The sequence below is a fragment of the Ruegeria sp. BJ6 genome (assembly GCF_056537885.1).
Genome location: NZ_JBQFSG010000010.1, coordinates 1 through 57671, shown reverse-complemented (window position 1 = coordinate 57671; position 57671 = coordinate 1). Strand labels below are relative to the sequence as shown.

Sequence of the window (57671 nt, the reverse complement as noted above, 5' to 3'; positions counted from 1 at the left end):
GAGTCTATTCGCGCGCGCGGCTGATCGAACTGGTCTATGGACACAATACCTATCTGTCCGGTCGCACAGTCGACAGTCATATCCGCAATATCCGTCAAAAGGCGCGTGCACTGGGCTATCCTGACCTGATCCAAACCGTGCACGGGGTTGGGGTGAAACTGGGCATTTGCCAGTGTTGACCATCAAGAAAAAATGGAGGCCATCGCTTGCGCTGGTAATTGCGCTGGTCTGCATAGCTTTGGTGACACTCCCGATCATCGGCGTACTGGGCGCCCGGCTGTCCAGCAACCAGTTCGCGCGTGAGACTGAGCGCGGTTTGCTGTCTCAGGCGGTTATCCTTGCCGAAATGTACGCTGCGGCGTTCTCGGAACTGCAGGTTTCGCCCGATCTCGGTCATCGCTTGTCCAACCAGCAGACAGAACGACTTGCACGGGATTTTCACCCCATCCCGCCCAGTTTGGATCTGTTCCGCAGTCAGGTCTTGCCGCCTCGTCCCGACCCGGTTGAAGCTGTAGACCCTTTGGGTGTGACCTATGCGGCGATCTCTCCAACTCTGTCACAGCTGGCGAGTTCGGCGAAGAAAACGACTTTGACGGGATATGTGTTTTTGGATCACTCCGGGCAGGTCATTGCCGGTAGCGGACCGGTCAGCGGGTCCTTTCTGCATGTACCAGAAGTGTCGCTGGCCCTGCAGGGAGAAACCGTCTCATTGCTGAGATATCGGGACGACCCATCCAAGCGGCACCTGCTGAACTCGATCAGCCGAGACACCACTTACCGCGTGTTTGTCGCCCATCCTGTGGTGTTGGGGAACAGGGTTATCGGTGCTGTATACCTGTCTCGCACGCCTATGGACCTGAGGAAATTTCTGTTTCAGGAACGGTTCACGCTGGGTTCTGTCGCTGTATTCATGCTGGTGTCCGCGGCCGGGATTGGCTGGATGATGTGGCGGCTGATCTCAAAGCCAATTCGCGATCTCAGCAGTCAGAGCCGGGATGTCGCAAGCGGATCGAAACCAATACCTGATCCCGTGCAGCACTATGGTGTGCAGGAGCTGGCGGATTTGGGCAGCAATGTCGTTTCGATGGCCGCAACCTTGTCGGATCGATCCACAGCGATCGAGACTTACACAAGCCATGTCACGCATGAATTGAAATCACCGGTCACTGCAATTCTGGGCGCGGCCGAGTTGCTGTCTGACGGGCCGTCTGCGGTGTCCGGTGATCGCAATCAGAAACTGGTTCATAACATTCAGCAAGAAGGTCTGCGCATGAACGCCCTGCTGGGGCGTCTGCGCGAATTGGCTCGGGCCAGCGTGCAGACAGACCCGGCTCCAACGTCACTGGCGGATATTGTCGGGGCCGCGTCAGCTTCGTTCCCGGATCACGTCATCGAGTGTCACGCGCCGTCCGACACGTATCTGCCATTGTCCAAGGATCAGGGGCAAATGGTTCTGCATCATCTTTTGCAAAATGCGTTCCAGCACGGGGCAACGCGTGTCGACATAACCTATGAAGCGGCTTCGAACAGTCTGATTGTTGCCGACAACGGCGCGGGAATTTCCGCCCGAAACAGTGCTCGCATCACGGACCCGTTTTTCACGACCAGACGGGATCAAGGTGGCACTGGTCTGGGCCTTTCCATTGTTGCTGCCGTGTTGAAGCAAGCCAATGCAGTGATTGAGGCAATGACACCAAAGCACGGCGCCAGTTTTCGGATCAGGTTTTGAGCCTTTATCGATTGCACCAAGCACGGGCAACTTTGTGTCTGTGCCGCGTTTCCTGGCTTGTTGCGCAGTGCGCATGTTCGACCAGCTCGAAAATTTGCGTCTGCAGCGGATAGCCCGGACTGCGCCACAGCGACGTTTGCCTTGGTCGAACGGCCGAATTAACTGCCGCTGTAATTTCCTGAGCAGAGAGCTTCCGTGGCAGTTCGCGCGCTTTAAGCACGGCGTGAACGCAAGTCGTCCGGTATTTCCAGGCCCCCAATTTGCGCCAACAAACTGGTGATCTCATCGACCCCTTTTCTGTGCCGAAGGGATGAGAATACAAAAGGACGACCGTTGCGCATTCTGGCTGCATCCCGGTTCATCACCTCAAGTGAAGCGCCGACATGGGGCGCCAGATCGGTTTTGTTGATAATCAGCACGTCGGATTTGGTGATCGCAGGCCCGCCTTTGCGCGGGATTTCCTCACCCGCAGCCACGTCGATTACATAAAGCGTCACATCTGCCAGTTCCGGGCTGAACGTGGCCGAAAGATTGTCGCCGCCGCTTTCGATCAGGACGACTTCGATATCCGGGTGACGGGCCTGCATCTCGGCCACGGCGGCCAGGTTGATCGAGGCGTCCTCGCGGATCGCCGTATGCGGGCAGCCGCCGGTTTCGACGCCGATGATCCGGTCCTGCGGCAGAACCTGCATCCGCATCAGCGCCTCGGCATCTTCGCGGGTGTAGATGTCATTGGTGATTACACCGATCGAAACCTTGTCACGCAGCGCCTCGGACAGAGCGGCGGTCAGGGTGGTTTTGCCCGCGCCCACCGGGCCGCCGATGCCAACGCGCAGTGGGCCGTTCATGTTGCTCATGTTCGGAACATCCTTGAATATTGAGTTTCGTGTTTCATTGACGCGATGTCGGGCAGGAACGTGGTTGACCCCAGATCGTCCAACCCGGCCTCAGTCGCCGCGGACGCAGTGTGCTGACACAGGGGTGTCAGATCCCGGATCAACCGCTGTCCATCAGTCTGGCCCAGAGGCACCAGTCGTGTTGCGCAGGCCACCAGATTGGCCATGAAGCTGTGCAGGAACATCTGCGCCGTCAGTTGCACCGGCAGGTTCCGGGCCTTTGCGGCATGCCCAATGGCAACGGGGTAAGTCAGAGTTCCCATATCCAGCGTCCAAACATCCGAGGTCACGCCGCAGAACGCCTCGCCCAACAGATGTGTTTCGCGCAGGCGTTCGGACGAGGCGCAAAAGGCCCGGGAGGTGCGGTCGATTTCGTGCAGTTCCTCGCAGGTGTCCGCCCGATAGGCTGCCGCAAGGAACATACAGTCATTGCGGCCCGATCCGTGCCCGATCACATCGGCGATCCATTCGCCAGTGTCCGTGGCATTGGCCACGGCGCCACAGTCAATGGCCCATTCCAGCCCATGTGAATAGGCGAATCCGCCCACCGGGTAGGCAGGCGACAGCCATTGCGTCAGGGTCAGGATATCCGTGTCAGTGGGAATGGCCATGGGTCCTGCCGTGGCCATAAGCGCCGCCTTCGGGGGTAAAGGGTTCGACGGTTTCCCGGATGTCAGCGCCCAGCTTTTCCAGCATATCGCGGATGACGTGATCGTGCTGGATCAGCAGGCGGTTGTCCTCAATCTGGCAGGGGGTATGGCGGTTGCCGATATGCCAGGCCAACCTCAGCAGGTTGCCGCCCGTCACCTCCAACAGGTTTTCGGGGGCGGCGACAATTTCAATCTGGCGACCGTCTTCCAGCACCAGCACTCCACCATGATCCAGAGATTTGGTTTGCGCCAGATCGACCAGAAAGGCCTCGCCGTCATCCGTCGTCAGCATCTTGCGGCGCAGAAAGCGGCCGTCATAGTCCAGCGAGACCTGTGCATGGGCCTGAGAGTGTTGGTGGTCGTGATAGATGCGGGCGGTTTTGATCGCGGTGGTCATCGGGGCCTCCTTTATTCTCAAAACATAAAATAGCGTTGCGCCATCGGTAGAACTTCGGCGGGCTGGCAGGTTAGTAATTCGCCATCGGCGCGGACTTCATAGGTTTCGGGGTCGACTTCGATCCGGGGAGTTGCGTTGTTGAGCATCAGGTCCCGTTTTCCGATATCCCGCGTGTTGCGTACGGCGACGGTCTGTTTTGCAAGCCCAAGTGTTTCACCGATCCCTTCGGCCTGCGCGGCTTCGGAAACAAACGTGATCGCAGACTGTTCGACCGAACGGCCGTAGGCCCCGAACATCGGACGGCTATAGACCGGCTGCGGCGTTGGGATCGAGGCATTGGGATCACCCATCTGTGCGCAGGCAATGGTGCCACCCAGCAGGACCATCTCGGGCTTCACGCCGAAAAAGGCGGGGTTCCACAGCACCAGATCGGCGCGCTTACCTTCTTCGATGCTGCCAATCTCATGGCTGAGCCCGTGCGCAATTGCCGGGTTGATGGTGTATTTCGCGATATAGCGGCGCACCCGCAGGTTGTCGTTGTCGCCGGTTTCATCGGAAAGGCGACCGCGCTGTTTCTTCATCTTGTCGGCGGATTGCCAGGTGCGGATCAGCACCTCACCCACGCGGCCCATGGCCTGACTGTCGGACGCGATGATCGAGAACGCGCCCATGTCGTGCAGGATATCCTCGGCCGCGATAGTCTCGCGCCGGATGCGGCTTTCGGCAAAGGCCACGTCTTCGGGGATCGACTTGTCGAGGTGATGGCAGACCATGAGCATGTCCAGATGCTCTTCGACCGTGTTGACGGTGAAGGGTCGTGTCGGGTTGGTCGAGGACGGCAATACGTGGTCTTCGCCGCAGATGCGGATGATGTCGGGGGCATGGCCACCGCCTGCGCCTTCGGTGTGAAAGGCGTGGATGGTGCGGCCCTTCATGGCGGCCACGGTGTTTTCGACAAAGCCTGATTCATTCAGCGTGTCGGTGTGGATCATCACCTGCACGTCCATTGCATCGGCCACCGACAGGCAGCAGTCGATGGCGGCGGGGGTAGTGCCCCAATCCTCGTGCAGTTTCAGGGCGCAGGCACCGGCCTTGATCTGCTCCTCCAGTGCGGCAGGCAGCGAGGCGTTGCCTTTACCCGCGAAGGCCAGATTCATCGGGAAGGCATCCGCCGCCTGCAGCATCCGACCGATATGCCAGGGTCCCGGGGTGCAGGTGGTGGCCAAAGTGCCATGCGCTGGGCCAGTGCCGCCGCCGATCATGGTGGTCAGACCCGAATGCAGCGCATCCTCGATCTGTTGCGGGCAGATGAAATGGATATGGCTGTCGATCCCGCCGGCGGTCAGGATGCGCCCTTCGCCCGCGATGATCTCGGTGCCCGGGCCGATGATGATGTCCACTCCGGGCTGGGTATCCGGATTTCCGGCCTTGCCAAGTCCGGCGATGCGCCCGTCTTTCAGGCCGACATCCGCCTTGAAGATACCCGAATGATCCACGATCAGGGCATTGGTGATGACGGTGTCCACGGCCCCATCGGCACGGGTTGCCTGAGATTGCCCCATCCCGTCGCGGATCACTTTGCCGCCGCCGAACTTGACCTCTTCGCCATAGACGTCTTCGCGATGGCCCGATGCACTGAACCGGGCAGCGGTCGCGCGATCAACGATCAGGTCCTTTTCGACCTCGATGATCAGGTCCGTGTCGGCCAGACGAACTCTGTCGCCCACCGTCGGGCCGAACATGGCGGCATAGTCACTCCGACTGATCTTGCCCGGCATCTTTCAAAGCCCCCATGATATGTTTGTTGAAACCGTAGATGTGGCGCCGACCCCCATAAGGCACGAGCATTACCTCGCGCATTTGCCCCGGTTCGAACCGAACGGCGGTGCCGGCCGGAATATCCAGACGCATTCCCAAAGCCGCATAACGATCGAAATCCAGCGCTGGGTTGGCCTCGGCAAAATGGTAGTGGCTGCCGACCTGCACAGGACGGTCGCCGGTATTGGCCACCATCACAAGCCGCCCGCTGCGCCCGGCGTTGAGCGTCAGCGTTCCGTCCGCCGGAATGATTTCGCCTGGGATCATTTCGGCAGCTTGGCGATCAGGGCAATCACGGCGAGCGCCAGCAGCGCCAGACCGACGCCAAGGCTGGCATAGTCGGTGCCATGTGCGTGGATATGGGTGTCGGTATGCGCCACTGCGGGGCCAGCAAGGATCAGGGCGGGGAACAGCATTCGGGTCATGGGGAAATCCTTTTCGGGTTACCGGATGGGGTTGTGCACGGTCACCAGCTTGGTGCCGTCAGGAAAGGTGGCCTCGACTTGAACTTCGTGGATCATCTCAGGTACGCCCTCCATGCATTGATCGCGGGTTATCACCTCGGCTCCGGCCTGCATCATGTCGGCGACCGAACGTCCGTCTCGGGCACCTTCGACCACGGCATCGGTAATCAGTGCGATTGCTTCGGGGTGGTTCAGCCTGACGCCGCGCGCCAGCCGTTTGCGGGCGACCTCGGCGGCCATGGCGACCAGCAGCTTGTCTTTTTCTCGGGGGGTCAGGTTCATGTCAGATCATCCAGCATCTGGGAAGTCGGTCGTCGTTCAACCGTCGCAGCACCGGCATCAGTGCCCGGCGGAGGGTAAAGCTGTTTTCGGCCAGCATTCGGATCACCAGCAGCTCGCCCTGAAGCAGGCTGGCCCCGGCGCTGTCGGGCAGCATCTGGCGGACCGGACTCAGCTGGCCCTCGGCGGTGGGTGAGGTGAAGAGGACCAGCGCCATCGCACCCGCGCCATCGGCGATATGTGGTTTGGCCAGATGCGCGTGCAGATCGCCTGTGTATCGCGTGGCATCCAGAAACGCGGGCGCGCCACCGCGCCGGATTTCGATCCGGTCACGCAGGCGAATATCGGTCAGCGTCTCGCCCATAGCAGCACGCCCGAACACCAGCGGCTCGACCATCAGCGCGGTTGCGTCGGCGTCCAGATCGATCCGCAACCGGCGATCCAGTGCACTGCCGTTGAACAGAATGGTCTCCTGCGGAAGCCAGTTCAGCCGGGCGCCCGCATCAACGCTCAGCCGGTTCGTGATCTGGCCATATGGTCCGGGCTGCGCCTTGTAGGCGCGCTCGCAGGCTTGCGTCGTCAGGGTAAGGGTGGTTCCAGAAGCGGCGTGTCCGGTGAACCGGAATGCATCCCCGCCCGTTACCCCGCCTGCCGTGTTCAGCAGAACCGCATCCAGCCCGCTATCGCTACTGCGAGGGAAAAGACATTTGAACGAACCCGACTGGCGAAATCCGTCCAGTACCGATCTGTCGCCCGATTGCTTGGCGCTCAGACGAATCGCGCCCTTGGCACGTGGAGGCGTTGCGTACTGCTTGGGCAATGTGGGGGCGAGATGAGTGATGGCATACCTGTGGGTTTAAGATTTGTGCCTCTTGTTTCATCGGTAGCGCGCCGGAACTCTATTCTGCGGTGCCGTAATCAGGTGATTTTCCGATATGCGTGACTAATTTTTGGACACAAGCTGAAACCTGTGGTTAAAAATTGGGCAGGTAAGGCCAATTTAAAAGATTGAATTGGTGTCGATTTGCCAAGTTTGCCGCAATGCAGAAACAGTATGGATACCCGCCGCGGAGATGACCCCGGGGGTGTGTGACGGCTGCGCGAATTGGACCTCGAACACAACCGCCACACGGAACGCAACAACAGTTGCGGGGAACAGGTAGAAGAAGAGCGCGCCCATGCGCAAGCCCTCTCCTGTGGTCCCGCCAGGAGGCTTACATGTCATTTCTCAAATCCACACTCGCCGGGTCGGCGATTTTTGCGGCCATGGCAACGGCGGCTTTGTCTGCCGAAGACACGATCAAGGTCGGTGTGCTGCATTCGCTTTCGGGTACGATGGCGATCTCGGAAACCACGCTGAAAGACACTATGCTTATGCTGATCGACCAGCAAAACGCCAAAGGTGGCCTGCTGGGCAAACAGCTTGAGGCCGTTGTTGTCGACCCGGCATCCGACTGGCCGCTGTTCGCAGAAAAAGCGCGCGAGTTGCTGACCGTGCATGAGGTTGACGTGATCTTCGGCAACTGGACTTCGGTCAGCCGGAAATCGGTTCTGCCGGTGATCGAGGAACTGAACGGCCTGCTGTTCTATCCGGTGCAGTATGAGGGCGAGGAAAGCTCGAAAAACGTGTTCTACACCGGCGCGGCCCCGAACCAACAAGCGATCCCGGCGACGGACTATTTCCTCGAGGAACTGGGCGTTGAGAAATTTGCACTGCTGGGCACCGACTATGTCTATCCCCGCACCACCAACAACATTCTGGAAAGCTATCTGAAGGGCAACGGTATCGCGGATGGCGATATCTTTGTGAACTACACACCATTTGGCCATTCCGACTGGTCCAAGATCGTGGCCGACGTGGTTGCCTTGGGGGCCGACGGGAAAAAGGTTGGCGTGATCTCGACGATCAATGGGGATGCCAACATTGGCTTTTACAAGGAACTGGCCGCTGCCGGTGTTTCCGCCGATGACATTCCGGTCGTGGCCTTCTCGGTCGGTGAAGAGGAACTGTCGGGTCTGGATACGGCCAACCTTGTGGGCCATCTGGCAGCGTGGAACTATTTCCAGTCGGCTGACACCGAGGCCAACGCTGAATTTGTCGAGACCTGGAAAGCCACCATGGGCGATGAGCGCGTGACCAACGACCCGATGGAGGCGCATTACATCGGCTTCAACATGTGGGTGAACGCCGCAACCGAGGCGGGTTCGACCGAAGTCGACGCCGTGCGTTCCGCCATGTACGGGCAGGAATTTCCGAACCTGACCGGCGGCACCGCCGTGATGCTTCCGAACCACCACCTGGCCAAGCCAGTGTTGATCGGTGAGATTCAGGAAGACGGTCAGTTCGACATTATCAGCGAAACCGAAGTGGTGCCGGGTGATGCCTGGACCGATTACCTGCCGGAATCGGCAGTGCTGAAGTCGGATTGGAAAGATCTGGGCTGCGGTATGTACAACACCGAGACCAAGACCTGCGTTCAGACCCTGTCAAACTACTAAATTGTGCAGCAAGGCGGGTGTCATCGCCCGCCTTACCACCAAAGATACTCGGGTTTCTCCAAATGTTACGACTATTCCTAGCGGGCCTCGCAGTGCTGTGCGCCTGCCTGACGGCCAGCGCGCAGGAGGCCAGTCTGCAACCGATCCTGCAGGAGCATCAGGCAACCATCGCCAAAAGCTCGCGCAAGACGATCAAGCCGGCGATTGACGCGATCGCGACCAGCGGCCTGCCGCAGGCGCAGACTATGCTTGAAACATGGGCCGCAAAGGACATGTGGATGCGCAAGTCGGACGGTCTGTTCTTTGCCGGGAAAAAGGTCGAGGGGAGGTCCTATGAGCTGACCGATTTCGACACCGGCGAGGTGGTGGGAAGGTTTGAGAAATCCGATCTGAAACAGCTGAAGCCTAATAGCGGCATCCGCGCCATGATTGGCACGGCGCTGGTTCAGTTCCAGCTGACCGACCCGAGCCGCCCGAAACGTCTGGCGGCATTGCAATCCATCCAGCGCGATCCCGAAGGTGCTTTGCTGGAACCTCTGCGCGCCTCGATCGAGGGCGAACGGGATGCGGACGTGAAGGTGCAGAAACAACGGCTCGAACGCTTGCTGACTATCGGGTTCGACAAAGACGCAGCTGCCCGCGTAGCCGCCATCGAAGAAATGTCCGGCGATCTGGGCGTCGATGTCCGCGCAGCGCTGAACCCTCTGGTCGTGACCGCACGAAAGGCGGTTAAGGAGTTGCTGTCGGACGCGAACGTTGCCGTTGTTCTGGTGCCCGGTTCGGAATCCCTGTCCCGGGACGAGGCATATGATTTGTTGGTCGATGGCGATCTCGCTGCGCCGCGTGTGTCGATGGGCGACATCCGCGCGGCTCTGTTGACAAATATCGAGGGTGGTCGCGTGGGCGGAGTTCCGGTCGCGCAACTGAACACCGATTCTGCACGGACAATGGCGTATGCCGCTCTGGCCGAAGCCGGACTCGTGCCTGCTTTGGTAACGGAGGCTGACATCGACGCTGCACTGGGCGAGCATGTTTTCATTGAAACCTACGCAGAGCCGTCATCCGAAGTCACAGCCGCCGCCGAAAGAGCGCTGAAACAGGTTGAATTGAAGGTTGGCCTGAATCAGACGCTTGATCTGACCCTGGATGCGATTTCTCTGGCGTCGATCTATTTCCTGGCCGCCGTTGGGCTGGCGATCACCTTTGGCGTCATGGGGGTGATCAACATGGCGCATGGCGAGTTCATCATGATGGGCGCCTATACAGGCTACGTGGTGCAGCAATTCATTCCGGATCACACGCTTTCGATCCTTGTTGCGATCCCCTTGGCATTTGCCGTCACTTTTGCGATGGGCGTGGCGATGGAGCGTCTGGTAATCCGCTGGCTGTATGCGCGGCCACTGGAAACGCTGCTGGCAACATTCGGCATCTCGATTGCGCTGCAACAACTGGCCAAGAACATCTTTGGCACGCAGGCCCGCCCGCTGACCGCGCCCGGCTGGCTGGACGGGGCGTGGGTGCTGAACGATGTGGTTTCGATCAGTTATATCCGGATTGCGATCTTTGTACTGGCGCTGATTTTTCTGGGTCTGTTTCTTTTCATCATGAAGCGCACGCGGCTGGGGCTGGAAATGCGCGCGGTGACGCAGAACCGGCGCATGGCAGGCTCGATGGGGATCAACCCGGGGCGGGTGAATATGCTGACCTTTGGCCTTGGCTCAGGCATTGCCGGGATCGCCGGGGTGGCCATTGGCCTTTTTGCCAAGGTCACGTCCGATCTGGGCAGCAACTATATCGTGCAGAGCTTTATGACCGTGGTTGTCGGCGGTGTCGGCAACATCTGGGGTGCGCTTGCCGGGGCTGGATTGATCGGCTTTCTGCAAAAAGGGATCGAATGGATGAACCCGTCGAACACGCTGGCCGCGCAGACCTACATGATCATCTTCATCATCATTTTCATCCAGTTCCGGCCACGGGGCATCATCGCCCTCAAGGGCCGCGCGGCGGGGGATTGAGCAATGGAACGCAGCTTTGTCGCCAAGAACCCGTCTGTTCTGGTCTTTCTCGCAATTCTGTCCCTGTTCACGTTGGGCGTGACCGTCCTCTCTGAAGGGTTCGGGATCGGCGTGATTTCAACCAGTTTCATAAAGACTCTGGGCAAGACCCTGTGCCTTTGCCTGATCGCGGTTGCGATGGATCTGGTCTGGGGCTTTACCGGTATCCTGTCACTGGGTCATTTCGCGTTTTTCGGGCTGGGGGGTTACATGATCGGCATGTGGCTGATGTATGAGCGCACCCGCCTGATCGTGGTCGAGTCACTGTCGAAATCGGAAATCCCGCCAACTCAATCCGAGGTCACTGACGCCATTGCCAACCAGATTTTCGGCGTTGTGGGCGCGTCCGACTTTCCGTTGATCTGGTCGTTTTCGCATTCGCTGACATTGCAACTGATCATGGTGGTGCTGGTGCCGGGCCTGCTGGCGCTGGTGTTTGGCTGGCTGGCCTTCCGCAGCCGGGTCACGGGTGTTTACCTGTCGATCCTGACACAGGCGATGACCCTGGCGCTGGCGCTGTATCTCTTTCAGAATGACAGTGGGCTGCGCGGCAATAACGGCTTGTCGGGCTTGCAGAATTTGCCCGGCGTCTCTGCCGCTCAAGACGTGGTGTCAGTCTGGTTTCTCTGGGCTTCGGCGCTTGCATTGGGTCTGGGCTATATGCTGGCGGCGTGGATTGTTTCGGGTAAGTTCGGTTCGGTCATTCGCGGTATCCGCGATAACGAAGCGCGGGTGCGGTTTCTGGGCTACTCGGTCGAAGTCTACAAGTTGACGGTTTTTACGCTGACGGCCTGTATCGCGGCTGTCGCGGGCGCGCTGTATTACCCACAGGCGGGTATCATCAACCCCGAGGAAATGGCGCCAATCGCCTCAATCTATCTGGTTGTCTGGGTTGCTATAGGCGGGCGTGGACGCCTGTACGGGGCAGTTATCGGCGCGGCCTTTGTCAGCCTGCTCAGCACATGGTTCACCGGCGGGCAGGCACCGGATATCCCGCTGGGATTTTATACAATCAAATGGGTGGACTGGTGGCAGGTCCTGTTGGGTGTTTCCTTTGTGCTGGTCACACTATTCGCCCCGCAAGGCATCGGCGGTTTGTTCGATCTGGTCAGCAACCGTCGTCATCCCGACCGACATGGCGCCAACCTCGGCCCCGATGACGGCGCCTTGCGCGAGAAGGAGGCCACCGAATGAACACTCTGCTAGAGGTGAGCGGCGTCTCTGTCAGCTTTGACGGGTTCCGCGCCATCAACAACCTGTCGTTTCAGATCGGTAACGCCGAATTGCGGGCGGTGATCGGGCCAAACGGGGCGGGTAAGACCACATTCATGGACATAATCACCGGCAAAACCCGCCCGGACGAAGGGCGTGTGATCTGGGGCGAGAAATCTGTGTCGCTGCTGCGGATGAGCGAGGCCAGGATCGCACAGGCGGGCATCGGGCGAAAGTTCCAGAAACCCACGGTATTTGAAGATCAGACCGTGCAGGAAAATCTGTTAATGGCGTTAAAGAACAAGCGCGGCTGGTTGCGTGTTTTGTTCTACCGGCCTGCGGAGGCCGATCTGCAAAAAGTGCAATCGCTGGCCACCGAAATCGGGTTGAGGGCGGAACTGAACCGAAAATCCGGAGAGCTCAGCCACGGACAGAAACAATGGCTGGAAATCGGTATGCTGCTGGCGCAGGAGCCGCGCCTGCTGCTGGTGGATGAACCCGCCGCCGGCATGACCCCGCAAGAGCGCGAACATACCACTGATTTGCTGGTGAAAGCCGCAAGAACCCGCGCGGTGGTGGTGGTCGAGCACGATATGGAATTCGTCCGCCGCCTGAACTGCAAGGTCACTGTCCTGCACGAGGGGTCAGTTCTGGCCGAGGGCAGTCTCGACCATGTCACATCAAATCAGGACGTTATCGACGTCTATCTGGGGCGCTGAGCAATGCTGAAACTGACAGATCTGACGTTGTACTATGGGCATTCGCAAATCCTTCACGGGATATCGATGGAGGCCAAACAGGGGGAAGTCACCTGTGTGATGGGAACCAATGGTGTCGGCAAGACCAGCCTGATCAAGGCCATATCGGGTACGCATCCACGGTCCGGTGGCGAGGTAGAACTGAATGGCGAAGAACTTGGTATTTTGCCTGCGCATAAAATGGCGTGGAAAGGTGTGGCTTATGTTCCGCAGGGGCGCGAAATATTCCCACTGTTGACCGTGCGTGAAAATCTGGAAACTGGTTTCGCCTGTCTGCCTGTCAGTGATCATTTTGTCCCGGACGAGATTTTCGACCTGTTCCCGGTGCTCAAGAAAATGCAGAACCGACGTGGCGGAGATTTATCGGGCGGTCAACAACAACAGCTAGCCATCGCACGGGCACTGATCACGAAGCCAAAGCTGTTGCTTTTGGATGAGCCCACCGAGGGCATTCAGCCCAACATCATCCAGCAGATCGGAGAGGTCATCCGCCACCTCAGAACCAAAGGTGAGATGGCGATTGTTTTGGTCGAACAGTATTTCGATTTCGCCTATGATCTTGCAGATCGGTTTGTTGTTCTCAGACGAGGCGAAATCCTGATGGCAGGGACTAAATCGGAGCTTTCCCGCGATCAGGTCTTAAAGGGGGTAACGGTTTAGGTTCCGGTCGCGAAGATAAATGCTGGACGATTTAGGCACATATTCTAAATCCAAAAAAATTGGATTTTAATCTGCACGCGTCAGCATCAAAAATGGAGAATTGGTGCGCCTACTGGGTTACAGCACCACAAAATCAGCCCGCAGGATCTTCTTTGGTGAACGTGAAGCATGAGGTTGCTGGCGCGTGTCGGACCGGCCATGGAACGCTGCTATAGATCAGCGGCATACAGTAGCTTCGGGCCACGAAGGATTGACAGATTCCGCTATTGAGAAACTCATTGCTCGTCCCAACGGCGACCGCAACCCGGCGAGCCTTCTAAAAAAGGTTCGTCAAAGTTGAAACCAACCCTCAGCAAGGAAAGCGTATTCTATTAAAAGTGGTGAAGCTAGAAGCGATTTGCCGCCAACTCGCAGGCATCGGCGCAAACGTCAATCAAGCCCAGAAAGCTATTAACGAATCCAAGGCCGATGGCACTCTGAGTAGTTCGCAGTTTAACGCAATGTACAAAGTCATCGTCGAAGCCCGCCGCATTTGGCTTGAGCCGTTGAACGAGCTGAGAGCCGAGCTAGGCAAATTAAAGTCGCAGCCGTGATTATCAAAAGCGGAACCGTGAAATCAGGCGACAGTGTTAGAGCTGCCAACTACCCACTTAGACAGGGTAACAATGAAAGGGTGATTGTCCTGAAGGACAACACCGATCAACTCAATGTGGCCGATGAATTCGCCTCACTCAAAGGCCGCAAAAATGGACTCATCCATACAACGATAAATCCGGGCCGGGAAATGACCCGTAACCAATGGGAAAGAGCATTGGAAGCCATCAGGGCCGAGCATGGGTTCAATCCCGATGGCCCGGAAACATTTGTCATCCATGAAAGCTACCGAGCCGACGGAAGCATGCAACAGCATGGGCACTTAATCACCGCAGCCGCAGATTCAGTGACCGGCAAAACATACAAACGTTTCCGATCAATGGCCAAGGATGAGGCAGTTTCTCGTTTTCTGGAACTGGAATTCGGCCACCAACTCGTGATTGGTGCTCACAATGTGTTTTCTGAAAAGCGAATGCGGGAAATGGGGCGCGATGACTACGCCGATCAGATTGCAGCGCTGGACGGTGACAACCCTCGTTCAGCTTTCAACCATGATCAGCACCAGCAAGCCCGCCGCCAGAATTTTAACCTGCCTGCATTAAGGCAGCAGCTCAAATTGCTGACCGAGCTGGACCGTTCAGAGCAGCCTAAAGCACTCGCCGAGCTGATCGACCGAGAGGGTTTGGAGCTAACCGACGCCATTGAGGACGGCCGAGGCCGCAGCCGGATCATGATCAAAACCCCGGTAGGGGTCAAAAATCACAACGCAAACCGGACCCTGAAAATTAGCGCCGCAAAAGTGGCCACATTTATTGAGGAAACAAAGGAGTATTTGAATGACCTCAGATCCGACAACGATGCAGAACCAATCCGAGAACTCGCTGCGGGATCTACTCTTGGAAATTATCAGGGGGCAGGAGCAGATTCACCAGAGCAACCAGACAATGATCAGACAACAGAACGCCTTGCTCAGAGTCATGAGTACGATAGCCAAGATAGCCCAAGCAACGGACTAAAAGGTGAAGAGGTCGAACTGGCGACGGCGGGCGCGGGTCTAGCACTACAGGTCCAAAACTTCGTCGATAGTCGTTGCAACGAGTTAACCCCTGGCGATATCGATCCATTCCCTGATTTGTCCGACCCAAATCTGATGCGAAAACTAGCAGCCATGCTTAAGAAAAGTCTGGGCAGCGTGACGCACTTAATAGCTCATGCATTCACGCCGCGTTATGGAATATCGAGTTAGCATAGGCCCAATGTGTGTTGATCTCTTTCAATGGTGCAGGCTATTCACCCAACAGTAGCTCCTATTCCGGAAAGGCTTCATAGAATTGTCTTCTATCTATCTGTATTCGACCAACCAAGCGAACGCGCCGTACTATTTTTCTCTCGATGGAAATTCCATATATCTTTATCCGACGCATCAAGCTGGTTCGCCCTACTATTTCACCTACGAAGGGAGCTCGGTCTATTTGTACGCAACCCAGCAATCCAGTTCGCCATACTACTTCAGTTTGAACGGGAAAACTGTCTATTTGTATGAGACGAGGCAATCCAATTCACCGTACTATTTTAATCTCTGAAAACCTCTGGGCATTAGTGCTACCACCATCAATTCTAATGCGGACTTGCCCGATCAGTGGACAAGGCGGTGTGCGGACAAAAGTCATACCAGCGGGCTTGCCGCGTTACGTCGATGAGAGCAGAAATTGGAAATGTCACTAAGGGAACTGCTGTAGCCAAGCCTTCAGGTCGGCGACGTTCCCGAGACCATTTTCATCAAGAATACGGGCTATATCCACCGCTGAAACAACAATAACTGGGTGTTTGTCTTCAACAAGCTCACGATAGGCTTGATCGGCGACGAAAGACGTTGTCACAATCACCCCAAACTCCCGATGCCTCAGTCTGGAGATCAGCCTAGAAACCTCTTTCACACCAACGGAGTTGGTTTCAGAATAGCATTTTGCTTCCACAGAAAAGCTAAGCTCAATCCCGTTTCCTGGGCTGCCCACTCGAAACAGACCTTTGGCATCACGGCCACCGTCTCTCGTTGATCTGGTGACTTCTATCCTTGTAACCATTTTTAGCTCGAGTTCGACGAGCCGAGCCGCGCACTGTTCGAATCTAGTTGGGTCATCAGAGAAGGTAGTACGAATTGTCGACAACAAGCTTCGGTGTCGTGGGCTTTCGGGCAACTGTTGCTTTTTTGAGCGGACGCTTTGGCTATTTGGGGCCTTTAGCAGTTTGGCGTTACCAGTCTCCCGCCAAGCGCGTAGCACTTGTGGCTCATGCTGCGATCCGTCTTGCCCGGCTTGTATCTGTTTGAGCCACGAGCGTTCAACCAATTCAGTATCTAAAACTGAGAACACCGCTCGGTAATTCTGAAATCTTGTGGACTTAGAAGTTTTCCATACTGCAACCAAGTCTTCATTTTCCGGCACCCCAGGTGCACCCGGGACGAGCAACCCTAGGAAACGCACATCCCTGTACGTGCCTTGCCCCAAAGTAGCGAATGCAAGGAACGGAGGCACGCGTTGACGCTCCTCGCTGTCTCCATGAGCCAGCGCGAAACAGTTTTGCAGTATGTTGTTTCCGAAACGAGCAGTCTTGTGAAGTGATTTTCCGGGAGTTTTGTTGTCTCCGTAATACGTAAAGGTTCCCTGTTCATGATCCAAATAGTCCGGCCACTCCGGATCATTAAGACTGGTCATCAGCACTACTAGGCGAGGTTCCTGTTTCGTGCCGAGTATCCTAAAGCCTCCTTGGTTACTGACACCCAAGAGCGCATTCATCGGATCGTCGCCCGCGTTGCCGTTACGTCCACCCCTGTAATATTGGTCAATTACTAGGTCAGTGTTTCGAAGGTCCGCCTTCCAATCGAGCAAGTCATCACTTTTTTCCGGCATATTGCGCTACCTTCGCCACACATCTATTCGTATCGCGGCCAATTTCGTGCTCCCAAAACCTTAAGACGTGCCAACCTTCTGAAACCAAGCGCTCAGTTACTTCAATATCGCGTAGCTTGTTCTTCTTGATCTTCGCTGCCCAGAACTGCTCAGATGTTTTTGGTGGTTGATAGTGTTCTGAACAACCGTGCCAAAAGCACCCATCAACAAATACCGCGACCCGACACCCGACAAACACGATGTCCGGTTTTCCAAAGAGCTTGTAGTTCGTTCTGTATCGATATCCCGCGGCCCACAGCGCACGCCTAAGTTTAAGCTCCGGTGCTGTATCCCTGCCCCGGATGCGTGACATGCAATGTGATCGTTGCTTTTTTGTCAGTACGTCGGACATCCTAGCAGCATTCACGAAATCAGACCTTGGTCAACATCGCAAAAACCTGGTATCCGACGTCGGATCGGGAGTGATTGCGATTAAAGTACTTGACCTATTCTGTGGCGGGGGAGGAAGCAGTTTCGGCGCACGCGCAGCCGGAGCAGATGTTGTGTGCGGCGTCGACATGTGGGACACCGCGGTAGCAAACTACTCGGTCAATTTTCCTAAGGCGACAACAAAAACTTCCCGCTTGGAGGACGTCAGTCCTGTCGCTCTACGAAATCAAATCGGCGAAATCGACGTCTTGATGACTTCGCCTGAGTGTACAAACCACACGTGCGCAAAAGGGGCTGCACCGAGATCAGAAGAAAGCCGAGCCACTGCACTGGAGACGGTTCGCTTCGCAAGAACATTCGAACCAGAATGGGTCGTGCTAGAGAATGTGGTTCATATGCGGCCCTGGTCGCGCTACGAGGAATTGAAGGACGAACTGAAGTCGCTCGGTTATCACTTGATCGAGCGAACGCTTGATGCTTCTGACTTCGGAGTACCGCAAAAAAGGCGACGCCTGTTCCTTCTAGGCCGGAAGTCTGAAGTGCCGGTGTTTGAGCCTCCAACTCGCCGAAAAAGACGAACGGTACTGGATATTCTCGACCCTCGGGGCACTTGGAAAACCACCCCGCTCAAATCTAACAAAAGATCGGAGGCCACTCTGGAGCGTGCCAAGCGTGCGATGTCGGCACTTGGTGAAGACGAGCCTTTTCTGATTGTGTACTATGGCAGCGATGGATCAGGTGGCTGGCAATCGCTTGATCGCCCTCTACGTACGATTACCACAGTTGACCGTTTCGCACTTGTTGAAAAGATTGATGGCGAGCATCGGATGAGAATGTTGCAAGTTCCCGAGCTCGCACGCGCTATGGGTTTTACAAAAAAGTACAAGTTCGAGAATGGCACTAGGCGTGATCAAGTGAAAATGCTCGGAAACGGAGTTTGCCCGCCTGTGATGAAAGAAATCCTCAAGGCGGCAATTTCGCAGTCGACGTAGTTGCTGGTATCAGCCAGGCTCTGTCACCCCCAACCGTGCAGCATTCGTCCGCAAACCAAACACAAGTTTGTCTAAAAGGGCTGTCCTAATCCTAAACTCTGGCTGGAGTTTCTGTGCACTTTGGACAGTCAAACTGACTATGAAGCGCCCGAGCAAGTACATCTCAACTTTTGTGTTCTCGAGGTAAAGGGAGTTTGTCTTCTCCACGCTGCCTTTATGGTTCTTTTTTTGTGTCACGTTGGACGGAATTGTGAAAGCCAGACAATAGGGCAGAAGACCTGGGTGATTTTGAGCCTCGTCGCAAGCAGCATTCACCTGCACCAGAAACCACTTGGCGGATTTGACTGCCTCTTCGCTCGCTTTCCACACGTGGACCTTTTTTGTGGAGTTTTCTTCGTCTTTTTCCACAAAACCGCAGTCCTTCAGCAACTCGGCCTGATCAAAACCGAAAACGTCCTTGAATTGATCGTCTGGGAAACATCCCTCCGCTGGGCTGACCGAGCCTCGCTTATCTGCTCGATAATCAGTGGGGACCTCTAAGTGGAGCGCGGTGTACAGAGCTTCCGACGCAGCGCCACCACTTCGGTTTTCAACATCGACCGCGTTTTTCCAAAGCGCCTCGTCAACTCCTTGAGCCTCTATTTGGTCTGCGAGAAGGGGCACCAAAGCCTCCAACACACTCCTTCCTGGCAAGTTTGTGCCAAATGAAACACCGGCTGCACCTGCTGCAAGCTTTCCTAGCGTTTTACAAAGCGCCTGATCGGGGTCCTTCTTGCTGGTGTTCAAACTCAGTTGCCACAGAAGGTTGGTTGCCCGAGCAGCTGAGAATGAAGCGGATTGCTCCCAGCTCAACATGGCTGCCAACCCTGGTTGGTTTGAAACCGTATTTTGGATTTCACCCGGCAGATCTTGCCCTGCCAAAGCGGTTCCGTTTGTGACGTCAATGAAATGGTTTTTGTCCAAACACGTATGGTGAAACGGGCGCTTTTCTGGCGCGAGTTGCTCAAGGTAGTCAGGCAAGCTTTCTATTCTGTCTGGAAATTGCGACCAGATAATCAGGAGATAGGGGCCATGGTGCTCCGTGATTGCAGCGTCCAACATGCCAACTATGTGGCTACACTCAGCTTTTCCATCGCTTGTGATGGCGTCTGTATTTAGATGTAAATCACAGAAAACTAACCGAGCACCGGCCAGAACGTGGGCTTCCGGTATGTCACCCGAATACAAAAAGGACAGTGAGGCTGACCCCAGGAAACCAAGCGCATCAGCAATTGCCTTGAGGTGCTTGGGGTTATCGTCGATCAATACAATTCTAGCCGGTTGAAGTATCATTTTTCAGGAAACACCAACGCAACAATTGCGCCATCAAATTCTTCAGGGATATCAACATCTTCTTTTTCAGGAAACACTATTTGCCCGCCGGACAATTCCATCACTAGTTTCGTGTAGTAAAGCCCTAAGCCCATACCGTCGGGGCGTCTTGTGAAAAATGGTTCAGCAAGAGTTTCCGGGTCGTCCTGAAACCCAGGGCCGGTGTCGGCGATAACAATCGCAGGGCCGGTTTCAAAGTCGTCACTTGCCCCAATGAAGATTTTCCTGGGGCTATCGTCCTGATCGTCGGGTCTCGACGGCCATTTGGCACGCAACCAAAAAAACGCATTGTCCAGAAGGTTCGTCACCGCTCCGACAAATAGTCGACTGTTGATCCGAATTTTAAAGCTATCCTGTTCGCCGTGCAGCAATGGACTAACCAATTGGACGCGGTGGCTGCGAAACCGAATTAGCGAGGCTTGCCTGACCTTTTTCACCAAGTCCACAGCTTCCAACTCAGACTTTTCTTCTTTGCGAAGCAAACCTGAAATGCCGTGCAAAAGTTGCTCGAGCTCTTGCGCCTGGACAACTATGTCGTCCACTGACGCACCGGATTTCGCTCGGCGCAACAACGCCGCCACGCCATGCTGAATCTCATGAAACACCGTAGCCAAACCTAGGCCCGACAATCCGGCTTGGAGCATCGTCTCGCGTAATTCGTTGTAGTTCCGCTCGAGCCGGGCGAGGCTAGGCTCGATTTTTTCTGCCACTTTTTCCTTCTTGGCTATAGTTCTGATTTCAGCAATGGGGTCCTGGATTTTGTCTGCTTCTACTTGGACAGGCTTCCTTTCCGTTTTTCTGATGGCCTCCTTGTCGAGCGAACGCTCGGTTTCGAATATATGAAACGCACCCAGAACAACCTGTCTCAGCCTGTCTAACGCCTCGTTTTCGACGAAACCTTCTCGGTTAGTTTTGTCCTTTAGAGCGGTACTGGCCAGTTGATCAATTGAAACCGCACCAACTACTATGTTGCGACTTATCCGCAGTGAAGGTGTCATAAACCTTCTATAGTCCAGGGCCAACCAATCGTCGTCTTCTTCGCCGTAGTTGTAGACCCTTACGCCATCCCTATAGACACGCACCCCGCCGTTCTCATCTAGGAACCGAAAGACCAGTTGTTTCTCCGGCTGAAGCTTCCAAAGCTCCTGGCCTCGGTCGAACGCAAAAAACTCACCTGATACGGGGCCAATTCCGTCGAGCGTACTTATGTCAGCTACAATCGATTTTTCGCTGGATTTCTGAGATGCAGGATCAACAATAAGCACCTCTCCTTCATCAGAGCTTTTTGACCTACTTGCTATTCGCGTCGATAGGGCGGCTGGCGGGTCGAAGCTATAGCTCCAATTGAAGTTCACACCGTCGAAGTCAAATCGGAAATGCCACGGAGCTCGTTTCAGGATTTCGGATGTATCAGGGATGTCCGCAAACTGTTTTTCCCGACCCGGAACAGAAAAGGTCACATCAAATTCGCCCGGCGCATCGAACGGAGAGCAGATTGAGGTAATATCTCGCCGCAACCTTCGAAGATCGCCCCTGCTCCAATCCTTGTCACGAAGCTCACCTATCTCAATCAATGTGCCGGTATCATTTTCGGTAAACACCTGAGGAGTACGAGTCACTATTTCTGCTTTTGCTTCACTGAGGAACTCCTTCTTCATCAAGTCCGCCCAGTTGATTTCCAAAACCACCTCATCGGCTCCCGCAGTGCGAGAAACCAACCTAATCGTGTTTCCCAGCTTGTGAGCAGCAAAACGGCCAACGCCTTTTTCTCCCACAGGTGCTCGCCCCAGCTTAGTGCGTGAGCCACGTTGCTTTTGTTTTTCCTTGTGATCGTGCCCAGGAACGAACCAGATGTCCCGTACTGTCTCCAAAGACATGCCGGCACCGTTGTCGCGGACACTTATTGAAGGAGTATTTCCTTCAAGACCATCGATCCTGACTTCGACTTCCGTGGCGTCTGCGTCATAAGAGTTTTTTACAAGTTCGAATACCGCCAACCGTGGGCTTCGGATCAGCTGATCGCCCAAAAGCTGAAGCAAGCGGGCTCGGGGTCGAAACTCTATCTGTATGTTTTCTGTCAAATGCCAATGCCTTTGTCGCCTTGGGATGTTGTTTGTTTGGCAAGCAATGTGAAGCCAACGCTAGTTCATTTTCGGTAATAACCGCAACACCCTACACTAACCAACAGCGCAACTTGAGTGCGGCGAAATCGCAGGATTATCAAGTGGTCGGCGAAACGCGCAGCGTTGATCGCCAGGAAATCTACACTTTATTTGCAGTACTTTGTTGCCGCCCCGGATGTCGGGAGTGCGGGCTGCGACCGAAGAGAACTGCAACCCTCGGGCCAACTCACTTATGGATCTTATTGGTTTGCTCGAGCAGGCGAGCCAATTCGTACGAAACCTGCCTCCCTGAGAAACTACAAACTAGATGTTGAATCTGCGGACACCAGGCGGACACGGATCGACCGAACTTCAACGCCACCGTTGGCGTTTATGTAACTACTTGATTTTATTTAAAAAGTGGTGAGCCGTGCAGGATTCGAACCTGCGACCCACTGATTAAAAGTCAGTTGCTCTACCAACTGAGCTAACGGCCCACTCTTTTGTTGGATCTCTTCGACCCGCAGCGCTCTCTAGACCAAATTCCCGACTGGGTTCAAGGCCCTTTTCTGCGCCTCGTTTCGCCTTAGCCCGAAAGTTTCCGGCGACCCGATAGGCGGCCTAATTAGGGAGAGCCGCCGAAGGGGTCAACCCCTTTTTTAAGGAATCTTCGGGACAGGGTGGATTCATTCGAAGCGCGGCGCTATATGCCCGCCATGCAACGCTTTCGCGAAACCGGTTTGCCCTTCATGAAGATGCATGGGCTGGGCAATGACTTTGTCATTGTCGATGCACGCGCGCAATCCGTTGATGTCACGCCGGCTCTGGCGCAGGCAATTGGGCATCGGCAATTCGGGGTTGGGTTCGATCAGCTGGCGATCATCACGAACGGTGACGCTGATGCGCATCTGGTGTTCTATAATTCTGACGGTTCAACCTCTGCCGCCTGTGGAAATGCAACACGCTGCATTGCCCGTCATCTGATGGACGAGGCAGGTAAGTCCAGCCTCACGCTGTCGACGGAACGCGGCATCCTGTTTGCCGAAGACGCCGGAGAGGGGCTGACGTCCGTCAACATGGGCCAGCCTCAGCTTGATTGGCGGGAAATCCCACTGGCCGAAGACGTGGAAACGCTGGAACTGCCAATCGAAGGCGGTCCTACCGCAACCGGGATGGGAAACCCGCACTGCACATTTTTTGTCGAAGATGCCGAATCGGTCCCGCTGGAACAGTTTGGGGCGCGCTATGAATATCATCCGCTGTATCCCGAGCGTACCAACGTGCAGGTGGCGCAGATCATCGGCCCTGACCACATCCGTATGCGTGTCTGGGAGCGCGGCGTGGGCACTACCCTTGCCTCAGGGTCTTCGTCCTGCGCGACGGCGGTTGCAGCTGCCCGACGCGGCCTGACGGGGCGCAAAGTACAGATCGAACTCGACGGCGGGACCATCTGGATCGACTGGCGCGAGGACGGTGTCTGGATGACTGGCCCGACATGTCATGTGTTCAGCGGAACGCTGACACCTGAATTTCTGGGGGCAGGGGAATGAAGCCTCCGAAATTCACCACGCTTGGATGTCGCCTGAACGCTTATGAGACCGAGGCGATGAAGGAACTGTCTCAACAGGCGGGTCTTAGCGATGCGGTGATCGTAAACACCTGCGCGGTGACGTCCGAAGCGGTCCGCAAGGCCCGCCAGGAAATCCGCAAGCTCCGGCGTGAGAATCCGGACGCGCGCCTGATCGTCACCGGTTGCGCGGCGCAAACCGAACCCGAGACCTTTGCGCAAATGGACGAGGTGGACGCGGTCATCGGCAATTCCGAGAAGATGCGCCCCGAGACGTGGAAAGGCATGGCCGCAGATTTCATTGGTGAGACCGAGGCGGTGCAAGTTGACGATATCATGTCCGTCACCGAAACCGCAGGTCATCTGATCGACGGCTTCGGCACTCGCTCGCGCGCCTATGTTCAGGTTCAGAACGGATGTGATCACCGCTGTACCTTCTGCATCATTCCTTATGGCCGTGGGAACTCTCGCAGTGTTCCGGCGGGGATCGTCGTGGATCAGATCAAACGCCTTGTGGAAAAAGGGTATAACGAGGTCGTGCTGACCGGGGTTGACCTGACCTCGTGGGGGGCTGACCTGCCTGCGCAGCCCAAACTTGGCGATCTGGTTATGCGAATTTTGAAACTGGTTCCGGACCTGCCGCGTCTGCGCATCAGTTCTATCGATTCGATCGAAGTGGATGAGAACCTGATGCGGGCGATTGCCACCGAACCCCGCCTGATGCCACATCTGCACCTGTCGCTGCAGCATGGCGACGATCTGATCCTGAAACGGATGAAGCGCCGCCACCTGCGCGACGACGCGATCCGCTTTACAGAAGAGGCGCGCAAGCTGCGCCCCGACATAACTTTTGGGGCCGACATCATCGCAGGCTTCCCAACGGAATCCGATGCGCATTTCGAAAATTCTCTCAAGCTTGTCACCGACTGCGATCTGACCTGGCTGCATGTGTTTCCCTATTCCAAACGCGAAGGCACGCCTGCTGCACGCATTCCCCAGCAAGTGAACGGCAATGTCATCAAGGAACGCGCCGCCAGGCTACGGGACGCGGGTGCAGCGCAGGTTGAGAGGCATTTGGCGGCACAGGTTGGCAGAACCCACAGCATCCTGATGGAAAACCCGCATATGGGCCGGACAGAGCAGTTTACCGAAGTGGAATTCAACAATCCCCGGGTCGAAGGTTCAGTGATTTCGGCAACAATCACAGGTGTGTCCGGCGAGCGCCTGCGCGGAGAATAAGCACTCTGTACCACCGGAATTCCACTGACCCGGATCTTTCGCCAGATTTATTGCTCTGCCTCAATCATTGACTCGTAAACTCTGCGCGTCTTACGTTTTCAGACGTTTTTTTGAGTGAGGTAGTTATGAATCCAAGTAAATTTGCGCTCGTCGCGATACTTTGTGTCTTTTCCGGTACAGCGTTTGCAGAGGGGCTTCCGGCAGGTGTCTGGAAGGCAAAAGTTAGCTCCAAGAATCCGTTCACACTGACGATGAATGTCTCAAATGGTCAGGTCACGATTCCGGATGGCAAGGTGGGAACCAGCACGGCCACCAAGGTTTCCACGCTTAAATCGACAGCCTCGTCGATGGTGGTCAAAATCGAGTTCACCGGGGGAAATTGTGGCAAGAACTCACACGGCACCCTCAACCTCGACAGAAACAATAAGGGCAAGTGGCGCGGTAAATGGAAAGGGTTGTGCGCAAGTCGTGGTGTGAACTTCAACGCCAGCGCAAATGCCAAGCCGCCCGCAGGAAGCTGAGCCCAAAAACAAAGGCTCCGCAGACCAGCTGCGGAGCCTCCAATTCCAAGCGTTTGGCCGCTTAGCTTAGCTTCTTGCCCTTGACAGGTGCCCACAGGCGCTTGTTGGTCAGGTACAGCAGTACAGACAGCCCGATCAGGAACAGCACACCAACAAATCCGGCATTCTTGCGGGCCATCATTTTGGGTTCGGCGGTCCACATCAGGAAGGCCGCGACATCCTCGGACATCGCTTCGACGGTGTTTTCATGACCATCGGCAAACTCGACCTGCTCGTCCGACAGCGGCGGGGCCATCGAAATCCAGCCGCCGGGGAAAGCGGTGTTTTCGTACAGGATGGTGCCTGCTTCTTCCTTTTCCTCGCCGGTATAGCCGTCCAGCAGCGAGGCGATGTATTCCGCACCGCCCATGCCCTTGAACAGCTGGTTGATCCCCAGACCGTAAGGGCCGTGGAACCCGGCGCGTGCCTTGGCCATCAGGCTCAGGTCAGGTGCGCCAACACCATCGTTGACCGGGAAGTGATCGGTTGGCAGTGCCGGACGGAAATCGTCAAGCTCGGGGTCGAACACCTCAAAGTTCTGGGCCGCATAGGCGCGAACCGCTTCTTCGCTCAGGCCAACGCCGTCCTCATCGGACAGCGTGCGCAAGGGCACATAGCGCAGGCCGTGGCAGGCCGCGCAGACCTCGGTATAGATCTGCAGGCCGCGTTGCAGCTGATGCTGATCGTAGGTGCCGAACGGACCTTCGAACGAGAACGCAAAGTCCTCGATGTGCTGCTCACCGCCACCTGCCGCAAAGGTCGAGGCGGGCGCAAGGGCCAGAGCTGCAGCAGCGCCGATTGCAAGTTTCTTGAACATGATTTCCAGTCCCTCTTACTCGGCGGGCGTGGCGTCGGCGTCAGCCTTGCCATAATGCGCGTTGAAGTCTTCTTCGATGGTGTCCGGCTGCGCCTCGGGCTTCTCGATCACACCCAGGATAGGCAGGATCACGAAGAAATAGGCAAACCAGTAGGCGGACGCGATCAACGAGAAGGTCGCATAGGGCTCCTCGGCGGGCATCGCACCCAGCCACATCAGGGCGAAGAAGTCGATAACCAGCAGGTAGAACCACCATTTGAACATCGGACGGTATTTACCCGAACGCACGCTCGACGTGTCCAGCCAGGGCGCCAGCGCCATCGCCAGGATCGCACCGAACATCGCAATCACACCAAAGAACTTGGCGTCGATGATGCCGCCGGTGATGAAGCTTGCGAACTGAACGACCCAGACCTCACCGGTAAAGGCGCGCAGGATCGCGTAGAACGGCAGGAAGTACCATTCGGGCACGATGTGTGCAGGCGTAACCAGCGGGTTGGCTTCGATATAGTTGTCCGGGTGGCCCAGATAGTTCGGCATGTAACCGACGATGGCCCAGAAGATCACCAGAACAATCGCCAGTGCGAACAGGTCCTTGATCACGAAATACGGCCAGAACGGCAGCGTATCCTTCTCGGCCTCGGCCTTGGAACCACGGCGAACCTCAACACCCGTGGGGTTGTTGTTGCCAGTGGTGTGGAAGGCCCAGATATGCACCACAACCAGCGCCGCGATAACGAACGGCAGCAGGTAATGCAGCGAGAAGAAGCGGTTCAGCGTGGCGTTGTCCACCGCCGGTCCGCCCAGCAACCAGGTCTGGATCGCGTCGCCCACGAACGGGATCGCGCCAAACAGGCCGGTGATCACGGTCGCACCCCAGAAGGACATCTGACCCCAGGGCAGAACATAGCCCATGAACGCAGTGCCCATCATGCAGAGGTAAATCAGCATCCCGATGATCCATGTCACCTCGCGCGGCGCCTTGTAGGATCCATAGAAAAGGCCGCGGAAGATGTGAATGTAGACCGCAACAAAGAACAGCGACGCGCCGTTCATGTGCAGATAGCGCAGCATATAGCCGCCATTCACGTTGCGCATGATGTGCTCGACGCTGGCAAAGGCCAGATCGACATGCGGGGTGTAGTGCATCACCAGAACGATGCCGGTGACGATTTGCAACGCAAGGCAGAATGCCAGAACGATGCCCCAGATCCACCACCAGTTCAGGTTCTTGGGGGTGGGAATCATGAGGGTGTCATACAAAAGGCCTACGATGGGCAGGCGGCTGTTCAGCCACTTTTCGCCATTCGTCTTCGGCTCATAATGATCGTGCGGAATACCGGACATAGGCGCGTCTCCTTATCCCAGCTTGATGGTGGTTTCGTCGACGAACTCGGCGACAGGCACAGGCAGGTTCTCGGGCGCGGGGCCCTTGCGGATACGTCCGGACGTATCATAGTGCGAACCGTGGCAGGGGCAGAACCAGCCGTGATAGTCACCGGCGCCATCACCCAGAGGCACACAGCCAAGGTGCGTACACACACCCATCATCACCAGCCATTCACCCGCTTCGTCCAGCGAACGGTTCTCGTCGGCCGCATCCAGACCGGGCTTGTTGGCGTTGCGGTCGTCCTGGTCAGGCAGTTCCGAGATTTCGACGGCGCGTGCCTCGTCAATCTCTTCCTGCGTCCGGCGACGGATGAAAACCGGTTTACCCAGCCATTTCACGGTGATCTGGGTTCCGATCTCGACACCGCTCACATCCACGCGGATTGAGGACAGCGCCTGAACGTCAGCCGAAGGGTTCATTTGGTTGACCAGAGGCCAGACAACGGCCCCCGTGGCTACGACACCTGCGCCGCCAGCGACGTAGTAGAGGAAATCTCTGCGGGTGCCTTCGTGGTCTTCTGCGTGGGACACGAGGTTTTCTCCGAATTCCAGCGCCCGGGCTTAACGGGCAAACATGCATCAGTACCGCATCAAAGCGGCATCTCATCGCGGCTATCTATCCGGGAGAAAACGGTTCGTCCAGCGGTCATAGGCGCGCACTACGCCGCATCTGGTCTTTCATGTCGCAACGCGGACACATAATTTCAAGAATATCCCCTAAAAACACGCGGATTAACGCCTGTTTCAGTGCGACATGAAAACCCTGTCCCGGCCTTTCCGGCTGATTCGTTTGCCCGAGGCCAGATTGGGACCGGCCATCTAAAATTTTGTCCTTGTCAGTTGCAGTTTTCACTCTGGAAAAACCGCCTGATCCTGACGCATTCTCCACGTACCCAAGATGCTAGATAAAGTGTTATTTTAAATAGATATTTTCGCAGGCGCGCTTTGCCAAATTCCCTGTTGCACTTTTAGCGTGAAACCCCATAACGCGAATCGCGCGAACGCCAGTTGGGGACACCAAAATGATTACAAAAACTCTGACCGCAATTTTGCTCGTGCTGACAAGCGGCGCACCGGCGCTGGCTGCTGGTGACCCTGCAAAAGGTGAAAAACTGTATAACCGGTGCTCGTCCTGCCATGCGATCATCAAGGATGGCGAAGTTCTGGTGAAAGGCGGAATTACCGGACCGAATCTGTATGGCGTCATCGGTCGCGTTGCCGGAGCCGAGCCCGATTACCGCTATGGCAGTGAGCGTTTGCCAGTGGGTATGTTTACCGACGACATGATCCGCGCTGGCGAACAGGGTCTGGTCTGGACCGAGGAAAACATTGCGACCTACGCCAAGGATCCGATCGGTTTCATCCGTGAATATCTGGACGACGACACCGCCCGCCCGAACATGAGCGTCAAGCTGAAGAAAGGCGCCGAGGATATCTCGGCATATATCGCGACATTCAGCAGTCACTGACAATCAGGAACTTGCGTGCTTCTATTTCACTCCACGTGTTCACCTTGGCCAAACTGGAACGATTGTGGGGGGAAAGTTAGCGGTTTAGCAGCCGCTTAAGAATTGACCGGCGAGTGCCGAGGAGGGGTCGCCGGTCATTGTTGTATGTCGCCGTTGATATCACAGCATAGTTTTTTTCAGAACAGTCTCTAATAAGGGGATTCAATCACCACATCCCCAATGGGAATGCTCAGGCCAATCGACGAGATACCTGCCCAGACCAATACGCTGTTCTCTGGGACATGCGCTCAGCCGCCCCTGATATTCGTCATTGGGCAACTCATTCAAACAGGGTTGCTTCATGAAGGTTCCATGATCCCGTTGCGGCAGGGGTTGCACCTGTCGCAGCATTCGGGAAAGTTGAGCCATGGAAAATGCATCCTTCCCAAGCTGGCCCGATGTCGCCCCGCGCCTGATCGCCGTCGCAGCAGGACGTGAGCCTGCGGATTTGGTGATCCGCAATGGAATCTGGATCAATGTCCATTCCCGAGAGGCACTTACCGGTTATTCCATTGCAATAGCCGAGGGTCGGGTGGCCTTTGTCGGCCCGGACGCCTCGCACTGCACAGGGTCAGGTACCCAGATCATCGAGGCGAACGGGCGGTATATGATACCCGGCCTGTGTGACGCGCATATGCACATCGAATCCGGGATGCTGACACCGGCGGAATTCGCCAGAGCCGTTATCCCGCATGGCACAACGTCGATGTTCACCGACCCGCACGAGATTGCCAACGTTCTGGGCCTTGATGGCGTGCGGATGATGCATGACGAGGCGCTGATGCAACCGGTGAACATCTTTACCCAGATGCCCTCCTGCGCGCCATCCGCGCCGGGGCTGGAGACAACCGGGTACGAGATCACGCCCGAAGATGTTGCCGAAGCGATGACATGGCCCGGCATTATCGGCCTGGGCGAGATGATGAATTTTCCCGGCGTCTCCAACGCAGACCCCAAGATGCTGGCCGAGATTGCCGCGACGCAACGCGCTGGCAAGACTGTTGGTGGCCATTATGCCTCGCCCGATCTGGGGCCGAACTTTGCCGCATATGTCGCGGGTGGCCCGGCCGATGATCACGAGGGGACGTGCGAAGCCGACGCAATCGCGCGTGTACGGCAGGGGATGCGATCGATGATGCGACTGGGCTCGGCCTGGTATGACGTCGAAAGCCAGATTACGGCGGTGACGCAAAAGGGGTTGGACCCGCGCAACTTCATCCTGTGCACGGATGATTGCCATTCGGGCACTCTGGTCAATGAGGGCCATATGAACCGCGTCGTGCGCCACGCTATTGCCTGTGGATGCGACCCGCTGGTGGCTCTGCAGATGGCGACGATCAATACCGCAACCCATTTCGGGCTGGAACGCGAGATCGGGTCGATCACGCCGGGGCGGCGCGCGGATGTCATCCTCAGTTCCGATTTGCGCGAACTGCCTGTCGAATTGGTGATTGCACGCGGGCGTGTTGTCGCGAAAAACGGCTCTATTACGGTGGATTGTCCGCATCTTAACTGGCCGGACTCGGCGCGGAACACCGTTCACCTTGGGCATGCATTGCGTGCCGAAGACTTTGAAATCCAAGCACCAGAAGGTGCCAACAGGGTCCGGGCCAATGTTATCGGTGTCGTGGAAAATCAGGCCCCGACCAAAGCGCTGAAGAAGGAACTGCCGGTGATTGGCGGTCTGGTTGAAGGTGAGGACGACACCTGCCAGATCGCGCTGGTGGAACGTCACCGCGCCACTGGCGGGGTAACCAATGCCTTCGTGTCAGGCTTTGGGTATCAAGGCCGAATGGCCATGGCCTCGACCGTGGCGCATGACAGCCACCACATGATCGTCGTCGGCACGGATCGCGAACAAATGGCACTGGCCGCCAACCGGCTGGCCGAGGTCGGCGGCGGAATCACCATTTTCCAGGACGACAAGGAACTGGCGCTTGTGGAGCTGCCAATCGCTGGATTGATGTCTGACAGCCCGGCAACCGAAGTCGCGGCCAAAGCGCAGGCGATGGTTGACGCAATGCAGGCGTGTGGTTGTGACCTGAACAATGCGTATATGCAGCATTCCCTGCTGGCCCTGGTCGTGATTCCGGAACTCAGAATTTCCGACCTTGGGCTGGTGGATGTGCGCACCTTCGAAAAGATCGACCTTTTGGAACCGCTTGCATGACAACAATAAGAACACCGGAAACCGCTGACGCCGAAAGCTTTACCGATCCCGTTGCTGCAGTCGCGCGCCTGGAGGAATTGTATGAAAGGGCCATCAGCTTTTTATGCGACGGGTTTTCCGAAGCGATCGAAAACGGAGCACCAGTTGGGCGGTATAGGGCCTATTACCCGGAAATTCGCATAAAGACGCTGTCCTATGCGCAAGTCGACAGTCGACTGAGCTTTGGTCATGTCTCAGAACCCGGCACGCATGCCACAACGGTCACGCGGCCGGATCTGTTTCGGTCCTATCTGACTCAGCAGATTGCTTTGTTGATAAAGAACCACGACCAACCGGTCGTGATCGGCCCTTCAAAGACACCAATTCCCGTGCATTTCGCCGTTGCAAACAACCCCGATCTGGTGGTGCCGCATCAGGGGGCCGCAGGGTTTACCCTGCGCGATGTTTTTGATGTGCCGGATCTGACCACAACAAATGACGACATCGTCAACGGCGTCCACGAACCGGATAACGGTGTCGGGCCGCTGGCATTGTTCACAGCCCAGCGCATCGACTACTCTCTGGCGCGTCTCGCGCATTATACGGCTACGGACGCGCATCATTTCCAGAACCACGTTCTGTTCACCAACTATCAGTTCTATGTTTCGGAATTCGAAAGCTACGCCAGATCGCAACTGGCTGATCCGGCCAGCGGCTACACCAGTTTTGTCTCGACCGGTAATATTGAGATCACCGATCCCGACACCCCGGTCGAGCTTCCGCTGAAACTGCCCCAGATGCCCACCTATCACCTCAAGCGTGAGGATGGGTCAGGGATCACTCTGGTCAATATCGGTGTTGGTCCGTCAAACGCCAAAACCGCAACCGATCATATTGCCGTTCTGCGCCCACATGCCTGGCTGATGGTCGGGCACTGTGCCGGGCTGCGCAATACGCAGGCCCTTGGGGATTTTGTTCTGGCCCATGCCTATCTTCGCGAAGACAAGGTGCTGGACGATGATTTGCCGGTTTGGGTACCCATCCCGCCTTTGGCGGAAATCCAGATCGCGCTTGAACAGGCGGTGGCCGAGGTTACCGAGCTAGAGGGGTACGAGCTGAAGCGGATCATGCGAACCGGAACCGTGGCCTCTGTCGACAACCGAAACTGGGAACTGCGTGAACATACCGGACCCGTTCAACGGCTCAGCCAGTCGCGCGCAATTGCGCTGGACATGGAAAGCGCGACCATCGCCGCAAATGGCTACCGTTTCAGGGTGCCCTACGGCACATTGCTTTGCGTCTCGGACAAGCCCCTGCACGGCGAATTAAAGCTTCCGGGCATGGCATCCGCCTTTTATAACACGCAGGTAAGCCGCCATCTGGCCATTGGAATTCGTGCGATGGAGCGACTGCGCGGTATGCCTTTGGAGCGTTTACACAGCCGGAAATTGCGTTCTTTTGACGAAACGGCCTTCCTCTGAAGCAAAAAAGCAACGAAATCCCCATATTTTTGGGGTTTTCTACGCTACTATTCGTTGTGTTCCACCACAATATCCCGTTAGAGTTACGCGGTGAGGCCCTATGGATCGGGCACTGTAAGGAGACCAAGAAATGGCAAAGCCTATGACCAAAACTCAGCTGGTTACTGCTCTCGCTGAGGAAATGGGAACTGACAAGAAATCCGCAAACGCCGCGCTGGAAGCAATCACCGGCCTGATCACCCGCGAAGTATCCGCTGGTGGCGCCGTGACCCTGCCCGGTGTTGGCAAGATTTACTGCCGCGAGCGCCCCGAGCGCCAGGTGCGCAACCCGGCCACCGGCGAGACCTTTACCAAAGAAGCCGACAAAGTGGTGAAGATGACCATCGCCAAGGCTCTGAAAGACAGCGTGAACGGCTGATTCAAGCTCAAAAACGCCAGATCAAGGGTCGCCTACAGGCGGCCCTTTTTCTTTGTCACCTAGCGATCCGACTGTTTGAAAGTGGTCAAAGGGCCCATGACAATTTTCATCCGAACGCAGCGCCCGCATCGGATACAGTCAGGACTTGATAACCGACTTGGAAAATGGAGTGTGGCATGAACCGATTCACAGGTGGCTGCGTTTGCGGCAATGTGCGCTTTACTGTGTCGGGGAACCCGGACCGTGTTGGCATCTGCCATTGCCTGGATTGCCGCAAACACCACGGTGCTTTGTTTTACGCGGCCGCGATATACCCGATTGGCGTAGTTGAAGTCGAAGGTGAGACCAGTGATTACCTCGGGCGACACTTTTGCCCGCATTGCGGCTCATCTGTTTTTGCCCGCAGCGGTGATGAGATCGAACTGCATCTTGGCTCTCTGGATGCACCCAACCAGCTAAAGCCTGAATACGAATGCTGGAGCGTCCGTCGCGAGGATTGGCTACCCCCGTTTCCAGACATGAAACGCTTTGAACATGATCGGGGCGATGCTGACCGCCCCAACCGATAATCCTTTGCCCGGGAATTAGGATCACCCGTGTCATCGGGTGCTTGCGGCCAGCCCTGAAATAAGGAACAGTTCCGGCGTTCAGAGGGGGGAGCGTTGTGGATATCCGTGCCATAGCCATGGGGCTGGCCTTTGCCTTTATCTGGTCTTCTGCATTCACGTCGGCACGGATCATCGTGGTCGACGCCTCACCTCTGTTTTCCCTTGCCGTGCGATTTCTGATTTCCGGTATCCTGGGTGTCGCGATTGCAAGGGCGATGGGACAAAGCTGGCATATGACCCGTTCCCAATGGCGCGCGACAATACTGTTCGGAATTTGCCAGAATGCCCTTTATCTGGGTCTGAATTTCTACGCCATGCAGACGATCGAAGCCTCGGTTGCGGCGATCATTGCCTCGACAATGCCCTTGCTCGTCGCGCTGGCGAGCTGGTTGTTCTTCAAAGAACATCTGCGACCTCTTGGCGTGATCGGCCTGTTTGCCGGGTTTGCAGGTGTCGCTCTGATCATGAGCAGCCGGATCGGCGCCGGAATAGACATGTTTGGCGTCACCTTGTGCTGCATAGGTGCGTTGGCGCTGACCTTTGCAACCCTGGCCGTGCGCGGAGCCACATCCGGCGGGAACTTCATGATGGTCGTTGGACTGCAGATGTTTGTCGGCTCTGCCGTGCTGTTCGTGGCCGCCCCGTTTTTTGAGACAATTTTCGTACACCCAACCGTGCCGCTGGCACTGGCCTTCGTGTATACGACACTGTTTCCGGGTTTGGTCGCGACTCTGATCTGGTTCCTCCTGCTGAACCGGATTGGTGCCGTTCGCGCCGCAACCTTTCACTTTCTCAACCCCGTATTCGGAGTCACAATTGCCGCGATATTACTGGGTGAGAAACTGGGGCCACTGGATGCAGTCGGGGTGGCTGTGACGACTTTGGGCATTCTGGCGGTTCAGCTGTCCCGGCAACCGGCCGTCAAAACGGCCTGAATTGCGCACGACTGCGCGAGTGGTGTGAAACATGTCTTTGCTTTCCACGCCTGAACCCCATTTACTGCGACAGAACCTGAAAGACGGAGGAGCAATGACCCGATACACCAAAGACCCCGACGCCATCGCTGCCCTCTCGGCCGAGGAATATCACGTCACGCAACGCAGCGGCACCGAACGCCCCGGCACGGGTAAATATCTGAGTAACAAGGAACCGGGCATTTACGTTGACATCGTCTCGGGCGAGCCCCTGTTTGCCTCAAGCCACAAATACGAATCCGGTTGCGGCTGGCCAAGTTTTACCAAGCCGATCATCCACGAGCATGTGCAGGAGTTCGAGGATCGCACTTTGGGCATGATCCGGACTGAGGTACGGTCAAAACACGGCGACAGCCATCTGGGCCATGTGTTTCCGGACGGACCACGGGAACATGGTGGGCTGCGCTATTGCATAAATTCTGCCGCCCTTCGGTTCATTCACCGTGACGACATGGAAACCGAAGGATATGCAGAGTATCTGATCCACGTGGAGGACATCACATGAGCGAACAACGCGCGGTTCTCGCCGGAGGCTGCTTCTGGGGTATGCAGGACTTGATCCGCAAACTGCCGGGGGTTACCCGCACGCGTGTCGGCTATACCGGCGGCGACGTGCAAAACGCGACCTACCGCAACCACGGCACACACGCCGAAGGGATCGAGATCTGGTTTGACCCCGCGCAAACCTCTTATCGTGAGTTGCTGGAGTTCTTCTTTCAGATCCACGACCCGACGACGGTGAACCGTCAGGGCAACGATGTCGGAATGAGCTACCGGTCAGCCATCTATTTCGTCGATGACGCACAGAAACAAACGGCTTTGGACACGATTGCCGATGTGGATGCCAGCGGCTTGTGGCCGGGCAAGGTTGTGACGGAAATTGAACCGGTCGGTGATTTCTGGGAAGCCGAACCGGAACATCAGGATTATCTGGTGCGTATTCCAAACGGCTACACCTGCCATTTCCCACGTCAGGACTGGGTGCTGCCGAAGCGCACGGATGCGGCGGAATAATTCAGATCAGGCAATGCCCCTTCCCGGCGGGAGGGGCATTTAGCCGATAGCGACCCGAGGCCGTCCGCTTGCCTCGACGGTCAGGGTGCCCTCAACAAAAACGTCGCGCCCCTCGACGCTGACCGTGCGGATATCCCGATCCACCAGAACCCTGATATCCTCGGCGCCTGCATCTCGCGCAGCGCCTTCTGCTTCTGTGCGCAAAACAGTCTCTAACAAGGCTAATGCTTCGTCGGTCTCGCCAAAATCCTGCGGTCCGCTTTCCAGGTGAACTCTGTAGCGGCCTTCCGAGGGCGAGGTGACGGTTCCGGCGCGCTTGAACGTGACCCGACCAACAACAGCGCCGATCGCATTCGCTACGCCCGCATGTTCCGGCAGGATCATGTCACAATGCAGTCGTTCGCCCACTGCCGGGTAATAGCTGGGTGCCGAGGCCCCCAATCCAACCACGGCGACATTCAATCCCGCATCCAATGCCAATAAGCCGCGATGTCTGGCCAGCCCCCTGTGCGTCAGAACATGCCGCGCCAAGTCCTGTGGTGGTATGCCGAACTCCTCGTGTTCCTCTGCGAAAGCAGTCTCTAACAAGGTCAATGTGGTCTGTTCCGTTAGTTGATCGACGATCATCTGCGCCAGAACGTCTGGTGACTTTGCCAGCAGATCGCCTGACCCGACACGCTTGCGCGCAAAAAGCTCCAACGCCTTTCGCGCCGCGTCCCGGTCCCACTCATTCAAGCGGCCAAGCACATGACTTGCATCCGATGGCGTAACGCCCGAAATCTGAATGACGCCCCTATCCACGAGGCGCGTCAGCGCCCCGTGCTCCATTCGGGTACGCAGCAGCGCGCTCAGTGGTAGGACCTGATCGCCCAGACGCTGCAACAGGGCGTCCTCACGCTGGCCGACACCATCCGCGCGAATCCCCGGCACACGCCGCGCAAATCGCGTATCGTATTCGCCAACCGTCGTTGCCCGCAATTGCTCGTCCAATACAGCATGCACAACACCAGGTGCTTCCATCGCGATCAGTGAAACGGGCAGGACCCGGCGCGGACCCAGAAAAACACCGCCCGATAGGCCTTGGGTGACCACGTGTACCTGACTGTCCCCTCCCAGCCCGTGCGTGCGCATTGCCACCGCTTCGACCATGGTTCGAAACCCGCCAACCTGGGCCCCTGCCGGGTCGATTGCGGGTTTGCCATCCCTGATCAGCGCCACATCCGTAGTCGTGCCGCCAATATCGGACACCAGTGCATTTTCAGCGCCGGTTAACCATCGCGCCCCTACTATCGACGCGGCAGGACCGCTGAGAATGGTCTCAATCGGGCGTTCCCGTGCTTGCTCAGCACTCATCAGAGCGCCGTCGCCCCGCACGACCATCATGGGCGCATCAATTCCAAGGGTGCGTAATGTGTCCTGCGCGCGACCGATCAACCCATCAATCATACCGATCAGGCGGGCGTTCAATACTGCCGTAACCGCCCTTTTGGGACCGTTAAGCTTGGCCGACAGTTGGTGCGAACACGTCACCGGTGCGCCGGTACGTTCCATGATGATCTTAGCGGCTTGCAACTCCTGCGCCGGATTACGGGTCGCAAACTGGGCTGCGATAGCGAACCCCGAAATACCGTCGTGGGTATCCAGAAACTTCTCCAGCGCCGCGATATCAAGGGGGGCGACCTCCCCCCCGGCATGGTTGTGCCCGCCAGAGATCACCACAGCCGGGTCGCCCTTCAGAGCGTCTTTCAGCCCGTGCTTATCCAGATCGGCTTCGCGAAAGCCAATGTAGATCAGGGCAACGCGCCCGCCCTGACCTTCGACTAATGCGTTGGTGGCCAACGTCGTCGACAACGATGCCAGCGAAATCTGGTCGGGCCGAACCGAGGCCTCGGTCATCACTGCAGAAATCGCCTTGCCCACACCAATTGCCAGATCCGCCCGGGTGGTGAGGGACTTGGCCGAGGCGATAACCTCTTTCTCATCCCGGATCAGCACCGCATCCGTGTAGGTTCCGCCCGTATCAACACCCAAAGCCAAAGCCATCGGCGCCCTCCATCTGTTCGCTGAGAGAGAGGTGTAGCGACTGGGAACGGCGCGTCCAGTCTGTTTGCGGCATTATGACAATTGATTAACCGCCCATCGTGCCGCGTCTGAAACAGCGGGATCGGGATCATCGGTAAGCGTAGCGGCGACGGGCAACAACCGCGCACTGCCTGAATTGCCGATCGCATAAAGAACATTACGCACAAACCGGTCTCGTCCGATCCGTTTTATGGGCGAACCTGAGAACTTCGTTCGGAACGCTGCATCGTCCAGAACAGCCAGTTCCGCCAGATCAGGCTCCATCAGATCATCGCGCGCTGCATAGCGCATGTCACTGGCTTCAACCGCAAACTTGTTCCACGGGCATGCCGCCAGACAATCATCGCACCCGTATATTCGATTGCCCAGTTTCGCACGCAGTCCCTCATCCACCGGACCCTTGTGTTCAATGGTCAGATAAGAAATGCAGCGCCGCGCATCCAGTTGATACGGAGCTGGAAAAGCGTCAGTCGGGCAACTGTCCAGACAGGCCCGGCACGAGCCGCAGCGATCCATCTCAGCCGGATCGGCAGGTAGTTCCAAAGTGGTAAAAACAGAGCCTAAAAAGGCCCAATTCCCCCAATCCCGGCTAACCAGATTGGTGTGTTTGCCCTGCCACCCCAACCCCGCTGCCTGCCCCAGCGCTTTTTCTGGTACCGGAGCGGTGTCCACAAACACCTTAACTTCACCTCCGCCTTCTGCGATCAGCCAGCGGGCAAGCCGCTTGAGTCGCTTCTTGACCAGGTCATGATAATCCTTGTTCTGCGCATATACTGATATTGCCCCGGCCTCGGGGTCATTCAGAATCCGGGTCGGGTCGTGCTCCGGCGTATAGCTTTCTGCCAGCATGATCACGGATTGCGCCTCGGGCCACAGCGCCGACGGATCACCGCGCCAATGGGTGCGCTCGGACATCCAGGCCATCTGCCCGTGAAACCCGGCCTCCAGAAACGCGTCCAATCGCCCGGGCACCAGCGGCACATCCCACGGGCGGCAAATCCGACAGGATACAAACCCCTCGGACAAGGCCTGCGCCACTAACTTTTCCTTCAGTACCGATCCGTCCTTCATCTGGCAAAAAATACTCTCAGTGGTCCGGGGGCTGACGGCCTCCGGTTCCGCACCTGAATATCAGAAATCCAGATCGGCGTAATGGGTCGGCGGCCGGAAGCCCGGCACCTGATCCGCCAGAATTGATCGGAATGCCGGGCGCGACTTGATCTTGGCATACCAGTCCCTGACCACCTGAGACCGGTTCCAGTCCACATCCGAGATGTAGTCCAGCGCCGATAGATGCGCGGCAGCCGCAAAATCCGCAAGCGTCATCTGATCTCCGGCCAGCCAGCGGCGATGATCCAGCAGCCAGGCCATGTAATCCAGATGGTATTTGATGGCGCGCGCGCCTTCCTTCACGTTCTTGCTGTCCGGATACCCCGCGCCGGTCACCTTCTTGTTGACCCGCTCGTACAACAATTTCGATGTCACTTCGTGATGAAACTTGTCGTCAAACCAGCCGACCAGACGGCGGACCTCGTATCGCGCTTCGGGCGTTTTGGGCATCAATGGCGGTTCTGGGCGTGTTTCTTCGATATACTCACAGATTGCAGCGCTTTCCGACATGATCGTGCCATCCAGCCGAAGAACCGGAACCTTACCAGCCGGATTCCGCCGCAAAAAGTCAGGATCGCGTTCCCAATACCGCTCTTCGATCAGTTCAACTTCGATTTTCTTTTCCGCAAGTGACAGTCTGACCTTGCGGCAAAACGGGGACAGGGGAACGTGAAACAGACGCGCCATGGGCTTCCAATCGAACCAGTTAGTACCCCAAAGCAATAGCCTTGCATGGGTATGGGTTTCAATCCTCGAAACAATCCGCGCGACCATCTGCGCGGATGGTGGCCGCCCCATCCAGAATTTTCGCCGCCCGCCTGCGGGTTCTGACTGAGGGGTCTGTGACCGACCGGTTTCTTGGGGACGGCAGGATCGCCGCAATCCGGGCTGCCTGAGTGGGCGTCAGTGCATCCGCACCCACACCGAAGTTGCTTTGCGCGGCGGCCTCTACCCCAAATACCCCGGTCCCGGTTTCCGCGACATTCAGATAAACCTCCAGTATCCGCTGTTTGGTCCAAAACAGCTCCACAACCGGGGTCATCGATGTTTCCAGCGCCTTGCGGACCCAACTGCGCCCCTGCCAGAGAAACACATTCTTGACGACCTGCTGCGTAATCGTCGAGGCGCCGCGGCTACCGCCCCCTTCAATCGCTTCGCGGATCGCTTCGACGTCAAACCCCCAATGCAAACAGAAATTGGCATCCTCAGCTGCCACTGCCGCCCGTACCATGACGGGTGAGATTTCCTCGATCCGAACCCATTCGCGTTCAACCCGACCCAGCCGCCGCCACTCGGACCAGATCGTGTGAGTGACCGGAGGATTTATAAATGAATAGAGCAAAATCAAACCGACTACAGCGGCAGCCGTGATTACACCGGCCCGCACCAACCAGCGCCCGATCCTGCGAGGAAGCCGAAGCGTAGAATTCGTTTTTGCCTGTTTCCTTGTGGTGCCGCCTTTTTTGCGTGCTGCTTTCTTTGCCATGTTCCTGCTATACGAGGCCAATGCAGCCTAAGGAAAGGCCTATTTCGCGATCACCTGCCCCTCGCGCGATATGCAGCTTTATTTTCGGCACAGCTCCCGATCTTTCAATTTCGGCTTCGTTTCAGCAAACAGACCCGGTATTTTTGCGAGAAATTTCGCGCCCACCCACAAAAAAACCACGCGCCAGATGGACGCGTGGCTCAATCCTGAAAGACGGCTGTCTTATTCCGCCGGAACTGCGGTCGCTTCTAGGCTCAGAGGGTGCTCAAGCTTATCAAGCATCTCTTTCGGGCAGACCTGAAGGAAGTTGCCCTTTTCGCTTTCCCAGTGCTGAAGAATGTCAGCGGCCTTGCGGCTGTTTGTCTCGCTGGCGTGCTGTTCAACCAGCCCCTTTAGCTGGTCCTCCCAATGGCTTACCCCAACCGGGCACACCACCAGAGTTTCCATATTCATCAGCAGCTTGGCCTTGTTTTCCGGGTCATAGAGATAGGCCATTCCGCCTGTCATCCCGGCCCCGAAATTGGCGCCGATCTCTCCCAGAATAACGGCGGTGCCTCCGGTCATGTACTCACACCCGTTGGACCCGCAGCCTTCCACAACAACTGTCGCGCCCGAATTGCGAACGGCAAAACGTTCACCCGCGCGGCCTGCGGCGAACAGAAAGCCATCGGTTGCGCCATAAAGAACGGTATTGCCGATAATGGTGTTCTCGTCGGCTTTCAGCGGGCTGACCTGTGGCGGACGAACTACAATCATCCCACCCGACAGGCCCTTGCCGACATAGTCATTCGCGTCACCCGACACTTCCAGCTTGAGGCCCGGCGCCGCAAAAGCACCCAGCGACTGCCCGGCGGACCCCTGCAGCTTTACGTGCAGATGGTCGGACTGGAACGTGTTGCGCATCCCGAAGTTTTTGACGATGTGGCTGGAGGTCCGGGTGCCCACGGTCCTGTGCGTGTTCTGGATCGCATAGGATAGCTGCATCTTTTCACCGTCCTGAAGGAACCGGGCCGCATCGCGAACGATTTCGGCGTCCAGCGTATCCGGAACCGCGTTGCGGTCTCTGTCACGGTTGTAGACGATGTTGGCAGAACCATCGACCGTGATCAGCAGCGGGTTGAGGTCCAGATCGTCCAGATGCGCCGAGCCGCGGCTGACCTGTGCCAGCAGATCGGCCCGCCCGATGATTTCGTCAATCGACCGTGCTCCGATGGAGGCGAGGATTTCCCGCACCTCCTGCGCATAGAAGGTGATCAGGTTCACCACTTTGTCTGCATTGCCTGTGAACTTGGCGCGCAGGGATTCGTCCTGCGTACAGACGCCGACGGGGCAGGTGTTCGACTGGCACTGGCGCACCATGATGCAACCCATCGCGATCAGGGCTGCGGTGCCGATGCCGTATTCCTCGGCCCCCATCATCGCGGCCATGACGATGTCGCGCCCGGTCCGCAGGCCGCCATCGGTCCGCAGGGTTACGCGATCACGCAGGTTGTTCATTGCCAGAACCTGATGTGCCTCGGTCAGGCCCATTTCCCACGGCAGACCGGCGTACTTGATGCTGGTCGCCGGAGAGGCACCGGTACCACCATTATGGCCCGAGATCAGGATCACATCCGCCTTGGCCTTGGCGACACCGGCGGCAATCGTGCCAACGCCCGAGGACGCTACCAGTTTCACCGTCACCTTACAGCGCGGGTTGATCTGTTTCAGATCATAGATCAGCTGCGCCAGATCCTCGATCGAGTAGATATCGTGGTGCGGCGGTGGTGAGATCAGCGTCACGCCCTTGGTCGAATGGCGCAGGCGCGCGATCAGGTCGGTGACCTTCATGCCCGGAAGCTGGCCACCCTCACCGGGTTTTGCCCCCTGAGCGACCTTGATCTCCAGCTCTTCACACTGGTTCAGATACTCGGCGGTTACACCGAACCGGCCACTGGCCACCTGTTTGATCTTGGCCGACGGGTTGTCGCCGTTGGGTTCCGGCACGAAATGCGCCGGATCTTCGCCACCTTCACCCGAGTCGGATTTCGCACCGATCCGGTTCATCGCCACGTTCAGCGTCTTGTGCGCCTCAGGGCTCAACGCGCCCAGCGACATGCCCGGAGTGACGAACCGCTTGCGGATCGAGGTGATCGATTCCACCTCTTCCAGCGGGATCGCATTGCCCAGGGGTTTGAAGTCCATCAGGTCGCGCAGGTGGATCGGCGGGTTCGACTGCATCTTGGCCGAATACTGCTTCCACAACTCGAACGAGGCGCGGTTGCAGGCCATCTGCATCATGTGCATCGAGGTCGCTTCCCATGCGTGGGTCTCGCCCGACTTGCGTGCCTTGTAGAAACCGCCGATCGGCAGAACGTCCAGACCGCTGTCCCAGCCTTTGGCGTGGATTTCCTCGGCCTTGACGCGGATACCGTGAATACCGATGCCCGAGATTCGGCTGGTCATCCCCGGGAAATACTCGGCCACCATGGCGCGGCTAAGGCCAACGGCTTCGAAATTCAGTCCGCCGCGGTAGGACGAAACCACCGAAATACCCATCTTGGCCATGATCTTGAGCAAGCCCTGATCGATGGCTTCGCGGAAACGCGCCACATTCTCGGTCAGCGTGCCATCCAGCAGCCCGCGATCGATCCGGTCCGCCAGCGAGTCTTCGGCCAGATAGGCGTTCACCACGGTTGCACCACAGCCGATCAGCACTGCGAAATAGTGCGGGTCGATGCATTCGGCCGAACGCACGTTGAGCGAGCAGAAAGTGCGCAGACCTTTGCGGGTCAGGTGGCTGTGTACCGCGCTCGTGGCCAGAATCATCGGCATCGCGACCTTGCCCGGTCCCGAGTGCTGGTCCGACAGAACCAGATGGCCTGAACCCGAGCGCACGGCCTCTTCCGCTTCGGCTCTGATACGGGTCAAAGCGGCATCCAGCGCGCCTTCGCCCGGTTCAAAGGTGCAATCAATTTCGGCCAGTGGCGAATTGAAGTTCTCGACCAGCTTTTCCCACTGCGCGTTGCCCACGAAAGGGCTTTCCAGAACGATGATCTCGGTCTGGCTGCTATCTTCGTCCAGCACGTTCTTGAGGTTACCGAACCGCGTCTTCAGCGACATCACCCGGTATTCCCGCAGGCTGTCGATGGGCGGGTTGGTCACCTGGCTGAAGTTTTGGCGGAAGAAATGGCTGAGCGGGCGATACTGTTTCGACAGCACCGCAGATGGCGTGTCATCGCCCATGGATGCCAGCGCCTCTTTGCCATCTTCAGCCATTGGCGCCAGAATCTGTTCCAGTTCCTCAACCGAATATCCGGCAGCGATCTGGCGCTTGCGCAGCTCTTCCCCGGTGAACAGGGGTTGTTCGGTCACACCGGCCAATGTTGCGTCCAGATCATTGATCTTGCCCACCCAGTCGCCAAAAGGAAGCGCGGCGGCCAGCTTGTTTTTGATCTGGGTATCGCGGAAAAGTTTGCCCTTTTTCATGTCCACGGCCAGCATCTGGCCCGGACCCAGCGCGCCTTTTTCGGTCACGCTGGCCTCGTCAATCGGCACCATTCCGGCCTCGGACCCTGCGATGACCAGACCATCACCCGTCACCACATACCGCATCGGGCGCAGACCGTTGCGGTCCAGACCGGCACAGACCCAGCGGCCATCCGTCATGGCCAGCGCCGCGGGGCCGTCCCACGGCTCCATCACCGAGTTGCAGTAGGAATACATGTCACGCCATGCCTGCGGCAACTCGACCGCCTGCTTGGACCAGCTTTCCGGCACCAGCATGGTTTTTGCCATCGGGGCCGAGCGGCCAGCGCGCACCAGAACTTCAAAAACCGAGTCTAATGCGGCCGAATCCGACGATCCACCTGCGATGATCGGCTTGATATCTTCGGCATAATCACCAAAGGTACCGCTGGCCATGCGGATCTCATGGCTTTTCATCCAGTTGACGTTACCCTTCAACGTGTTGATCTCACCGTTATGGGCCAGCATGCGGAAAGGCTGCGCCAGCCACCATTGCGGGAAGGTGTTGGTGGAATAACGCTGATGATAAAGGGCAAAGGCGCTTTCGAACCTTTCATCCATCAGGTCGGGATAGAACACGGCCACCTGTTCGGCCAGCATCATGCCCTTGTAGATGATCGAACGGCAGGACAGCGATGCGATGTACAGTCCGTTGACACCAGCAGCCAGAGCCGCCTTTTCGATCCGGCGGCGGATCACATAAAGCTCACGCTCAAAGGTATCCTCGTCCACGCCCTTGGAATTCGAGATCAGAATTTGCTCGATTTCCGGCCGGGTCGCGTTTGCCTTTTCACCTAGGCAGGTGACATCCACCGGCACGTGCCGCCAGCCATAGATGTAATACCCCATGCGCAGGACTTCGGTCTCGACGATGGTCCGGCAGGTTTCCTGAGCACCAAAATCGGTACGCGGCAGAAACACCTGACCAACCGCAACCAGTTCATTCATGCGCGGTTCGTGGCCGGTGCGGCGGATCTGATCGTAAAAGAACGGGGCCGGAATCTGTACGTGAATGCCCGCGCCGTCGCCGGTTTTGCCATCGGCGTCGACGGCACCGCGGTGCCAGATCGCCTTCAGCGCGTCGATACCGGCCTCTACGACCTTGCGGCTTTTCTTGCCGTCAATGGAAACAACAAGGCCCACACCGCACGAAGAATGCTCTTCTTCCTCGGAATAGAGACCGTTTTCGGCCATCCACTTGCGCTTGGTTTCCTCGGCCCGGACCCAATCGGCGTCATATTTCGTCATTGATTGTCTCCTTCTTCCGATGGGGCATACATGGCCATGACCTCGGCTTCGGTCATCTGCCTGCGTTCACCTGCGAACGCGTAACCCTCGGGCTTTTTGTCGATGTAAAGTTCCAGTTTCAGCGGGTTGCCACCGGCGTTTTCAAACAGGCCGGCGGCTATCTGTGTTTGTCCGTGCATCTCACCGGGAAGGGTGATCCGGTACCAAAGGTTCGAGCCGCATTCCTCGCAGAATGCGCGTTCCGCCCAATCCGAAGATGTATAGGTTCGAACTGGCCCCAGCGCCGCATATCCGGGTTCGGCCGGGAAACTGACATAGGCTCCGCTGCTCCACCGGCGACACATGTCGCAATGGCACGCCCCCAGAGCTTCCCGCGCAGGGGTGGCGGTGACTGTAACTGCGCCACACATGCATTGGCCTTGCAATTCCTGCATCTCCGTCTCTCCTATTGCGTGCAGCCGTATTCGGACATCGTTGCCAGAAAACCGGGATCACCCTCGAAACGGATCGAACGCGGGGTATGATCAATCGGTAGCGGTTCCCGTCCCTCGGGTTTGTTTATCACTGCCCCTTCGATGAACAGATCCAGCTCTTCTGAAACCAGAATGTCGAATTCGAACTCCAGACGACTGCCTTCGACACCTTCCCGTTCGAAGGCGCGGTTTAATTTACCCTGCCGGAAGGTGTGGCCATCCAAAGTAACCTCTTCGCCGGTCAGTTCGAACGCACCCTCAAGCACAAATTCACGGTCCTTCACGACCCGCGAGGAAAACAGAAGGATTCCGCTTTCAGCATCCTTTTCTTCCGCAAGCAGATCCTTCAGCTTTAGCATCGCACCCGAATTCGGCTTGACGTCAAACCGGGTTTGTTCGTTTGCCTGATACAAGAACCCGCGAAGGCCCCAGTTGGCATCGTATTGATGCACCTGACTGGGTTTTCCCTTGTGAAAGGAAAGGACCTGTTTTCCTACACCGCAATCAAACAGAGTGGAAACCGTGCATCCGTTCTTGTGGACAGTCGCCAGAGGTTTGCAGCCCTCGGGAACCGGCACCAGTTCCTGGGCCATGACTGGTCCGCTCAGGGCCCAGACAAGTGCAGCGAGCGTTACGTGTCTGATCATCAACGCTGTCCTTCTGGCTGGCGGGCCGTTCACGTTGGCCCCGTTGGCGTAAAAAGATGAAGCCCGAATAGGGGCAAAAGGCGATTTATTCGGCTGCGATGGCGTTCTTGGCGTTCAATCGTTCGATAATCGCATCGGCACAGTCGCGCCCGTCCCGGATCGCCCAGACAACCAGCGATGCGCCGCGCACGATGTCGCCGACCGCATAAACGCCGTCCATCTCGGTTTCACCGGTTTGGAATGCCGCCTTGATCGTGCCCCAACGGGTCACCGGCAGATCGGGCTGACCGAACAGGGTCGGCAGGTCTTCGGGTTCAAAACCCAGTGCCTTGATGACCAGATCGGCCTCTTCGACATAATCCGCGCCTTCAATCACTTCCGGTGACTGGCGGCCAGTTGCGTCAGGCTGACCCAGACGCATTTTCTGTACCATCACACCGTTAACCTGATCGTCGCCGGTGAAACCTTTGGGTGCGCTCAGCCATTCGAAGATGACGCCCTCTTCTTCGGCATTCTGCACTTCGCGCTGTGAACCCGGCATGTTTGCCCGGTCGCGGCGATAAAGGCATTTCACAGAAGTGGCGCCCTGACGGATCGACGTGCGCACACAATCCATTGCGGTGTCACCGCCGCCGATGACAACGACGCGTTTGCCTTCGGCATTCAACTGGCCGCTGTCGAATTCATGAACCTCATCCCCAAAGCTTTTGCGGTTCGAGGCGGTCAGAAAGTCGATGGCTTTTTCGATACCGTTCAGGCCGCTGCCCGGCATTGCCAGATCTCGAGAATTGTAAACACCGGTGGCGATGATGACGGCATCGTGCTTATCGCGGATTTCCGCAAATTTTCCCGCATCCACATCGCAGTTCAATACGAATTCGACACCACCGTCCTGTAACAGCTGATTGCGGCGCAAGACGACGTCTTTTTCCAGTTTGAAGCCCGGAATGCCATAGGTGAGCAGCCCGCCCGCCCGGTCGTAGCGGTCATAAACCGTGACCTGAATACCGGCCTTGCGCAGCATGTCCGCTGCGGCCAGTCCACCCGGCCCCGCGCCGATGATGCCAACACTTTCACCACGCTCGGCAGTCGGAACAACTGGCTTGACCCAACCTTTTTCCCACGCGGTATCCGTGATGTATTTCTCGATCGTGCCGATGGTAACGGTCCCGTGCCCTGATTGTTCGATGACACAGTTGCCTTCGCACAAACGATCCTGCGGGCAAATCCGGCCGCAAATCTCGGGGAAGGTATTGGTCGCCTGGCTTGTCTGATAAGCCTCTTGCAGACGCCCTGTGGCGGTCAGGCGCAGCCAGTCGGGGATGTTGTTGTGCAGCGGGCAGTGAGACTGGCAATAGGGCACACCGCACTGGCTGCAACGGCTGGCCTGCTCGGTGGCTTTTTCGGCGGCGTATTCGGCATAGATCTCGTCGAAGTCTTCCTTGCGTACATGGGCGGCACGCTTTTCCGGCATGTCACGATCGATCTGCACAAATTTCAGCATCGGTTGCTTGGCCACGGGTCAGACTCCATGAATTGGCTTGGTCGAGCCTCCTTACGGGAAGGCAAAGGGGATTAAAAGTCAATTGTACTGACCTATTTTGAATTTTTCTGGACGGGGGAAGTCGGGTATTGGAAATTTATATGTTTTTTAGGTCCGATTCGGACCAATTTGTGTGCTTTTCTTTTCCTCAGGTCACTTATACCCATGGAAACCAACAACACATGACGGCAGCGCGGCAGGGCAGATGAGTCTCTTTCAACTGATTCTCGTGGCAGTAATTCAGGGTATCACCGAATTTCTGCCGGTTTCGTCCTCGGGCCATCTGATCCTGCTTCCCAGCCTGACAGGGCTGGATGATCAGGGTCAGATTATCGATGTTGCCGTCCATGTCGGTACGCTGGGTGCGGTTATCCTTTATTTCTGGTCCGATGTGAAACAAGCCCTGATCGGATTGCCCCGGGCGCTGAGCGGACGATTTGATACCACCCAGTCCCGACTTGCGATGGGTTTGATCATCGCCACCATCCCCACAGTCATCGCTGGTGCCATATTGCACTTTACCGGGCTGAGCGACGCCATGCGGTCCATCACGGTCATCGGCTGGACAATGCTGGTGTTCGGGCTTGTCCTTTATTGGGCGGATCAGAAAGGCCCGCAAACAAAACAGGCGGGTGATTGGGGGCCAAAAGACGCATTTATCATGGGGCTGTGGCAGATTCTGGCATTGATCCCCGGTACATCCCGCTCAGGCATAACGATCACCGGAGCCCGCCAACTGGGCTACAACCGCGAAGACGGCGCGCGGCTGGCGATGCTGATGTCCATTCCGACGATTCTGGCATCCGGCGTGTTGCTCGGGGCCGATGTTGCAGTCAACGCGGATACCGAAGTGGCTCGTGACGGCGCTGTCGCCGCCATGTTCTCGTTTATCTCGGCATTGCTGGCGCTCAGCCTGATGATGCGCCTGTTGCGAAGCGTCAGCTTTACGCCCTATGTGATCTACCGTGTGATCCTGGGCATTGTTCTGCTGGCAATTGCCTACAGCTGATCAGATCCGCAGGTTGCCAGCCGAATTCTGAATGTCGTCGTACTGACCTGCAGGACGGAATTTCCAAAGGTATTCCGGCAGAATGGATTCCATTGTCGCGGGTTCGATCCCCAGTTCTGCAAACCCAGCTGCGCCTTCAGACACAACATTGTCGTTGCGCAGATTTTTCAACTGATCCCGGGTCAGGATGTTATTCGGGAAAAGCTGAAAGCTGACGAACTTGGCGATATCCAGCACACTCGCCATGATCCGCGCCGCCCAGAAGGGAAGCCCGATGACAACCCGGCGGCGGTGGATCACCTCAAGCATCTGATTCATCAACGCCCGAAAGGATTTAACCTCGGGGCCGCCCAGTTCATAAATACCGGGTGCCGCGTCACCCTGAACACCCTTGACCGCCGCCCGGGCGACATCGTCCACGAAAACCGGTTGGAATTTCGTCTCCGCTCCGACTACAGGCAAAAACGGTCCAAAGCGCGTCATACCGGCAAAGCGATTGAAAAACTGATCCTCGGTTCCAAAAATGACCGACGGGCGCAGGATCACGGCATCGGGCATATAGTTCTGAACCGCTGCCTCACCCCCGGCTTTCGTGCGGGCATAGTCACTTGCCGCATCGCCGTCAGCGCCGATTGCCGAGATATGGACCATCCGCTTGATGCCCTGTTCGGACGCAAGTCTTGCGATCCTTTCGGCCCCGTCGGTCTGCACCTCATCAAACCCGTTCTTGCCAAGTTCGTTGAGGACGCCGACGCAATTGACCACCGCATCCGCTTCCTGCATCGCCAGCGCGACCGAAGCATCATCACGGATATTGCACAATACGGGTTCGACCTGGCCAACAACACCATATGTCTTCACGAACATCGCCTCATTGGGGCGCCGAACCGCAACCCGCACGCGCCACCCTTCGTTTGCCAACCGCCTTGCGATATAGCGGCCAACGAATCCCGATCCACCATAAATCGTGACCAGTTTGGACATGAGAAGGGCTCCTGCTTTCTGGGTCTCGGTACGATGTACCGTTCAAGCGAGGCCCGAACAAGGCGCAATAACGCCGCGCATCCATCAATCGCATGCATTTTCCGGCAGGATTCCATGGCCTTCCAGGGCAGGTCGCCGAGGTCATCGAAAAACTTTCAAAAAACATTCCGAATCTGGTTGACGCCCCCCGCCCATAGGCTTAAACGCCCCTCCACGACACCTGCCCAGGTGGCGGAATTGGTAGACGCGCTAGCTTCAGGTGCTAGTGTCCGTATGGACGTGGAGGTTCGAGTCCTCTCCTGGGCACCAAATCTTTCCCTAAGATACTGAAAAACAAACGGTTTCCTGCCGCCCTTTCTGCATCCCCCGTTTTTTCGTTGATACCCGGCCTGTTCAGGCCCCGTTGATACTTACCTTGCCGACATACGGCAGAAACCGGCAAAAAGGTCTGTGCCCGTCAGTTCTGCAACACCAGCCTTCTACTTATTTGGAAGAGGGTTTTGACTTTCTTCCTGGCGTCTTGGGGGCTGCTACCTTATCCAAAAGAAAGCCCCCGAGCCCTGCGTGGGCCGGTCCTCAAATTGAGGCTGTCTAGCGCTTTCACCTGCATCCAGCCGAAGCCAACGGGAAGCCCGGCTTGTTTCCCGCATAACGCAGAGGGGAGCAAGTGGGCATAGCATCTAGGTGCGGTGTTGATTTGGAGAATTTTTTAACAACTCTCAGGCGAAACCCCTACCCATTTGTTCGCGCAAATTGGCGCGTTCTTGACAAAATATAGGGCAATACTCACAATTTCACTTGATGCTATTAGGCGTCGTTAGGGGGGGACATGAATTTTATGAGTACAGTTTCTGCAGCCTAAATGATGGAATTGGACAGCTTGGATCGATTGGTCTTGGAGTTGGATCACAGGTCAGCGGCCATTTCACTTACGATCCAACCGCATTGCCAAGTTCAACCACTGCAACTGTCGGAGACTACCAGTCAGCCGTGACAAACCTGACCGCTTCGTTTGGGGGGGTAACCATGTCTTCTCCCGGAAACAATATTCAGACATATAATGATGCTGCTGGTACCGGGGACGGTTTCAATTTGGTTGTTAACACCTCAGCGACTGGCAATGGAGACGCGGGCACCGGACTTGGATACGATATTCTCGAATCTCAGGTTTTTCTCACTAGTTCAAATCTTTCCCTCTACAATTCCACAAGTTTGCCTAATAGTTTGACGCTATCTGATTTTGACAACAATGCGTTTTTTTACTTTGCTGGCCGAGCAGCGGGTAGCATCGTGCCAAGGGACCAATTTGTCGCGCAGCTGACATCATTGTCTCAAGTCGCCCCTGTACCACTTCCTGGTACGGTATTTTTGCTACTGGGCGCACTTGGAATTTTGGGTGTTGCTAGGCGAAAGAAAATGCAGAGGTACGATTACGTGCCTGCTTAGCGCTTCATGCACATCTTTGTTTCACGGCACAACCACAGAATACCGCGCAGCGCATTGCGAAATTAAATATCTTTGGGGTTTTGAAACGGGTACAGACGACGGCCGCAAGCTGGAGGAATAAGGGCGAAATGACTCGCCCTGTTAAGTCAAGCGCGGCCCGCCTTATACAACAACCTCGATAGGAACCTGACTGCCTACGCCAAAAACACGTTTATAGCGTTCGATTTCACCTTCCGGCCCCATTGCCTTTTCCGGGTTGTCAGACAGCTTTACCGTAGGCCGCCCATTGGCCGAGATGGCTTTGCAGACAAGGGAAAACGGTGCAAGACGGTCCTCAGGAACAAGCCCACGAAAATCATTTGTCAGAAGCGTTCCCCAACCAAAAGACACCTTGGTTCGATGTGCGAACTGGGTGTGAAGCTCTTTTATCTTGTCCACATCAAGCCCATCCGAGAAGATGACGCGCTTTTGTTTCGGGTCTTCACCGCGGGACTTCCACCAGTCTATGGCGATATCGGCACCAGTCGCCGGGTCGCCGCTATCCACACGGATGCCGGTCCAGCCAGCCAGCCAGTCCGGCGCGCGATCCAGAAAGCCTCGTGTGCCATAGGTGTCCGGCAGGATGATGCGCAGATTGCCGTCATGTTCCTCGTGCCAGTCGCTCAGCACGTCATACGGGGCCTGGGCGAGTTCCGCGTCGGTTTCGGCCAGTGCTGAATAGACCATGGGCAGCTCGTGCGCATTGGTGCCGATCGCCTCAACCTCGCGCCGCATGGCGATCAGGCAATTCGAGGTTCCGGTGAAAGACGTTCCCAATCCCTCGATCATCGCCTGTACACACCAGTCCTGCCACAGAAAGGAATGCCGCCGCCGGGTGCCGAAATCCGCGATGCCAAGTCCTTCAACCGAGCGGAGGTTTTCGATCTTTTCCCAGACGCGGGTCATGGCCCGGGCATAAAGCACCTGCAACTCGAACCGCCGCATTTCGTTCAGCACGGCCCGCGAGCGCAGTTCCATCAGGACCGCCAGCGCCGGGATTTCCCACAGCATGACCTCGTGCCATTTGCCCTCAAAGGTCAGTTCGTACTGATTGCCTTTGCGTTCAAGGTGATACGGCGGCAGGCGCAGGTTTTCGAACCACTCCATGAAATCAGGCCGAAACATCTGGCGCTTGCCGTAGAACGTATTGCCACGCAGCCACGTGCTTTCACCGCGGCTGAGGCTGAGCGAACGGATATGATCCAGTTGCTCGCGCAATTCGCCTTCATCGATCAATTCCGCCAATGGAATGTGATTCGAGCGGTTAATCAGTGAAAAAACCACGTCCGTTTGGGGTTTATTTCGAAACACTGACTGGCACATGAGGAGTTTGTAGAAATCCGTGTCGATTAAAGACCGGACAATAGGGTCGATCTTCCATTTGTGGTTGTAGACACGCGTCGCAATGTCGACCATGTGAAGCTCCTGCCATTTCCGTTGTTAGATCAATCGCGACGATGAATGGCAAGAGTGGCCGATTTGGTGACAATGCCGTTGTCACGACACAATACCGGCATAATGAGTTAAGATTTCACCTCTAGTTGAGGTGGTGGGATGGAATAGAATGTTGAGTTGGTGAATGGGTCTCAAGTACGACTTTGATATAGTAACGATTGCACCTGACGACACATACGAAGGCAATGAAGGCGCGGATATCGCAAAGGAAAACGTGCCTGCAAAAACAGCTGAAGGTGTGCCGACTGCATTGTTCCGCGATGTTAAGACCGCGGATGCGTTGCGTGCTGCGTCTCCGAATATCCGGCAGATTTTCCTTGATGCCGGTTTCAGGCTGAATACCTCTGACAGCGGGGTTCCTTGTGGGTTCTTTCCGGCGGATGACGCGCCTGAACGCATCCGGATCCTCCGCAGGCTGTTTGCAAATATCAGGAAAACGCAGTTGCGGGGTGAATATTGCGGTGAGTTCGACTTTTCAGAGCTGTTCCGCAATATCAAGGAAACAAGGCCGCTGACCGCTGCGTTGCCTGATTTGGCGACACCGCAACAGCTACCTGAAAAGGCTCAGCCGGAACGGCCTACCGTCGTCTGGAGGATCGGATTCGCCCTTGGATTGGCCGTGGTCCTATTTGTTCTGATCAAGTTCCTTGTGTCGGCAGGCATCCTGTGACCGCTGTTCAAGCCAGATGAACACCTGCGGTCTGCATTGCCTCTGTTGCCGCCGCAAGCGAACCGTTCAGATCAATCGCCCGGCACGCATCCATTTTTACGGTGACGTCAAACCCCAATCTAGCGGCGTCCACGGCCGAGAAGTGGACGCAGAAATCGGTGGCCAGCCCGACAAGCGTCAGTCGGTCTATTCCCCGCGTGCGCAGGTACCCCTCCAATCCGGTTGGCGTGGTCCGGTCATTTTCGAAAAATGCCGAATAGCTGTCGATGCCGCTGCGAAAGCCCTTGCGAATTATCAGGTCGCCATGGGTTCGCAGACCCGAATGCAGCGCCGCACCGGTTGATCCCTGAACGCAGTGGTCGGGCCACAGAACCTGGGGACCATAAGGCATCTGAACCTGATCGAACGGGTTTTTACCTGTATGAGAGCTGGCAAATGAAGAATGCCCCGCCGGGTGCCAGTCCTGCGTCAGAATCACGGTGTCGAACCCGTCCATCATGGCGTTGATCGTGTCGACAATCTCGTCTCCGCCGGGCACGGCCAGCGCACCGCCGGGGCAAAAATCGTTCTGAACGTCGATCACAAGCAGGGCGTGGGTCATGGCGGTCTCCTGTATCTTGCCTTATCGGTAGGGCGGACCGCCAACCGCGTCAATCGTGTCCCTTGCGACTCTGCCCGCCTGACGCTAGATCGCGCGCATGTATACTATTGCCGCTCTCTATCACTTCACTCGTTTCGAAGATCCCGCCGCGCTGAAACCTGCTCTGCTTGCTTTGTGCGCCGAGAATGCTGTCAAAGGCACCCTGCTGTTGGCGCATGAGGGGGTCAACGGCACGATTGCGGGACCGCGTACCGGGATTGATGCGGTACTTGCCCACATCCGCGCGTTGCCGGGCTGTGCGGATCTGGAATGGAAAGAAGCGACTTCGGATCATCCCCCTTTCGGCAAAATGAAAGTGCGGCTGAAAAAAGAGATCGTGACGATGGGCCAGCCAGATGTCGATCCACGCGCCAGCGTGGGGCATTATGTCGAGCCGCAGGACTGGAACGAACTTATCCGTTCGGATGATGTTGTGGTCATCGACACGCGCAACGATTACGAGGTTGCGATCGGCACGTTCGAGGATGCAATAGACCCTAAAACAGAGAGTTTTCGGGAATTCCCCGCCTGGTGGGAGGAAAACAAGGACCGCTTTCACAACAAGCGCGTTGCCATGTTCTGCACAGGCGGAATCCGCTGCGAGAAATCCACCAACTTCCTGCTGGGTCAGGGGGTCGAGGATGTCTATCACCTCAAAGGCGGTATTCTGAGATACCTCGAAGAGATGCCCGCCGAGGAAAGCACTTGGCAAGGCGAGTGTTTTGTTTTCGACAACCGGGTTTCGGTCGGCCACGGATTGGTCGAAGGCCCGCATGAGCTGTGTCATGGCTGCCGTCGCCCGATCCTGCCCGAAGACAAATTGAAACCGGAATACGAGCATGGCGTCTCGTGCCATCTGTGCGTTCACGAAACCTCGGAGCAGGACAAAATGCGCTTCCGTGAGCGTCAAAAGCAGATCGGCCTTTCGCGCGCCCGTGGCGAAGAGCATCTGGGCAGTCAATAAGCGCGTCTCCATAAGGGGTTGCGGCACGGGCGTCAGCATTGGATGATCGGGGCCAGCCGCAGCTTTTGGGAACGAACATGCCACAGGATCCGACAACGCTCGAAGAATGGAAGTCGACCTTGCTGGCCGCACTCGGCCTCGTTCTGGTCAGTTTTCTGGCCTACTACGCGCTGTCCCACCTAAGTGAGGCCGCTGCGGGTGATACCGTTGGCGCCATTGCTACGATCGGGCTGACGATCTGGCTGTTTTCACAGACCTGGTATTACATGACACAGGTCAGGTCGCCGAAGCGACAACTGCTGCTGATGGGAATATCCTTTATTCAGGTCGTCCCGTTTCTGTTTGCGGCAGTCTACGGATCATACGGTTACTCCGATATCTGCGTCGTAGGGGCCAAAGGTCCGATGGATGTTCTGTACTTTTCGTACGTGACCTTCACCACCGTGGGATTTGGTGATTTGCGGCCATTGGGCCTGTGTCGTGCCCTTGCGGTTGCCGAGGCGATCACAGGGTACATTCTGCTTGGCCTGTTTGTGGCTGCGGCCGTTGGGCTTTACGGTCGCACGCACCGCCAATCCTGACGGCAGTCGCGCGTTATTTGTTGCGGTCGATCCATTCGGACATCAGGTGCTTGTCGCGAAAACACTCTGACGGAACCGGGCGGCGTTTGATGCGCGCGATGCGTTCGGCAAAGGCAACTTGCCTGCCGGTTGGGTAGTTGGCAAAGGGCGATGTGTCCTGCGGCTTGTGGGCCGATATCCAGCTGGACAAAGCTCTGCGATCCCGCTGCGCTTCAACCGGGATTTCAAGCGCCGATTTCTCGGCTATCGCGCGGGCATAGCGCATCTGCTTTTCGGTCACGGGAAGCAAGTGGTAATCATTGCTGGGACCGTTCAAGGCCGATCTGTTTAAGGAGTGGGTCATCATATGTTTCTCCGCTCGTTGAGAACATATGTAGAACATTTGAGTAAAATTTTCAAGAGAACCACTGGTGTTCATGGCGGATTATCGCTGCCAATACAGTTTTATTGACTAGTCAATCAATAATCGATACGCACAAATTGACGGTACAAAACCGGCCGGATGCGGCCGTATTCAAGGAAAAGGAACCGGCATGAAGTTTCAGCCCAGCGGAAGCCATTTCATCGACGGAGAATATGTCGAAGAAACCGGCGGTCAGCCGATTGACGTGATCTTTCCCGCAACCGGAGAGGTCATCGCGCGCCTGCATTCCGCGACACCGAAGATTGTTGAACAGGCTCTAACAAGTGCGAAAACAGCTCAGGCCGAATGGGCGGCGATGTCGGGAACGGAACGTGGTCGCATCCTGCGACGGGCTGCCGACATCATGCGCGTACGCAATCGCGAACTGTCGATCATTGAAACACACGACACCGGAAAGCCGCTTCAGGAAACGCTGGTGGCGGACGCAACAAGCGGGGCCGATGCGCTGGAATATTTCGGCGGACTGACTGCATCGCTGACAGGAGAACACATTCCGCTGGGCGGCGGTGATTTTGTTTACACCATTCGCGAGGCGCTGGGAGTTTGCGTCGGGATCGGGGCGTGGAACTATCCGACCCAGATTGCCTGCTGGAAAGGCGCCCCGGCGCTGGCCTGCGGCAATACGATGGTGTTCAAGCCGTCTGAAACCACACCCCTCTCCGCGTTGCAGGTGGCCGAGATCCTGATTGAGGCTGGCGCGCCCAAGGGCGTCTACAACGTGGTTCAGGGCTATGGCGATGTCGGTGCCTCGCTGGTGACCGATCCACGTGTGGCCAAGGTTTCACTGACAGGGTCGGTGCCCACAGGCCGCAAGGTCTATGCCGCCGCCGCAGATGGCATGAAGCACGTCACCATGGAACTGGGCGGCAAATCCCCGATGATCGTCTTTGACGATGCCGATATCGAAAACGCCGTGTCGGGCGCGATATTGGGCAATTTCTATTCCTCGGGGCAGGTCTGTTCGAACGGGACCCGCGTGTTTGTGCAGAAAGGCATCAAAGAGGCGTTTCTGAAACGCTTGTCCGAACGTCTGGCAACCGCAAAAATCGGCGATCCTCTGGACGAAGAGGTCAATTTCGGCCCGATGGTCAGCGAAAACCAGATGAATATCGCGCTGGGCTATGTCGAAAAGGGCAGGGCCGAAGGCGCACGGCTGGTCTATGGCGGCGAACGGATCGAAGGCGACGGGTTCTACATGCAGCCAACTGTTTTTGCCGATGTAACCGATGACATGACCATCGCCCGCGAAGAAATCTTTGGCCCTGTCATGTCGGTTCTGGATTTCGATACCGAAGAAGAAGTCATCGCCCGCGCCAATGACACTGAATTCGGACTGGCCGCCGGGGTGTTCACCAATGACCTGACCCGCGCTCACCGCATCGTGGCCGGGTTCGAGGCGGGCACCTGCTATATCAACACCTACAACCTTGCCCCGGTCGAGGCGCCGTTCGGCGGCTCGAAAATGTCTGGCGTCGGGCGCGAAAACTCGAAGCTGGCGATCAACCACTTCAGCGAGATGAAGACGGTCTATGTCTCAATGAACGACGTCGAAGCGCCTTACTAAGTGAAATGCGCGCTGGCCGGATGAAAGTCAATTCCGGCCAGTTGCGATCCATTCCCGACATTTCACGTCGGGAACAGAGCATAAGCTGACCCCAACCTGTGGCTGAATTTCCTGCAACGGGCGGTAACCGGACCGCGCCCAGATTTTCAGGAGTGAAGCCCAATGAAGACCCATGCACAGGCCGTTGTTATCGGAGGTGGTCTTGTCGGTTGTTCGATTCTCTACCATCTTGCCAAGCTTGGCTGGACCGACGTTGTTCTGC

Annotated in this window: 55 protein-coding genes and 2 tRNA genes (1 of these 57 running past the window's edge); 28 read left to right on the top strand and 29 right to left on the bottom strand. The window is 56.7% G+C overall.

The window, feature by feature from the left end:
* Both ACR0D6_RS18035 and ACR0D6_RS18030 read left to right on the top strand, forming a co-directional pair.
* A protein-coding gene (locus ACR0D6_RS18035; RefSeq protein ID WP_480766531.1) for a response regulator transcription factor crosses the window boundary here: on the top strand, nt 1–179 show its final stretch. Its footprint begins 505 nt before the window's first position; only the last 179 of its 684 coding nucleotides appear in the window; the start codon falls outside the window, past its left edge; the stop codon is at nt 177–179.
* A complete protein-coding gene (locus ACR0D6_RS18030) occupies nt 176–1729 on the top strand; it encodes an ATP-binding protein (protein WP_480766530.1) in 1554 nt (517 codons plus the stop codon). The genes ACR0D6_RS18035 and ACR0D6_RS18030 overlap by 4 nt, the downstream gene beginning before the upstream one ends.
* A 212-nt stretch (nt 1730–1941) precedes the next feature.
* On the opposite strand, the gene ureG is transcribed toward ACR0D6_RS18030, so the two are convergent.
* The 8 genes from ureG to ACR0D6_RS17990 are packed head-to-tail and all read right to left on the bottom strand — an operon-like array spanning nt 1942 to nt 7053.
* On the bottom strand, nt 1942–2586 hold the full coding sequence (ureG, locus tag ACR0D6_RS18025; protein WP_480766529.1) for an urease accessory protein UreG: 645 nt from the start codon (nt 2584–2586) through the stop codon (nt 1942–1944).
* Nucleotides 2583–3236, bottom strand: a complete 654-nt coding sequence (locus ACR0D6_RS18020) for an urease accessory protein UreF (protein WP_480766528.1) — start codon at nt 3234–3236, stop codon at nt 2583–2585. Before ACR0D6_RS18020 ends, ureG begins: the two co-directional genes overlap by 4 nt.
* On the bottom strand, nt 3220–3672 hold the full coding sequence (ureE, locus tag ACR0D6_RS18015) for an urease accessory protein UreE (RefSeq protein ID WP_170655081.1): 453 nt from the start codon (nt 3670–3672) through the stop codon (nt 3220–3222). The genes ACR0D6_RS18020 and ureE overlap by 17 nt, the downstream gene beginning before the upstream one ends.
* Nucleotides 3673–3689: 17 nt before the next feature.
* Entirely contained in the window at nt 3690–5450 is a 1761-nt protein-coding gene (gene ureC / locus ACR0D6_RS18010) for an urease subunit alpha (RefSeq protein ID WP_480766527.1), read from the bottom strand.
* On the bottom strand, nt 5425–5757 hold the full coding sequence (locus ACR0D6_RS18005) for an urease subunit beta (protein ID WP_480766526.1): 333 nt from the start codon (nt 5755–5757) through the stop codon (nt 5425–5427). The genes ureC and ACR0D6_RS18005 overlap by 26 nt, the downstream gene beginning before the upstream one ends.
* On the bottom strand, nt 5754–5915 hold the full coding sequence (locus tag ACR0D6_RS18000) for a hypothetical protein (RefSeq protein WP_480766525.1): 162 nt from the start codon (nt 5913–5915) through the stop codon (nt 5754–5756). Before ACR0D6_RS18000 ends, ACR0D6_RS18005 begins: the two co-directional genes overlap by 4 nt.
* A gap of 18 nt (nt 5916–5933) precedes the next feature.
* Nucleotides 5934–6236, bottom strand: a complete 303-nt coding sequence (locus ACR0D6_RS17995) for an urease subunit gamma (protein ID WP_170655068.1) — start codon at nt 6234–6236, stop codon at nt 5934–5936.
* Between the two features lies 1 nt (nt 6237).
* Entirely contained in the window at nt 6238–7053 is an 816-nt protein-coding gene (locus ACR0D6_RS17990; protein ID WP_480766524.1) for an urease accessory protein UreD, read from the bottom strand.
* A gap of 398 nt (nt 7054–7451) precedes the next feature.
* Between ACR0D6_RS17990 and urtA the strand changes: the two genes are divergently transcribed.
* The 6 genes from urtA to ACR0D6_RS17960 all read left to right on the top strand — a co-directional run bounded on the left by urtA (nt 7452) and on the right by ACR0D6_RS17960 (nt 15256).
* Nucleotides 7452–8732 carry an urea ABC transporter substrate-binding protein gene (gene urtA / locus ACR0D6_RS17985; protein ID WP_480766523.1) on the top strand — a complete coding sequence of 427 codons (1281 nt, stop codon included), beginning with the start codon at nt 7452–7454 and terminating at the stop codon, nt 8730–8732.
* Nucleotides 8733–8794: 62 nt separating this feature from the next.
* Nucleotides 8795–10747 (top strand): urea ABC transporter permease subunit UrtB, encoded by a 1953-nt coding sequence (gene urtB, locus ACR0D6_RS17980; protein WP_480766522.1) that lies wholly within the window; start codon nt 8795–8797, stop codon nt 10745–10747.
* Between the two features lie 3 nt (nt 10748–10750).
* Nucleotides 10751–11980, top strand: a complete 1230-nt coding sequence (gene urtC, locus ACR0D6_RS17975; protein ID WP_480766521.1) for an urea ABC transporter permease subunit UrtC — start codon at nt 10751–10753, stop codon at nt 11978–11980.
* Entirely contained in the window at nt 11977–12717 is a 741-nt protein-coding gene (gene urtD, locus ACR0D6_RS17970) for an urea ABC transporter ATP-binding protein UrtD (RefSeq protein ID WP_480452510.1), read from the top strand. The genes urtC and urtD overlap by 4 nt, the downstream gene beginning before the upstream one ends.
* 3 nt (nt 12718–12720) lie before the next feature.
* Nucleotides 12721–13416 (top strand): urea ABC transporter ATP-binding subunit UrtE, encoded by a 696-nt coding sequence (gene urtE / locus ACR0D6_RS17965; RefSeq protein ID WP_170655047.1) that lies wholly within the window; start codon nt 12721–12723, stop codon nt 13414–13416.
* A gap of 589 nt (nt 13417–14005) precedes the next feature.
* Nucleotides 14006–15256 carry a hypothetical protein gene (locus tag ACR0D6_RS17960; RefSeq protein ID WP_480766520.1) on the top strand — a complete coding sequence of 417 codons (1251 nt, stop codon included), beginning with the start codon at nt 14006–14008 and terminating at the stop codon, nt 15254–15256.
* A gap of 475 nt (nt 15257–15731) precedes the next feature.
* Here the strand turns inward: ACR0D6_RS17960 and ACR0D6_RS17955 are convergent, their stop codons facing one another.
* Together ACR0D6_RS17955 and ACR0D6_RS17950 are read right to left on the bottom strand one after the other, a co-directional pair.
* Complete coding sequence (locus tag ACR0D6_RS17955) at nt 15732–16919, bottom strand: restriction endonuclease (protein ID WP_480766519.1); 1188 nt, start codon at nt 16917–16919, stop codon at nt 15732–15734.
* Nucleotides 16903–17271: a very short patch repair endonuclease gene (locus tag ACR0D6_RS17950; protein ID WP_480766518.1), complete on the bottom strand. Its 369-nt coding sequence runs from the start codon at nt 17269–17271 to the stop codon at nt 16903–16905. Before ACR0D6_RS17950 ends, ACR0D6_RS17955 begins: the two co-directional genes overlap by 17 nt.
* On the opposite strand from ACR0D6_RS17950, the gene ACR0D6_RS17945 reads away from it, so the two are divergent.
* On the top strand, nt 17270–18340 hold the full coding sequence (locus ACR0D6_RS17945) for a DNA cytosine methyltransferase (RefSeq protein ID WP_480766517.1): 1071 nt from the start codon (nt 17270–17272) through the stop codon (nt 18338–18340). The two genes, ACR0D6_RS17950 and ACR0D6_RS17945, sit on opposite strands and share 2 nt — an antisense overlap.
* Before the next feature lie 9 nt (nt 18341–18349).
* Here the strand turns inward: ACR0D6_RS17945 and ACR0D6_RS17940 are convergent, their stop codons facing one another.
* From ACR0D6_RS17940 to ACR0D6_RS17930, 3 genes are all read right to left on the bottom strand, one after another.
* Nucleotides 18350–19645, bottom strand: coding sequence for a hypothetical protein (locus ACR0D6_RS17940; protein ID WP_480766516.1), 1296 nt, complete (start codon nt 19643–19645; stop codon nt 18350–18352).
* A 23-nt stretch (nt 19646–19668) separates the two neighbouring features.
* Nucleotides 19669–21708, bottom strand: coding sequence for an ATP-binding protein (locus ACR0D6_RS17935; RefSeq protein WP_480766515.1), 2040 nt, complete (start codon nt 21706–21708; stop codon nt 19669–19671).
* Between the two features lie 526 nt (nt 21709–22234).
* Nucleotides 22235–22310, bottom strand: a tRNA-Lys gene (locus ACR0D6_RS17930).
* A gap of 210 nt (nt 22311–22520) precedes the next feature.
* On the opposite strand from ACR0D6_RS17930, the gene dapF reads away from it, so the two are divergent.
* The 3 genes from dapF to ACR0D6_RS17915 all read left to right on the top strand — a co-directional run bounded on the left by dapF (nt 22521) and on the right by ACR0D6_RS17915 (nt 25140).
* A complete protein-coding gene (gene dapF / locus ACR0D6_RS17925) occupies nt 22521–23363 on the top strand; it encodes a diaminopimelate epimerase (protein ID WP_480766632.1) in 843 nt (280 codons plus the stop codon).
* Nucleotides 23360–24619, top strand: a complete 1260-nt coding sequence (mtaB, locus tag ACR0D6_RS17920; RefSeq protein WP_480766514.1) for a tRNA (N(6)-L-threonylcarbamoyladenosine(37)-C(2))-methylthiotransferase MtaB — start codon at nt 23360–23362, stop codon at nt 24617–24619. Before dapF ends, mtaB begins: the two co-directional genes overlap by 4 nt.
* A gap of 125 nt (nt 24620–24744) precedes the next feature.
* Nucleotides 24745–25140: a hypothetical protein gene (locus tag ACR0D6_RS17915; RefSeq protein WP_480766513.1), complete on the top strand. Its 396-nt coding sequence runs from the start codon at nt 24745–24747 to the stop codon at nt 25138–25140.
* A gap of 61 nt (nt 25141–25201) precedes the next feature.
* On the opposite strand, the gene ACR0D6_RS17910 is transcribed toward ACR0D6_RS17915, so the two are convergent.
* From ACR0D6_RS17910 to petA, 3 genes are read right to left on the bottom strand one after another with little or no spacing between them, the layout of a single operon-like run.
* A complete protein-coding gene (locus ACR0D6_RS17910) occupies nt 25202–25996 on the bottom strand; it encodes a cytochrome c1 (protein ID WP_170655003.1) in 795 nt (264 codons plus the stop codon).
* A gap of 15 nt (nt 25997–26011) precedes the next feature.
* Nucleotides 26012–27343 carry a cytochrome b gene (gene petB / locus ACR0D6_RS17905; RefSeq protein ID WP_170655000.1) on the bottom strand — a complete coding sequence of 444 codons (1332 nt, stop codon included), beginning with the start codon at nt 27341–27343 and terminating at the stop codon, nt 26012–26014.
* Nucleotides 27344–27355: 12 nt separating this feature from the next.
* Nucleotides 27356–27916 carry a ubiquinol-cytochrome c reductase iron-sulfur subunit gene (gene petA, locus ACR0D6_RS17900; RefSeq protein WP_480731212.1) on the bottom strand — a complete coding sequence of 187 codons (561 nt, stop codon included), beginning with the start codon at nt 27914–27916 and terminating at the stop codon, nt 27356–27358.
* A gap of 491 nt (nt 27917–28407) precedes the next feature.
* On the opposite strand from petA, the gene ACR0D6_RS17895 reads away from it, so the two are divergent.
* On the top strand, nt 28408–28854 hold the full coding sequence (locus ACR0D6_RS17895; RefSeq protein WP_170654994.1) for a cytochrome c family protein: 447 nt from the start codon (nt 28408–28410) through the stop codon (nt 28852–28854).
* A 201-nt stretch (nt 28855–29055) separates the two neighbouring features.
* On the opposite strand, the gene ACR0D6_RS17890 is transcribed toward ACR0D6_RS17895, so the two are convergent.
* Nucleotides 29056–29262: a hypothetical protein gene (locus ACR0D6_RS17890; protein ID WP_480766512.1), complete on the bottom strand. Its 207-nt coding sequence runs from the start codon at nt 29260–29262 to the stop codon at nt 29056–29058.
* Here ACR0D6_RS17890 and ade point away from each other — a divergent pair.
* The 7 genes from ade (at nt 29261) to msrA (ending at nt 35537) form a co-directional block, all read left to right on the top strand.
* Complete coding sequence (gene ade / locus ACR0D6_RS17885) at nt 29261–31063, top strand: adenine deaminase (RefSeq protein ID WP_480766511.1); 1803 nt, start codon at nt 29261–29263, stop codon at nt 31061–31063. The two genes, ACR0D6_RS17890 and ade, sit on opposite strands and share 2 nt — an antisense overlap.
* The gene (locus ACR0D6_RS17880) at nt 31060–32523 is read left to right on the top strand and encodes an AMP nucleosidase (RefSeq protein ID WP_480766510.1); all 1464 of its coding nucleotides are present in this window, start codon (nt 31060–31062) and stop codon (nt 32521–32523) included. Before ade ends, ACR0D6_RS17880 begins: the two co-directional genes overlap by 4 nt.
* A gap of 130 nt (nt 32524–32653) precedes the next feature.
* Nucleotides 32654–32941, top strand: a complete 288-nt coding sequence (locus ACR0D6_RS17875; protein WP_170654983.1) for an HU family DNA-binding protein — start codon at nt 32654–32656, stop codon at nt 32939–32941.
* 176 nt (nt 32942–33117) lie between these two features.
* Nucleotides 33118–33510, top strand: coding sequence for a GFA family protein (locus ACR0D6_RS17870; protein ID WP_480766509.1), 393 nt, complete (start codon nt 33118–33120; stop codon nt 33508–33510).
* 95 nt (nt 33511–33605) lie between these two features.
* Nucleotides 33606–34484 (top strand): DMT family transporter, encoded by an 879-nt coding sequence (locus ACR0D6_RS17865; protein ID WP_480766508.1) that lies wholly within the window; start codon nt 33606–33608, stop codon nt 34482–34484.
* Nucleotides 34485–34578: 94 nt separating this feature from the next.
* Nucleotides 34579–35028, top strand: coding sequence for a peptide-methionine (R)-S-oxide reductase MsrB (gene msrB, locus ACR0D6_RS17860; protein WP_170654974.1), 450 nt, complete (start codon nt 34579–34581; stop codon nt 35026–35028).
* A complete protein-coding gene (gene msrA, locus ACR0D6_RS17855; protein ID WP_480766507.1) occupies nt 35025–35537 on the top strand; it encodes a peptide-methionine (S)-S-oxide reductase MsrA in 513 nt (170 codons plus the stop codon). The genes msrB and msrA overlap by 4 nt, the downstream gene beginning before the upstream one ends.
* Before the next feature lie 39 nt (nt 35538–35576).
* Here msrA and ACR0D6_RS17850 read toward each other — a convergent pair whose 3' ends face one another.
* From ACR0D6_RS17850 to ACR0D6_RS17815, 8 genes are all read right to left on the bottom strand, one after another.
* Entirely contained in the window at nt 35577–37580 is a 2004-nt protein-coding gene (locus tag ACR0D6_RS17850) for a hydantoinase/oxoprolinase family protein (RefSeq protein WP_480766506.1), read from the bottom strand.
* Nucleotides 37581–37652: 72 nt separating this feature from the next.
* Nucleotides 37653–38690 (bottom strand): tRNA epoxyqueuosine(34) reductase QueG, encoded by a 1038-nt coding sequence (queG, locus tag ACR0D6_RS17845; RefSeq protein ID WP_480766505.1) that lies wholly within the window; start codon nt 38688–38690, stop codon nt 37653–37655.
* 60 nt (nt 38691–38750) lie between these two features.
* Nucleotides 38751–39416: an FtsZ-binding protein FzlA gene (gene fzlA, locus ACR0D6_RS17840; protein WP_170654964.1), complete on the bottom strand. Its 666-nt coding sequence runs from the start codon at nt 39414–39416 to the stop codon at nt 38751–38753.
* A gap of 58 nt (nt 39417–39474) precedes the next feature.
* On the bottom strand, nt 39475–40215 hold the full coding sequence (gene mtgA / locus ACR0D6_RS17835; RefSeq protein ID WP_480766504.1) for a monofunctional biosynthetic peptidoglycan transglycosylase: 741 nt from the start codon (nt 40213–40215) through the stop codon (nt 39475–39477).
* Between the two features lie 222 nt (nt 40216–40437).
* Nucleotides 40438–44970 carry a glutamate synthase large subunit gene (gltB, locus tag ACR0D6_RS17830; RefSeq protein WP_480766503.1) on the bottom strand — a complete coding sequence of 1511 codons (4533 nt, stop codon included), beginning with the start codon at nt 44968–44970 and terminating at the stop codon, nt 40438–40440.
* Nucleotides 44967–45404 (bottom strand): GFA family protein, encoded by a 438-nt coding sequence (locus tag ACR0D6_RS17825; protein WP_170654955.1) that lies wholly within the window; start codon nt 45402–45404, stop codon nt 44967–44969. Before ACR0D6_RS17825 ends, gltB begins: the two co-directional genes overlap by 4 nt.
* A gap of 11 nt (nt 45405–45415) precedes the next feature.
* A complete protein-coding gene (locus ACR0D6_RS17820) occupies nt 45416–46090 on the bottom strand; it encodes a hypothetical protein (RefSeq protein WP_480766502.1) in 675 nt (224 codons plus the stop codon).
* Between the two features lie 85 nt (nt 46091–46175).
* On the bottom strand, nt 46176–47609 hold the full coding sequence (locus ACR0D6_RS17815; RefSeq protein WP_480766501.1) for an NAD(P)-dependent oxidoreductase: 1434 nt from the start codon (nt 47607–47609) through the stop codon (nt 46176–46178).
* A 229-nt stretch (nt 47610–47838) separates the two neighbouring features.
* On the opposite strand from ACR0D6_RS17815, the gene ACR0D6_RS17810 reads away from it, so the two are divergent.
* Entirely contained in the window at nt 47839–48642 is an 804-nt protein-coding gene (locus tag ACR0D6_RS17810) for an undecaprenyl-diphosphate phosphatase (RefSeq protein WP_480766500.1), read from the top strand.
* Here the strand turns inward: ACR0D6_RS17810 and ACR0D6_RS17805 are convergent, their stop codons facing one another.
* Nucleotides 48643–49626 carry a complex I NDUFA9 subunit family protein gene (locus ACR0D6_RS17805; RefSeq protein ID WP_480766499.1) on the bottom strand — a complete coding sequence of 328 codons (984 nt, stop codon included), beginning with the start codon at nt 49624–49626 and terminating at the stop codon, nt 48643–48645.
* Nucleotides 49627–49848: 222 nt separating this feature from the next.
* Between ACR0D6_RS17805 and ACR0D6_RS17800 the strand changes: the two genes are divergently transcribed.
* A tRNA-Leu gene (locus ACR0D6_RS17800) sits at nt 49849–49935 on the top strand.
* Nucleotides 49936–50427: 492 nt separating this feature from the next.
* Nucleotides 50428–51072, top strand: a complete 645-nt coding sequence (locus ACR0D6_RS17795; RefSeq protein ID WP_480766498.1) for a PEP-CTERM sorting domain-containing protein — start codon at nt 50428–50430, stop codon at nt 51070–51072.
* A 162-nt stretch (nt 51073–51234) separates the two neighbouring features.
* On the opposite strand, the gene pncB is transcribed toward ACR0D6_RS17795, so the two are convergent.
* Complete coding sequence (pncB, locus tag ACR0D6_RS17790) at nt 51235–52527, bottom strand: nicotinate phosphoribosyltransferase (RefSeq protein WP_480766497.1); 1293 nt, start codon at nt 52525–52527, stop codon at nt 51235–51237.
* 163 nt (nt 52528–52690) lie between these two features.
* On the opposite strand from pncB, the gene ACR0D6_RS17785 reads away from it, so the two are divergent.
* Nucleotides 52691–53236, top strand: a complete 546-nt coding sequence (locus ACR0D6_RS17785; protein ID WP_480766496.1) for a hypothetical protein — start codon at nt 52691–52693, stop codon at nt 53234–53236.
* Nucleotides 53237–53243: 7 nt separating this feature from the next.
* On the opposite strand, the gene pncA is transcribed toward ACR0D6_RS17785, so the two are convergent.
* Nucleotides 53244–53837, bottom strand: coding sequence for a bifunctional nicotinamidase/pyrazinamidase (pncA, locus tag ACR0D6_RS17780; protein WP_480766495.1), 594 nt, complete (start codon nt 53835–53837; stop codon nt 53244–53246).
* A 97-nt stretch (nt 53838–53934) separates the two neighbouring features.
* Here pncA and trhO point away from each other — a divergent pair, with 97 nt between their 5' ends.
* Nucleotides 53935–54840 carry an oxygen-dependent tRNA uridine(34) hydroxylase TrhO gene (gene trhO / locus ACR0D6_RS17775; protein WP_170654928.1) on the top strand — a complete coding sequence of 302 codons (906 nt, stop codon included), beginning with the start codon at nt 53935–53937 and terminating at the stop codon, nt 54838–54840.
* 77 nt (nt 54841–54917) lie between these two features.
* A complete protein-coding gene (locus tag ACR0D6_RS17770) occupies nt 54918–55421 on the top strand; it encodes a potassium channel family protein (protein WP_170654925.1) in 504 nt (167 codons plus the stop codon).
* Between the two features lie 13 nt (nt 55422–55434).
* Here the strand turns inward: ACR0D6_RS17770 and ACR0D6_RS17765 are convergent, their stop codons facing one another.
* Nucleotides 55435–55764 carry a hypothetical protein gene (locus tag ACR0D6_RS17765; RefSeq protein ID WP_170654922.1) on the bottom strand — a complete coding sequence of 110 codons (330 nt, stop codon included), beginning with the start codon at nt 55762–55764 and terminating at the stop codon, nt 55435–55437.
* Nucleotides 55765–55954: 190 nt separating this feature from the next.
* On the opposite strand from ACR0D6_RS17765, the gene betB reads away from it, so the two are divergent.
* Nucleotides 55955–57409 (top strand): betaine-aldehyde dehydrogenase, encoded by a 1455-nt coding sequence (gene betB, locus ACR0D6_RS17760; RefSeq protein ID WP_480766494.1) that lies wholly within the window; start codon nt 55955–55957, stop codon nt 57407–57409.
* 162 nt (nt 57410–57571) lie between these two features.
* Nucleotides 57572–57671, top strand: a 100-nt coding sequence (locus ACR0D6_RS17755) for an FAD-dependent oxidoreductase (protein ID WP_480766631.1), incomplete at its 3' end; no start/stop codon positions are given.

Coding starts and splice junctions, on each gene's coding strand:
- fzlA (WP_170654964.1), bottom strand. CDS start 39,416: ATGGCGCGTCTGTTTCACGTTCCCCTGTCCCCGTTTTGCCGCAAGGTC.
- queG (WP_480766505.1), bottom strand. CDS start 38,690: ATGAAGGACGGATCGGTACTGAAGGAAAAGTTAGTGGCGCAGGCCTTG.
- urtB (WP_480766522.1), top strand. CDS start 8,795: ATGTTACGACTATTCCTAGCGGGCCTCGCAGTGCTGTGCGCCTGCCTG.
- urtA (WP_480766523.1), top strand. CDS start 7,452: ATGTCATTTCTCAAATCCACACTCGCCGGGTCGGCGATTTTTGCGGCC.
- urtE (WP_170655047.1), top strand. CDS start 12,721: ATGCTGAAACTGACAGATCTGACGTTGTACTATGGGCATTCGCAAATC.
- ureG (WP_480766529.1), bottom strand. CDS start 2,586: ATGAGCAACATGAACGGCCCACTGCGCGTTGGCATCGGCGGCCCGGTG.
- ACR0D6_RS17765 (WP_170654922.1), bottom strand. CDS start 55,764: ATGACCCACTCCTTAAACAGATCGGCCTTGAACGGTCCCAGCAATGAT.
- pncA (WP_480766495.1), bottom strand. CDS start 53,837: ATGACCCACGCCCTGCTTGTGATCGACGTTCAGAACGATTTTTGCCCC.
- ACR0D6_RS17785 (WP_480766496.1), top strand. CDS start 52,691: ATGGGTCTCAAGTACGACTTTGATATAGTAACGATTGCACCTGACGAC.
- ACR0D6_RS17950 (WP_480766518.1), bottom strand. CDS start 17,271: ATGTCACGCATCCGGGGCAGGGATACAGCACCGGAGCTTAAACTTAGG.
- ACR0D6_RS17875 (WP_170654983.1), top strand. CDS start 32,654: ATGGCAAAGCCTATGACCAAAACTCAGCTGGTTACTGCTCTCGCTGAG.
- ACR0D6_RS17910 (WP_170655003.1), bottom strand. CDS start 25,996: ATGTTCAAGAAACTTGCAATCGGCGCTGCTGCAGCTCTGGCCCTTGCG.
- ACR0D6_RS17825 (WP_170654955.1), bottom strand. CDS start 45,404: ATGCAGGAATTGCAAGGCCAATGCATGTGTGGCGCAGTTACAGTCACC.
- ACR0D6_RS17995 (WP_170655068.1), bottom strand. CDS start 6,236: ATGAACCTGACCCCCCGAGAAAAAGACAAGCTGCTGGTCGCCATGGCC.
- trhO (WP_170654928.1), top strand. CDS start 53,935: ATGTATACTATTGCCGCTCTCTATCACTTCACTCGTTTCGAAGATCCC.
- ACR0D6_RS17870 (WP_480766509.1), top strand. CDS start 33,118: ATGAACCGATTCACAGGTGGCTGCGTTTGCGGCAATGTGCGCTTTACT.
- petB (WP_170655000.1), bottom strand. CDS start 27,343: ATGTCCGGTATTCCGCACGATCATTATGAGCCGAAGACGAATGGCGAA.
- dapF (WP_480766632.1), top strand. CDS start 22,521: ATGCCCGCCATGCAACGCTTTCGCGAAACCGGTTTGCCCTTCATGAAG.
- ACR0D6_RS18020 (WP_480766528.1), bottom strand. CDS start 3,236: ATGGCCATTCCCACTGACACGGATATCCTGACCCTGACGCAATGGCTG.
- betB (WP_480766494.1), top strand. CDS start 55,955: ATGAAGTTTCAGCCCAGCGGAAGCCATTTCATCGACGGAGAATATGTC.
- ACR0D6_RS17850 (WP_480766506.1), bottom strand. CDS start 37,580: ATGGCTTTGGCTTTGGGTGTTGATACGGGCGGAACCTACACGGATGCG.
- ACR0D6_RS17880 (WP_480766510.1), top strand. CDS start 31,060: ATGACAACAATAAGAACACCGGAAACCGCTGACGCCGAAAGCTTTACC.
- ade (WP_480766511.1), top strand. CDS start 29,261: ATGGAAAATGCATCCTTCCCAAGCTGGCCCGATGTCGCCCCGCGCCTG.
- ACR0D6_RS18000 (WP_480766525.1), bottom strand. CDS start 5,915: ATGACCCGAATGCTGTTCCCCGCCCTGATCCTTGCTGGCCCCGCAGTG.
- ureC (WP_480766527.1), bottom strand. CDS start 5,450: ATGCCGGGCAAGATCAGTCGGAGTGACTATGCCGCCATGTTCGGCCCG.
- mtgA (WP_480766504.1), bottom strand. CDS start 40,215: ATGGCAAAGAAAGCAGCACGCAAAAAAGGCGGCACCACAAGGAAACAG.
- ACR0D6_RS17795 (WP_480766498.1), top strand. CDS start 50,428: ATGCTATTAGGCGTCGTTAGGGGGGGACATGAATTTTATGAGTACAGT.
- ACR0D6_RS18005 (WP_480766526.1), bottom strand. CDS start 5,757: ATGATCCCAGGCGAAATCATTCCGGCGGACGGAACGCTGACGCTCAAC.
- ACR0D6_RS17820 (WP_480766502.1), bottom strand. CDS start 46,090: ATGATCAGACACGTAACGCTCGCTGCACTTGTCTGGGCCCTGAGCGGA.
- ACR0D6_RS17945 (WP_480766517.1), top strand. CDS start 17,270: ATGCAATGTGATCGTTGCTTTTTTGTCAGTACGTCGGACATCCTAGCA.
- msrA (WP_480766507.1), top strand. CDS start 35,025: ATGAGCGAACAACGCGCGGTTCTCGCCGGAGGCTGCTTCTGGGGTATG.
- ACR0D6_RS17890 (WP_480766512.1), bottom strand. CDS start 29,262: ATGGCTCAACTTTCCCGAATGCTGCGACAGGTGCAACCCCTGCCGCAA.
- ACR0D6_RS17805 (WP_480766499.1), bottom strand. CDS start 49,626: ATGTCCAAACTGGTCACGATTTATGGTGGATCGGGATTCGTTGGCCGC.
- ACR0D6_RS17915 (WP_480766513.1), top strand. CDS start 24,745: ATGAATCCAAGTAAATTTGCGCTCGTCGCGATACTTTGTGTCTTTTCC.
- ureE (WP_170655081.1), bottom strand. CDS start 3,672: ATGACCACCGCGATCAAAACCGCCCGCATCTATCACGACCACCAACAC.
- ACR0D6_RS17810 (WP_480766500.1), top strand. CDS start 47,839: ATGAGTCTCTTTCAACTGATTCTCGTGGCAGTAATTCAGGGTATCACC.
- gltB (WP_480766503.1), bottom strand. CDS start 44,970: ATGACGAAATATGACGCCGATTGGGTCCGGGCCGAGGAAACCAAGCGC.
- pncB (WP_480766497.1), bottom strand. CDS start 52,527: ATGGTCGACATTGCGACGCGTGTCTACAACCACAAATGGAAGATCGAC.
- ACR0D6_RS17770 (WP_170654925.1), top strand. CDS start 54,918: ATGCCACAGGATCCGACAACGCTCGAAGAATGGAAGTCGACCTTGCTG.
- ACR0D6_RS17955 (WP_480766519.1), bottom strand. CDS start 16,919: ATGCCGGAAAAAAGTGATGACTTGCTCGATTGGAAGGCGGACCTTCGA.
- msrB (WP_170654974.1), top strand. CDS start 34,579: ATGACCCGATACACCAAAGACCCCGACGCCATCGCTGCCCTCTCGGCC.
- ACR0D6_RS17895 (WP_170654994.1), top strand. CDS start 28,408: ATGATTACAAAAACTCTGACCGCAATTTTGCTCGTGCTGACAAGCGGC.
- urtD (WP_480452510.1), top strand. CDS start 11,977: ATGAACACTCTGCTAGAGGTGAGCGGCGTCTCTGTCAGCTTTGACGGG.
- urtC (WP_480766521.1), top strand. CDS start 10,751: ATGGAACGCAGCTTTGTCGCCAAGAACCCGTCTGTTCTGGTCTTTCTC.
- mtaB (WP_480766514.1), top strand. CDS start 23,360: ATGAAGCCTCCGAAATTCACCACGCTTGGATGTCGCCTGAACGCTTAT.